This window comes from Kitasatospora sp. NPDC029312, from assembly GCF_055569215.1.
Window position 1 is genome coordinate 20,548 of the sequence record NZ_JBVHXY010000041.1, and the last position, 54,438, is coordinate 74,985.

At 73.3% G+C, this 54,438-nt stretch carries 46 protein-coding genes and 1 pseudogene; 27 read left to right on the plus strand and 20 right to left on the minus strand.

Annotated features, from left to right (window positions below; genetic code table 11):
• Window positions 1–128: 128 nt before the first annotated feature.
• On the minus strand, window positions 129–2,282 hold the full coding sequence (locus ACZ4WV_RS27725; RefSeq protein WP_465751315.1) for an MMPL family transporter: 2,154 nt from the start codon (window positions 2,280–2,282) through the stop codon (window positions 129–131).
• Between the two features lie 334 nt (window positions 2,283–2,616).
• Between ACZ4WV_RS27725 and ACZ4WV_RS27730 the strand changes: the two genes are divergently transcribed.
• The 3 genes from ACZ4WV_RS27730 to ACZ4WV_RS27740 all read left to right on the plus strand — a co-directional run bounded on the left by ACZ4WV_RS27730 (window position 2,617) and on the right by ACZ4WV_RS27740 (window position 6,624).
• Window positions 2,617–4,158, plus strand: coding sequence for an acyl-CoA carboxylase subunit beta (locus ACZ4WV_RS27730; RefSeq protein ID WP_465751397.1), 1,542 nt, complete (start codon window positions 2,617–2,619; stop codon window positions 4,156–4,158).
• Window positions 4,155–4,379 (plus strand): acyl-CoA carboxylase epsilon subunit, encoded by a 225-nt coding sequence (locus ACZ4WV_RS27735; protein WP_465751317.1) that lies wholly within the window; start codon window positions 4,155–4,157, stop codon window positions 4,377–4,379. The genes ACZ4WV_RS27730 and ACZ4WV_RS27735 overlap by 4 nt, the downstream gene beginning before the upstream one ends.
• 295 nt (window positions 4,380–4,674) lie before the next feature.
• Window positions 4,675–6,624, plus strand: a complete 1,950-nt coding sequence (locus tag ACZ4WV_RS27740; RefSeq protein ID WP_465751319.1) for an AfsR/SARP family transcriptional regulator — start codon at window positions 4,675–4,677, stop codon at window positions 6,622–6,624.
• A 50-nt stretch (window positions 6,625–6,674) separates the two neighbouring features.
• Here the strand turns inward: ACZ4WV_RS27740 and ACZ4WV_RS27745 are convergent, their stop codons facing one another.
• The 4 genes from ACZ4WV_RS27745 to ACZ4WV_RS27760 form a co-directional block, all read right to left on the minus strand.
• Window positions 6,675–6,824: a hypothetical protein gene (locus ACZ4WV_RS27745; protein WP_465751321.1), complete on the minus strand. Its 150-nt coding sequence runs from the start codon at window positions 6,822–6,824 to the stop codon at window positions 6,675–6,677.
• 318 nt (window positions 6,825–7,142) lie between these two features.
• Window positions 7,143–7,547: a nuclear transport factor 2 family protein gene (locus ACZ4WV_RS27750; RefSeq protein WP_465751323.1), complete on the minus strand. Its 405-nt coding sequence runs from the start codon at window positions 7,545–7,547 to the stop codon at window positions 7,143–7,145.
• A 10-nt stretch (window positions 7,548–7,557) separates the two neighbouring features.
• Window positions 7,558–8,511, minus strand: coding sequence for an NAD-dependent epimerase/dehydratase family protein (locus ACZ4WV_RS27755; protein ID WP_465751325.1), 954 nt, complete (start codon window positions 8,509–8,511; stop codon window positions 7,558–7,560).
• Window positions 8,508–11,318: an AMP-binding protein gene (locus ACZ4WV_RS27760; protein ID WP_465751327.1), complete on the minus strand. Its 2,811-nt coding sequence runs from the start codon at window positions 11,316–11,318 to the stop codon at window positions 8,508–8,510. The genes ACZ4WV_RS27755 and ACZ4WV_RS27760 overlap by 4 nt, the downstream gene beginning before the upstream one ends.
• Before the next feature lie 571 nt (window positions 11,319–11,889).
• Between ACZ4WV_RS27760 and ACZ4WV_RS27765 the strand changes: the two genes are divergently transcribed.
• The gene (locus ACZ4WV_RS27765; protein ID WP_465751329.1) at window positions 11,890–12,636 is read left to right on the plus strand and encodes a helix-turn-helix transcriptional regulator; all 747 of its coding nucleotides are present in this window, start codon (window positions 11,890–11,892) and stop codon (window positions 12,634–12,636) included.
• A gap of 78 nt (window positions 12,637–12,714) precedes the next feature.
• The gene (locus tag ACZ4WV_RS27770) at window positions 12,715–13,479 is read left to right on the plus strand and encodes a TrmB family transcriptional regulator sugar-binding domain-containing protein (RefSeq protein WP_465751331.1); all 765 of its coding nucleotides are present in this window, start codon (window positions 12,715–12,717) and stop codon (window positions 13,477–13,479) included.
• A gap of 29 nt (window positions 13,480–13,508) precedes the next feature.
• Here ACZ4WV_RS27770 and ACZ4WV_RS27775 read toward each other — a convergent pair whose 3' ends face one another.
• Window positions 13,509–13,751 carry a DUF6269 family protein gene (locus ACZ4WV_RS27775; protein ID WP_465751333.1) on the minus strand — a complete coding sequence of 81 codons (243 nt, stop codon included), beginning with the start codon at window positions 13,749–13,751 and terminating at the stop codon, window positions 13,509–13,511.
• 242 nt (window positions 13,752–13,993) lie between these two features.
• Here ACZ4WV_RS27775 and ACZ4WV_RS27780 point away from each other — a divergent pair, with 242 nt between their 5' ends.
• From ACZ4WV_RS27780 to ACZ4WV_RS27810, 7 genes and pseudogenes are all read left to right on the plus strand, one after another.
• Window positions 13,994–14,620, plus strand: coding sequence for a hypothetical protein (locus tag ACZ4WV_RS27780; protein ID WP_465751335.1), 627 nt, complete (start codon window positions 13,994–13,996; stop codon window positions 14,618–14,620).
• Between the two features lie 197 nt (window positions 14,621–14,817).
• Entirely contained in the window at window positions 14,818–15,135 is a 318-nt protein-coding gene (locus ACZ4WV_RS27785; RefSeq protein ID WP_465751337.1) for a hypothetical protein, read from the plus strand.
• Between the two features lie 2 nt (window positions 15,136–15,137).
• Window positions 15,138–16,715 (plus strand): hypothetical protein, encoded by a 1,578-nt coding sequence (locus tag ACZ4WV_RS27790; protein WP_465751339.1) that lies wholly within the window; start codon window positions 15,138–15,140, stop codon window positions 16,713–16,715.
• Between the two features lie 31 nt (window positions 16,716–16,746).
• A complete protein-coding gene (locus ACZ4WV_RS27795; RefSeq protein WP_465751341.1) occupies window positions 16,747–17,118 on the plus strand; it encodes a hypothetical protein in 372 nt (123 codons plus the stop codon).
• A complete protein-coding gene (locus ACZ4WV_RS27800; RefSeq protein ID WP_465751343.1) occupies window positions 17,115–17,582 on the plus strand; it encodes a protease inhibitor I42 family protein in 468 nt (155 codons plus the stop codon). Before ACZ4WV_RS27795 ends, ACZ4WV_RS27800 begins: the two co-directional genes overlap by 4 nt.
• A gap of 66 nt (window positions 17,583–17,648) precedes the next feature.
• Window positions 17,649–17,795: pseudogene (locus tag ACZ4WV_RS27805) on the plus strand (DNA-binding response regulator); the annotation flags it as partial.
• A 114-nt stretch (window positions 17,796–17,909) separates the two neighbouring features.
• On the plus strand, window positions 17,910–19,211 hold the full coding sequence (locus tag ACZ4WV_RS27810) for a DUF3533 domain-containing protein (RefSeq protein ID WP_465751345.1): 1,302 nt from the start codon (window positions 17,910–17,912) through the stop codon (window positions 19,209–19,211).
• Here ACZ4WV_RS27810 and fdhD read toward each other — a convergent pair.
• Both fdhD and ACZ4WV_RS27820 read right to left on the minus strand, forming a co-directional pair.
• Window positions 19,208–20,113, minus strand: a complete 906-nt coding sequence (gene fdhD / locus ACZ4WV_RS27815; protein ID WP_465751347.1) for a formate dehydrogenase accessory sulfurtransferase FdhD — start codon at window positions 20,111–20,113, stop codon at window positions 19,208–19,210. The two genes, ACZ4WV_RS27810 and fdhD, sit on opposite strands and share 4 nt — an antisense overlap.
• 135 nt (window positions 20,114–20,248) lie before the next feature.
• On the minus strand, window positions 20,249–20,716 hold the full coding sequence (locus ACZ4WV_RS27820) for a GreA/GreB family elongation factor (protein ID WP_465751349.1): 468 nt from the start codon (window positions 20,714–20,716) through the stop codon (window positions 20,249–20,251).
• 297 nt (window positions 20,717–21,013) lie between these two features.
• On the opposite strand from ACZ4WV_RS27820, the gene ACZ4WV_RS27825 reads away from it, so the two are divergent.
• Together ACZ4WV_RS27825 and ACZ4WV_RS27830 are read left to right on the plus strand one after the other, a co-directional pair.
• A complete protein-coding gene (locus ACZ4WV_RS27825) occupies window positions 21,014–22,456 on the plus strand; it encodes a glyceraldehyde-3-phosphate dehydrogenase (protein ID WP_465751351.1) in 1,443 nt (480 codons plus the stop codon).
• A gap of 145 nt (window positions 22,457–22,601) precedes the next feature.
• Window positions 22,602–23,108, plus strand: a complete 507-nt coding sequence (locus ACZ4WV_RS27830; RefSeq protein WP_465751353.1) for a hypothetical protein — start codon at window positions 22,602–22,604, stop codon at window positions 23,106–23,108.
• Here the strand turns inward: ACZ4WV_RS27830 and ACZ4WV_RS27835 are convergent.
• The 3 genes from ACZ4WV_RS27835 to ACZ4WV_RS27845 all read right to left on the minus strand — a co-directional run bounded on the left by ACZ4WV_RS27835 (window position 23,091) and on the right by ACZ4WV_RS27845 (window position 24,683).
• Entirely contained in the window at window positions 23,091–23,237 is a 147-nt protein-coding gene (locus ACZ4WV_RS27835; RefSeq protein ID WP_465751355.1) for an alpha/beta fold hydrolase, read from the minus strand. The two genes, ACZ4WV_RS27830 and ACZ4WV_RS27835, sit on opposite strands and share 18 nt — an antisense overlap.
• The gene (locus tag ACZ4WV_RS27840) at window positions 23,234–24,031 is read right to left on the minus strand and encodes an alpha/beta fold hydrolase (protein ID WP_465751357.1); all 798 of its coding nucleotides are present in this window, start codon (window positions 24,029–24,031) and stop codon (window positions 23,234–23,236) included. Before ACZ4WV_RS27840 ends, ACZ4WV_RS27835 begins: the two co-directional genes overlap by 4 nt.
• A gap of 88 nt (window positions 24,032–24,119) precedes the next feature.
• Complete coding sequence (locus ACZ4WV_RS27845; protein ID WP_465751359.1) at window positions 24,120–24,683, minus strand: RNA polymerase sigma factor; 564 nt, start codon at window positions 24,681–24,683, stop codon at window positions 24,120–24,122.
• A gap of 859 nt (window positions 24,684–25,542) precedes the next feature.
• Here ACZ4WV_RS27845 and ACZ4WV_RS27850 point away from each other — a divergent pair.
• Window positions 25,543–26,091, plus strand: coding sequence for a hypothetical protein (locus ACZ4WV_RS27850; RefSeq protein ID WP_465751361.1), 549 nt, complete (start codon window positions 25,543–25,545; stop codon window positions 26,089–26,091).
• 13 nt (window positions 26,092–26,104) lie between these two features.
• On the opposite strand, the gene ACZ4WV_RS27855 is transcribed toward ACZ4WV_RS27850, so the two are convergent.
• The 3 genes from ACZ4WV_RS27855 to ACZ4WV_RS27865 all read right to left on the minus strand — a co-directional run bounded on the left by ACZ4WV_RS27855 (window position 26,105) and on the right by ACZ4WV_RS27865 (window position 29,111).
• Window positions 26,105–26,413: a hypothetical protein gene (locus ACZ4WV_RS27855; protein ID WP_465751363.1), complete on the minus strand. Its 309-nt coding sequence runs from the start codon at window positions 26,411–26,413 to the stop codon at window positions 26,105–26,107.
• A 161-nt stretch (window positions 26,414–26,574) separates the two neighbouring features.
• Window positions 26,575–27,879, minus strand: a complete 1,305-nt coding sequence (locus tag ACZ4WV_RS27860) for a chitinase (RefSeq protein WP_465751365.1) — start codon at window positions 27,877–27,879, stop codon at window positions 26,575–26,577.
• Between the two features lie 335 nt (window positions 27,880–28,214).
• A complete protein-coding gene (locus ACZ4WV_RS27865) occupies window positions 28,215–29,111 on the minus strand; it encodes a LysR family transcriptional regulator (protein WP_465751367.1) in 897 nt (298 codons plus the stop codon).
• Between the two features lie 174 nt (window positions 29,112–29,285).
• Between ACZ4WV_RS27865 and ACZ4WV_RS27870 the strand changes: the two genes are divergently transcribed.
• From ACZ4WV_RS27870 to ACZ4WV_RS27880, 3 genes are all read left to right on the plus strand, one after another.
• Entirely contained in the window at window positions 29,286–30,206 is a 921-nt protein-coding gene (locus ACZ4WV_RS27870; protein WP_465751369.1) for a DMT family transporter, read from the plus strand.
• 172 nt (window positions 30,207–30,378) lie between these two features.
• On the plus strand, window positions 30,379–31,320 hold the full coding sequence (locus ACZ4WV_RS27875; RefSeq protein ID WP_465751371.1) for a GNAT family N-acetyltransferase: 942 nt from the start codon (window positions 30,379–30,381) through the stop codon (window positions 31,318–31,320).
• Window positions 31,313–32,101: an aminotransferase class IV gene (locus ACZ4WV_RS27880; RefSeq protein ID WP_465751373.1), complete on the plus strand. Its 789-nt coding sequence runs from the start codon at window positions 31,313–31,315 to the stop codon at window positions 32,099–32,101. Before ACZ4WV_RS27875 ends, ACZ4WV_RS27880 begins: the two co-directional genes overlap by 8 nt.
• Window positions 32,102–32,446: 345 nt before the next feature.
• Here the strand turns inward: ACZ4WV_RS27880 and ACZ4WV_RS27885 are convergent, their stop codons facing one another.
• Both ACZ4WV_RS27885 and ACZ4WV_RS27890 read right to left on the minus strand, forming a co-directional pair.
• The gene (locus ACZ4WV_RS27885) at window positions 32,447–33,355 is read right to left on the minus strand and encodes a diacylglycerol kinase (RefSeq protein ID WP_465751375.1); all 909 of its coding nucleotides are present in this window, start codon (window positions 33,353–33,355) and stop codon (window positions 32,447–32,449) included.
• Window positions 33,352–34,974 carry an FAD-binding oxidoreductase gene (locus ACZ4WV_RS27890; protein ID WP_465751377.1) on the minus strand — a complete coding sequence of 541 codons (1,623 nt, stop codon included), beginning with the start codon at window positions 34,972–34,974 and terminating at the stop codon, window positions 33,352–33,354. The genes ACZ4WV_RS27885 and ACZ4WV_RS27890 overlap by 4 nt, the downstream gene beginning before the upstream one ends.
• Window positions 34,975–34,994: 20 nt before the next feature.
• On the opposite strand from ACZ4WV_RS27890, the gene ACZ4WV_RS27895 reads away from it, so the two are divergent.
• The gene (locus tag ACZ4WV_RS27895) at window positions 34,995–35,594 is read left to right on the plus strand and encodes a TetR/AcrR family transcriptional regulator (RefSeq protein WP_465751379.1); all 600 of its coding nucleotides are present in this window, start codon (window positions 34,995–34,997) and stop codon (window positions 35,592–35,594) included.
• Window positions 35,591–37,252 (plus strand): glycerol-3-phosphate dehydrogenase/oxidase, encoded by a 1,662-nt coding sequence (locus ACZ4WV_RS27900; RefSeq protein WP_465751381.1) that lies wholly within the window; start codon window positions 35,591–35,593, stop codon window positions 37,250–37,252. Before ACZ4WV_RS27895 ends, ACZ4WV_RS27900 begins: the two co-directional genes overlap by 4 nt.
• Window positions 37,253–37,357: 105 nt before the next feature.
• Here the strand turns inward: ACZ4WV_RS27900 and ACZ4WV_RS27905 are convergent, their stop codons facing one another.
• On the minus strand, window positions 37,358–37,651 hold the full coding sequence (locus ACZ4WV_RS27905; RefSeq protein ID WP_465751383.1) for a hypothetical protein: 294 nt from the start codon (window positions 37,649–37,651) through the stop codon (window positions 37,358–37,360).
• Window positions 37,652–37,940: 289 nt separating this feature from the next.
• Between ACZ4WV_RS27905 and ACZ4WV_RS27910 the strand changes: the two genes are divergently transcribed.
• Window positions 37,941–38,516 carry a TerD family protein gene (locus ACZ4WV_RS27910; protein WP_465751385.1) on the plus strand — a complete coding sequence of 192 codons (576 nt, stop codon included), beginning with the start codon at window positions 37,941–37,943 and terminating at the stop codon, window positions 38,514–38,516.
• Between the two features lie 111 nt (window positions 38,517–38,627).
• On the opposite strand, the gene ACZ4WV_RS27915 is transcribed toward ACZ4WV_RS27910, so the two are convergent.
• Window positions 38,628–39,908: an FAD binding domain-containing protein gene (locus ACZ4WV_RS27915; RefSeq protein ID WP_465751387.1), complete on the minus strand. Its 1,281-nt coding sequence runs from the start codon at window positions 39,906–39,908 to the stop codon at window positions 38,628–38,630.
• 240 nt (window positions 39,909–40,148) lie between these two features.
• On the opposite strand from ACZ4WV_RS27915, the gene ACZ4WV_RS27920 reads away from it, so the two are divergent.
• Both ACZ4WV_RS27920 and ACZ4WV_RS27925 read left to right on the plus strand, forming a co-directional pair.
• Window positions 40,149–42,191 (plus strand): oxidoreductase, encoded by a 2,043-nt coding sequence (locus tag ACZ4WV_RS27920; RefSeq protein WP_465751388.1) that lies wholly within the window; start codon window positions 40,149–40,151, stop codon window positions 42,189–42,191.
• Window positions 42,192–42,416: 225 nt separating this feature from the next.
• Complete coding sequence (locus ACZ4WV_RS27925) at window positions 42,417–43,148, plus strand: hypothetical protein (RefSeq protein WP_465751390.1); 732 nt, start codon at window positions 42,417–42,419, stop codon at window positions 43,146–43,148.
• A 77-nt stretch (window positions 43,149–43,225) separates the two neighbouring features.
• Here ACZ4WV_RS27925 and ACZ4WV_RS27930 read toward each other — a convergent pair whose 3' ends face one another.
• Window positions 43,226–44,440 (minus strand): alpha/beta hydrolase family protein, encoded by a 1,215-nt coding sequence (locus ACZ4WV_RS27930; protein WP_465751391.1) that lies wholly within the window; start codon window positions 44,438–44,440, stop codon window positions 43,226–43,228.
• 132 nt (window positions 44,441–44,572) lie between these two features.
• Here ACZ4WV_RS27930 and ACZ4WV_RS27935 point away from each other — a divergent pair, with 132 nt between their 5' ends.
• The gene (locus ACZ4WV_RS27935) at window positions 44,573–45,040 is read left to right on the plus strand and encodes a P-loop nucleotide/nucleoside kinase family protein (protein ID WP_465751392.1); all 468 of its coding nucleotides are present in this window, start codon (window positions 44,573–44,575) and stop codon (window positions 45,038–45,040) included.
• On the opposite strand, the gene ACZ4WV_RS27940 is transcribed toward ACZ4WV_RS27935, so the two are convergent.
• On the minus strand, window positions 44,965–48,168 hold the full coding sequence (locus tag ACZ4WV_RS27940; RefSeq protein ID WP_465751393.1) for a putative bifunctional diguanylate cyclase/phosphodiesterase: 3,204 nt from the start codon (window positions 48,166–48,168) through the stop codon (window positions 44,965–44,967). The two genes, ACZ4WV_RS27935 and ACZ4WV_RS27940, sit on opposite strands and share 76 nt — an antisense overlap.
• A gap of 322 nt (window positions 48,169–48,490) precedes the next feature.
• Between ACZ4WV_RS27940 and ACZ4WV_RS27945 the strand changes: the two genes are divergently transcribed.
• The 3 genes from ACZ4WV_RS27945 to ACZ4WV_RS27955 all read left to right on the plus strand — a co-directional run bounded on the left by ACZ4WV_RS27945 (window position 48,491) and on the right by ACZ4WV_RS27955 (window position 54,297).
• A complete protein-coding gene (locus ACZ4WV_RS27945; protein WP_465751394.1) occupies window positions 48,491–51,790 on the plus strand; it encodes an amino acid adenylation domain-containing protein in 3,300 nt (1,099 codons plus the stop codon).
• Window positions 51,787–52,551, plus strand: coding sequence for a leucyl/phenylalanyl-tRNA--protein transferase (locus ACZ4WV_RS27950; protein WP_465751395.1), 765 nt, complete (start codon window positions 51,787–51,789; stop codon window positions 52,549–52,551). Before ACZ4WV_RS27945 ends, ACZ4WV_RS27950 begins: the two co-directional genes overlap by 4 nt.
• A gap of 198 nt (window positions 52,552–52,749) precedes the next feature.
• Window positions 52,750–54,297, plus strand: a complete 1,548-nt coding sequence (locus ACZ4WV_RS27955) for a hypothetical protein (RefSeq protein ID WP_465751396.1) — start codon at window positions 52,750–52,752, stop codon at window positions 54,295–54,297.
• Window positions 54,298–54,438: the final 141 nt, after the last annotated feature.

Consider the following 54,438-nt stretch of genomic DNA (forward strand, 5'->3'; position numbering starts at 1 on the left):
TCCTGCCCCCCCCCCCCCCCCCCCCCCCCCCCCCGCCCCCCCCCCCCCCCCCCCCCCCCCCCACCCCCCCCTCCCCCCCTCCCCCCCCCCCCCCCCCCCCCGGCCCCCTTGGCGTTCGCCGACGCAGGTCAGCCGGTGGTGCGGCTGTTGCTGCCCACCAGGAGGGGCTCCTCGCCGGCCGGGGTCGGCGCCTGGTCCTTCAGGCCCGGCCACCAGGCCCGGCGGCCCAGCAGCGTGGTGGTGGCCGGAACGAGGAACAGCGCCATGACGAAGGCGGTCAGCAGGATGCCGAACGCCACCGCGAAGCCCATCTGCTGGAGCATCGAGTTGTCCGCGAGCATCAGGACGCCGAAGGTGCCGGCCAGGATGATCGCCGCGGCACTCATGGTCGGCGCGGACCGGGCCACCGCGTGCTTGATCGCTTCGCGGGGGTTGTTGCCCTCGCGGATCTCCTCGCGCAGCCGGGCGACCATCAGGATGTTGTAGTCGGTGCCGATGGCGACCACGAAGAGGTAGACCAGGATTGGCAGGCTGAACAGGACGCCGTTGGCGCCCTTCACCCCCTGGAACAAGAAGACCGTGGCACCGAGGGTGCCGGCGAAGCCGAGGCCGACCGAGAGCATCAGGAACCAGGGCGCGACCGCGCTGCGCAGCAGCAGCCCGAGGATCAGCATGATGGCGAGCCCGGCCACCGGGAAGACCACCTTGTAGTCGTGGTCGACGGCGGTGCGGATGTCGCCGAGCACGGCGGTGGTTCCGCCGACGAGGGCGCGGCTGCCGCCCGGGGCGGCGGCGTGGGCGCGGTCCCGCAGGTCACCGTCGACCAGGTCGATCGCCTTCTCCTCGGACGGCTTGTACTTGAGCGAGACGCTGTAGCGGGCGACCGTACCGTCGGCCGAGGGCATCGCGGGGGAGACCTGGGCGACGCCGTCGATGCCGGCGAGCTTGTCCCGGTAGGCGGACAACTGGTCGGCCGGCAGCTTGCCCCCGGTGGTGTTCTCCAGGAACACCAGGGTCGGGTCGGCCTGGCCGGCCGAGAAGCCGCTCTGCAGGGTGTCCATCGCCTGCACCGACTCGAGGGTCTTCGGCAGCGAACCGCCGGTGTCGAAGTCGGACTTGAACCCGAGGGCGCCGGCCGCGAGCAACACCAGCACGCCGCCGGAGAGCGCCGCGACCAGGCCCGGACGGCGGGCCGTCAGCCCGCCCACCTTGTGGGCCAGGGCGTTCTTCGGCTCGCGCTTCCAGGCCTTGGACGGCCAGAAGGCGGCCCGGCCGAGCAGCGCGAACACGGCCGGCACCAGCGTGACGCCGGCGACCATGCTGACCGCGACCGCGATGGCGAGCGATGGGCCCATGGCGCGCAGCATGCCCATGGTGGAGAGCGTGAGCGCGAGGAAGGCCACCACCACGGCGCCGGCGGCGGAGGCGATGGTCTCGCCGACGCGGGCGACGGCCTCCGCCATCGCCGGGCGCGGCTCCATCCCGGCCCGCAGGAACTCGCGGTAGCGGAAGAGCAGGAAGAGCAGGTAGTCCGTGCCGACGCCGAACAGCACGACGATCAGCATGGTCGAGACCGAGGAGTCGGCGGTCAGGCCGAAGACGGAGCTGGCGGTGGAGATCAGCCCGGTCGCGGTGAGGTAGACCATCAGGATCACCAGCACCGGCAGCAGCGCGATCAACGGGCTGCGGAAGATGACGCCGAGCAGAATGACGATCAGCAGCAGGGTCGCCATCATGATCATGCCGTCGGTGTTGCTGCCGGAGTCCTTGGAGTCCAGCGCGGTCGCGGCCTGGCCGGTGACGCCGAGCTTGAGGCTGGTGCCGGTCAGGAGGTCCTTGGCGTCGGCCCGCAGCTGCTTGACGTCATTGGTGACGGGATCGTCGTAGACCTCCTTGGTGTCGGCGTAGATGTTCGCCAGGCCGATCTTCCCGTCGGGGGAGACGGCGTCAGGGTCGGTCTTGACCTGCTTGAGGTGCGCGTACTGCTTGGCTTCCAGGCCGGCGGCGATCTTCGCCAGGTCGGCCTTGTCGGCGTCGGTGAGCGCGGAGCCGTCGGTGCGCTGGAAGACGGCGATCGCGGCGGGCTGGTCGGGTCCGGGGAAGGCGCGCTTCTGCACGTCGGCCACCTGCACCGACTCGTAGTGTGAGGGCAGGAACTCGGCCTGGTCGGTGGTCGACTTGAGCTTGGGCGCGAGCGCGGTCAGCGCGACCGCCGCGACCAGCCAGGCTGCGACGACCAGCCATGGCCGGCGGACGACGAACCGCCCGATCCGTGTGAACATGACACTCCTTGAGGTTTGAAGCCCCGACGCCAGGGGTGATGCCGGGCGGGCGATCCGAACCGATGGGTGGTACGCGACCGAAGTTCGCGATCGCGGGGGACGAGGCTGCAGCATGGCACCGTCGCCCGCCCGCACACCCGCGCCGTGGCAGCTTGTGGCCACCGGGCCGGTAGCCCGGCCGCTGTCCGACGTCGCCGGTTCAACTTGCGGACGAGCGGGGGGCGAACCGTGGCCGCCCGGGCCGGGCCCTGCCTACCGTCGACCCACCGTCGAGCGTTCAGAGGGGGGATGACCGGTGCCGGATACCGTGCCCACCGCGTCCACCACGTCCACCATGCGTGACCGGGTCGAGGAGCTCCAGGGCCTGCGGGCCGGCATCCGCTCCGGGGACCAGCGGACCACCGAAGCCCAGCACGGCAAGGGCAAACTGACGGCCCGCGAGCGGATCGACCTGCTCTTCGACCCCGGCACCTTCCAGGAGTTGGAGCCGCTGCGGCGCCACCGTGCCACCGGCTTCGGCCTGGAGGCCAAGAAGCCGCACACCGACGGCGTGATCGTCGGCTGGGGCACCGTGCACGGGCGCACCGTCTTCACCTACGCGCACGACTTCCGGATCTTCGGCGGCGCGCTGGGCGAGGCCCACGCGCAGAAGATCCACAAGATCATGGACATGGCCATCGCGGCCGGTGCCCCGCTGGTGTCGCTGAACGACGGCGCCGGCGCCCGCATCCAGGAGGGCGTCACCGCCCTTGCCGGGTACGGCGGCATCTTCGAGCGCAACACCAGGGCCTCGGGCGTGATCCCGCAGATCTCGGTGATGCTGGGCCCGTGCGCCGGTGGCGCCGCGTACTCGCCGGCGCTGACCGACTTCGTCTTCATGGTCCGCGAGACCTCGCAGATGTTCATCACCGGTCCGGACGTCGTCCAGGCGGTGACCGGCGAGAAGGTGAGCCAGAACGGGCTGGGTGGCGCCGACGTGCACGCCGAGCTGTCCGGGGTGGCGCACTTCGCGTACGACGACGAGCGGACCTGCCTGGAGGAGGTCCGCTACCTGCTCTCGCTGCTGCCGCAGAACAACCGCGAGATGCCGCCGTCCGTCGCCTCCGACGATCCGGTCGAGCGCCGCAACGACAGCCTGCTGGAGCTCGTTCCGGTCGACGGCAACCGCCCGTACGACATGCGCAAGGTGATCGAGGAGCTCGTCGACCACGGCGAGTACCTGGAGGTCCACGAGCGCTGGGCGACCAACGTGCTGTGCGTGCTGGCCAGGATGGGCGGCAGACTCGTCGGGCTGGTGGCCAGCCAGCCGCAGTCGCTGGCCGGGGTGCTGGACATCCACGCGAGCGAGAAGGCCGCGCGCTTCGTCCAACTCTGCGACGCCTTCAACATCCCGCTGGTCACCCTGGTCGACGTGCCGGGCTTCCTGCCCGGCGTCGACCAGGAGCACGGCGGCATCATCCGGCATGGCGCCAAGCTGCTGTACGCGTACTGCAACGCCACCGTTCCCCGGATCTCGCTGATCCTGCGCAAGGCCTACGGCGGCGCCTACATCGTCATGGACTCCCGCTCCATCGGCGCGGACCTGTCCTACGCCTGGCCGACCAACGAGATCGCGGTGATGGGCGCCGAGGGCGCGGCGAACGTGGTCTTCCGCCGGGAGATCGCCGCCGCCGACGACCCGGACGCGATGCGCGTCCAGCTGGTCAAGGAGTACACCGCCGAGCTGATGCACCCGTACTACGCGGCCGAACGCGGCCTGGTGGACGACGTCATCGATCCGGCCGAGACCCGGGCGACGCTCATCGCGGCGCTGGAGATGCTGTCCACCAAACACGCGCTGCTGCCGTCCCGCAAGCACGGGAACCCGCCGCAGTGAGCGGGACCGCCGGGTCCGCGGCGGCCGACCCGCTGCTGCGGGTGGTGCGCGGGCGGCCGACGGACGACGAACTGGCCGCCCTGGCCGCCGTCCTGGCACTGGCGGCCCGGCGTCGCACCGCCGGATCGGAGGGAGCGGCCCGAGTGGCCGGACCGGGGCCGACCGCCGGGGTGGCCCGTTGGGAGCGCGCCGCACCTCGTCCCCTGCCGGGCCGGGTCTGACAGCTTCCTGCCGGACTGCTTGGCTCCACGGCGGTCCGCCTGGTAGCAAGGGCGAAGTGGCAAGATCGAAAAGGCGGGGCGCGGCCGAGGGGAGACGGCCGATGACCCGGGCGGTGCCCGGCTTCTCGGCCCCGACCGACCTCGCCGCGACACGACAGGCGCAGGAACCCGGCACGACGGTACGGCGGAAGTGGGTGGCCCGGCTCGACCGGGGGGTGCGAGGTGAGGAGAGCCCATGAGGGCGGCTCAGGACAGTCGTCCAGTCACAGCGGCGGCCGGACGGAACGAGCGTGTCATGCTGCACCTCAAAGCCTCGGGGGTCATCGGGCAACCGGGCCTCCGGCAGGCCGTGCCCGCCCTGGAATTCCGTCTGCTCGGCCCGGTGGAGGCGGTGGCCGACGGCCGGGAGATCAGGCTGGACGGCGCCAAGCAGCGGTCCGTCCTGGCCGCCCTGCTGCTGTCCGAGGGCCGGTTGCTCCCCGACGAGCGGCTGAGCGCCCTGCTCTGGGGGTGGGACCCCCCGGCCACCTGGACCGCCCAACTGCACACCTACGCCTCACGGTTGCGCGGACGGCTGGGTCCGCAGGTCGAGCTGGTCCGCCGCGCGCCCGGCTACCGGCTCGACATCGGCTCGGCCCGGGTGGACCTGCACGAGTTCCGCCGGGACGCCGACCTCGGCCGCCGCGCCCTGGAGGCCGGCGAACACGGTCGCGCCGCCGAACTGCTCTCCGCCGCGCTGGCGCACTGGCGGGGCACCCCGCTCACCGGGGTCACCGCGCAGCTGGCCGAGAAGGAGCTGCCGGAACTGGAGGAGAGCCGGCTCGCCGCCCTCGAGGACCGCGTCGAGGCCGATCTCGCCCTGGGCGGCCACCGGCCGGCCGTCCCCGAACTGCGCGGACTGGTCGCCGAGCACCCCACCCGGGAGCGCCTGCGCGGGCAGCTGATGGCCGCCCTCTACCGCTGCGACCGGCAGAGCGACGCGCTGGAGGTGTACGAGCAGGGGCGGCGGCTGCTCGCCGAGGAACTGGGCGTCGACCCGGGCCCGACCCTGCGCGAACTGCACTGGCAGGTCCTCTCCGGTACCCTCCCCGGGCCGGCCGCCGCCCAGCCGCCGGTCGTGCTGACCGTGCCCCCGACGCCGGCCCCGGCGCCGGCCCCGGCGCCGGGGGTGAGCGGCGATGATCCGTCGTCCGAGCGCGCCGCCGGCGCGTGGAGCGGACTCGTGCCGGTGCTGCTGCCGCCGGCCGTCGCCGACTTCGTCGGGCGGCAGCACCACCTCGTGGCCCTGCAGGCCGCCCTGGGCGGGGCGTCGCAGGAGCGTCCGGCCTGCCCGGGGGACCCGGCCGGACCGGTCGTGCTGACCGGCGGCGCCGGGTGCGGGAAGTCCGCGCTGGCCGTCCAGGCTGCCCACCTCGCCCGGCCGGCCTTCCCCGACGGCGTCCTCTACACCGACCTGCGCGGCCCCGACGGCCTCCCGCGCGACCTCGCCGAGGTGCTCCGGGCCTTCCTGTGCGCCCTCGGGGCGGACGAACGCCGGCTGCCGGACGGCTCGGACGCGCTGGTCCGGCTCTACCGCAGCCGGCTGGCCGGACGGAAGGTCCTGGTGGTCCTGGACAACGCCGAGGACGAGCGGGCGGTCCGTCCGCTGCTCACCTCCGACGAGTGCGGTCGTACCGTCGTCACCAGCCGCTCGGCGCTCGCCACGCTCGAGGGGGCCCAGCGCTTCTGGGTCGGCCCCCTCGAGTTCCCGGAGGCCTACCAGCTGCTCGCCGCGGCCGGTCGGGAGCGGGTGAGCGCCGATCCGGGGGCGACGGCCCGGATCGTCGAGCTCTGCGACCGGATGCCGCTCGCCCTGCGGATCTGCGCCGGCCGACTGGCCGCCCACCCGCACTGGACGGCGGCCAGACTGGCCGACCGACTCACCCCGGCCGAGCACCGGCTGGACGAGCTGCGCCTCGGCGAACTGGACGTCCGGGCCAGCCTGGCCGCGGATCTGCGGCGAGTGGATCCGGTTGCGCGTACCGCCCTCCGGGCCCTCGCCCGGACCGGGGCCGACAGCGTGACCCGCGGGGACGCCGCCGCGCTGCTCTGCTGCTCGGAGCGCGAGGCGGAGGAGGTGCTGGAACGGTTGACCGAGGCCAGGCTGCTGACGGCCGACCCCGAGCCCGCTGAACTGCGGTACCGCATCGCGCCGTTGGTCCGGCTCGCCGCGGGGGAGCAGCCGGCCGCCGCACTCGTGGCCTGAGTCACCCCGCTGCCCCGGGCGCGGCCGGCCGGACTGCCTGACCGCGACGATCAGCCGCAGCCGCCAGCGTGACCGAAGTCGAGGCTGCGGGCCGGCATCGGCGCTGCCGTCGCCAGCAGGGCGGGGTCGTTGAGAATGAGCTCGATGTCGACGTACTCCGGGCGCGCCTGCTCGGGCGCGGCCGCGTCAGTGGACGTCATTTCCATGGTCGCCTCCGGTCCCATCACGTGGATCTCCTGGTCTTGGTCTGGTGCTCGGGTCTCTGGTCGGGTTCTCGGGTTCGCTGGGTCTCGGGTTCGCTGGGTCTCGGGTTCGCTGGGTCTCGGGTCTCGGGTCTCGGGTCTCGGGAAGAGGATCCGACCGACGGCTATGGCGTCCCTATCAGGCCCCTGCGCCCACGCCGTCGGGTTCCCACAGCCGCCCTATAGAAGTCCTATGGGCAGCCCGGCAGCGTTCCGAACGCCGCGGGAGGCGCCGCCGGTGAAGGCGCCCCCCGCGGCCGGACGGGTCGTCCGGGTTCAGCTGTCGATGAGCCGGGTGAAGACGACGGTGTCGAACACGTCCTCCATCCGGACGGCCAAGCCGTCCCGGAAGGTCCAGGAGTGGATGAACCGCAGGGTCTCGGTGCGGCCGCTCAGCGAGGTGACGGCGCGGACGCCGACCACCACGACGCGGTCACCGGAGTGGAGGAACTCCTGCGGTTCGAGCCGCATGCCGCCCAGCACGGTCGGGACCCTGGCCAGGAAGTCCAGCACGCCCTGGTGGCCGATCTTGGTGCCGCCCAGTCCGTGGTCGGCGAGGCCATCGGGGTGGACCCATTCGATGCCCGGGTCCATGGTCGCCAGCAGCGCGGCCACGTCCCGGTCGTGGAAGGCGCGGTAGGCGGTGTGGACGACGGCGAGGTTGGCGTTCTCTCGGGACATACGGGGCTCCTCAGTGCTGGACGTGCTCGGACCCGGCGTGCGGGGGCCTGAGGTGATCGGGGTGGAGGGCCGCGAGGGTCCCGCGGATGCCCTCGCGCCAGCCCACCTCGCACGGGCCGGTCAGCCGGCGGCGCAGCGTGGGGTCGAACCGGTAGGTCTCCCGGGTGACTTCACTCGGCACCAGCCGGGCGGGCACTCCGGTGAGCTCCTCCAGGTAGCGGACGCAGTCGGTGATCCCGACCGCCTCGTCCCCGCCCCAGTTGACCAGGGTCGCGGGCACCGAGGCGGCCTCCCACAACAGGGGCACCTGCCGGACGATGTCGGTGGTGTGGATGGGCGAGCACCAGTTCTGGCCCTCCAGCGGCACCGGGATGGGCTGGCCGGCGAGCATCCGCTGGAAGTACAGCATCGGGACGCCGCCGTAACCGCCGGGGCCGTAGGCGATGTTGAGCCGGGCGATGGTGGTCGGCAGGCCGAGCACCCGGGCCATGGCGCGGACGGCTCCCTCGGTCGCGATCTTGCCGACCGGGTAGGCCGGCAGCCAGTCGGCGACGCCGTCCACCGGGTCGTCCTCGGTGTAGGCGTGGTCGAGGGTCTGCCGGGCGTACAGCGCGCCGGTCGACACGAACAGGAAGGCCTCGGCGGTGCGGCAGTGCGCCATCAGCCGGCCGGTGGCCGTGGCGTTGACGCCGATCGTCCGGTTGAAGTCACCGTCGTCGCCGCGCCGGACCGCGGAGTGGATGACGTGGGTGAAGTCATCCGGAAGGCCCTTGAACGCCTCCTCGGAGTCGTCCTCCATGTCCCACCGCCAGGTGGTGACACCCTGCGCCCGGAGCTCCTCGGCCACGCCAGGGGTGCCGAAACGGCCGATGCACCACACGTCGTTCCCGGCGGCGAGCGCCTCGGCGACCGGACGTGCGACCTGACCGGTGCCGCCGGTCACCAGGACCTTTCTGCCCCTCACTTGCCCTCTCCCATCGCCCGGTCGAGCTCCTTGCGCAGAATCGCCTGGAACGCCGCCACGTGCTGCGGCCCCATCAGGGTGTAGTGCTCTCCCGGCACCTCCACGTACCGGTTGGCGTCCTCGGTGAAGTCGTCCCACCGGCGCAGCTCGTCTGCCAGCCAGTCCTCCTTCGTGCCCCGCAGCGGGTCGGCGTAGAGGACCGTCATCGAGCGGACCGAGCCGCTCGGCCGGTACGACTGGCCGAGGTCGGTGAGCCGGTCGGCCAGCTCCGCCCAGGCGGAGAACTTTTGCTGGTCCAGGTCGAGTTCGGCGACCCGGGCGGGCGGCGCCACGGCGAGCAGCCGGGCCAGCTGCTCCTCCCGCGGCAGGCCGCGCAGCTGCCCGGGCAGCTCCAGGGACTGCTTCTTGTCGATCAGCGCCATGAAGAAGGCCAGGTTGACGGCCGTCTCGATGAAGTCCAGCTCGTCCATCCGGTACTTGATGTGCGGCGGCAGGTTGAAGCTGCCGACGAAGTCGACCCGCTCACCCTGCTCCTCGAGCACCTTGGCCATCTCGAAGGCCACCGCGGCGCCGAAGGAGTAGCCGGCGAGGGCGTACGGGCCGTGCGGCTGCCGGGCCCGGACGGCGGCCACATAGGTGTCCACCATCTCCTCGAAGGTCCGGAACGGCTTCTCGCCCTCGTTGAACCCCCGGGCCCGCAGCGCGTAGAACGGCCGGTCCCCCACGAAGTACTGGGCCAGGTTGACGAAGACCAGCACCTCGCCGACCCCGGGGTGGACGCAGAACAGCGGCGTCTTGTCACCGCTCACCTGCATCGGCACGACCGGGTCGTACTCCGTCTCACCCAGCCCCCGCAGCTGGGTGAGACGGCTCGCCAACGAGCGGACGGTCGGCGCGGTGAGCACGGTGATGATCGGCAGGTCCGCCAGGCCCAGCCGCTCCGCCACCCTGCCGCGCAGCCGCAGGATGTCCAGGGACGTTCCGCCCAGGTCGAAGAAGCTGGCGGTGGCGCTGATCCGGGCCGGGTCCGTGTCGAACAGCTCGGCGTAGATCTCGGCGAGGACCCGCTCCGTCCCGTCTTCCGGCGCCGTGTAGCCGCCGAGCCGACGGGACGTCAACTCCGCGACCTCGCGCAGCTCCGGCTCGAAGGCGCCGGACTCGAGCCGCTTGCGCATCAGTGCCCGCTGGATCTTGCCGAGGCTGGTCTTCGGGAACGCGTCCTTGGGCAGCGGAAGGATCAGGGCGGGCCGGAAGCCCCAGGTCAGCACGGTGGTGCTGCGGATCGCGGCCAACGCCCGGTAGCGGCCCGCCTCGTCCTCGGCGGGCAGCGGGCAGTGGAAGGCGATCACCAGCTGCTCGGTGTCACCGTCGGCCGCGCGGGTGGGGAACGCGGCGACGTAGGAGGGGCTGACCCCGTCCAACTGCTCGAGCACCGTCTCCAGTTCGTGACTGAAGTAGTTGACGCCGTTGACGATGACGCTGTCCTTGCTGCGCCCGACCAGGGTGAGCCGGCCCTCGTTGATCCGGCCGAGGTCGCCGCTGCGGAACCAGCCGTCGGCGGTGAAGGCTTCCCGGGTCGCCGCCTCGTTGTTGTGGTAACCACGGGTGATCATCGGGCCGTTGAGCTGGAGTTCGCCGACCTCGCCCTCGGGTAGCGCGCGGTCCTCCGCGTCGACGACCCGGATCCGCAGCCCCGCCACCGGGGTGCCCAGGTTCGCGAACTCCCGGCCCTCGTCCACCTGCGGGAAGCCGAGCGAGTAGATGCTGCCGGCGCAGGTCTCGGTCATCCCGAAGGCGGGCCACAGCGCCGCCGGGTCCAGGCCGTACGGGGCGTACCGCTCCAGGAAGGTGCGGCCGGTCGCGCAGACCACCGCCTCACCGCCGCTGACGATGTGCCGCAGCCCGGTCAGGTCGAGCCGCTCGCGGTCGGCCGCCGGTATCCGTTCGGCGGCGGAGTTCAGCAGCCCCAGCAGGAAGTTGGGGGTGAACGTCATGGTCACCCGGTGCTCGGAGACCAGCCGCAGGAACTCCAGCGGCTCCCCGAGCACCACTCCGGCCGAGGCGTGGACCTGGCGGCAGCCGACGGACAGCGGCAGCAGGTGGCACTCCAGCAGCGCGGCGACGTGGTCGAAGGAGACCCAGTTGAGGGAGGTGTCCGTCTCGGTGAGCCGGTGGTAGCCGTTCTTCCCGGCCATGGACGCCAGCAGGTTGGCGTGGCTGAGCTCGACCGCCTTGGAGTTGCCAGTCGATCCGGAGGTGAGGACCAGGAGCGCGACGTCCTCCGGCGCGGCCCGGTGCGGCTCGTCGGCGGGCTCGTCGGGACGCTCGTCGGCGCGCCGGTCGGTGTGCGCGTGCGCACGCTCGTCGGCGGCCCGGCGCAGGGCGTCGGTCGTGACGACCACAAGGCCGTCCACCGACGGCAGTTCCGCCGCCAGCGCCACATCGGTGACCACCAGCGGCTTGTCCAGCAGCGCGTCCACGTGCTCCAGCTGGGCCGCCCAACGGTTCCGGTCACCTCGCTGCGGCGCCATCGGGCAGGGCACGAACCCGCCCAACTGGGCGGCCCAGAAGGCGGTGAGGAACTCCGCCGGGTCCTCCGACAGCAGCACGATCCTGTCCCGCGGCCGCAGCCCGCGGGCCCGCAGCCCGCCCAGCATCCGGCGCGCCCCGGCGAGCAGTTCGACGTGGCTCTGGTCGCGGTGGCCGGCGCCGGACCCGCCGGCGCAGTAGCGAAGACCGTTGGACGGCTGCTGGTCGGCGGCTCTGAGCAGGAGGTCGACGATGGTCATGGGTGTGGGTGTGGACATGGTTTCTCCTAGACGTGGCTCTCTCACGGAGCCGGGGGGTCGAGCAGGGAGAAGGCCCCCGCCCGGACTGGCGGGCGGGGGCGGCGAACCATCGAGTACGGGGAAGCGCGGGGCCTCTGTTGGTCCTGGGGCTCCCGGGTCGAAACCGTAGGCGGTGTCTCGCGTGACGGGACGGGCGCTGGCCTGAAGAGACGCGCGGTGCTACGGCTGGTGACGGGCGGGTAGCCGCGGGTACCCGAAACGGAGGGCGGGTTCACCGGATCGGCCGTTGATCGACAGGTTGTTGTCGCGATGCCCGTTCAGTGGTGCATCACCGTCCCGCTCTGTTATATGCACCCAAAACCGCCCCGAGAAGGTTTCGTTGACGGGCGATGGGCGTCGAACTAGGGTGTGGTTGATCTCTGTCCCGTTCGCACGCCTCCCACCAGAAGGGGGACTTCCGCTCCGAACGGCAGGTGCTCCCAGCTCTGCTGGAGCGTGCGCAACGGATGAGCGCGGGATGGATCAACGGGGGCTAGGAACAGTGGGTGTAAGGACTTTAACGACCGGATCGGGAGCGGAACTCCCGAAGGTGCACGCGGAGCACGTCGAGGAGGTCTTGTTACAGGCCAGGGCGCTGATCGAGTCGACGGTCTCGCTGCACCGTCGGCGCGCCGAGGGGCCGGCGCCGGTGGCGCGCACTGACGCCGAGGCGTTCAGCGACACCATGGAGCAGTTGATCGTCGGCGCCCGCCGCTCGGTGAGCCTGGCGCTCGTGGCGGGCGGCAAGTTCTCCGTCGAAGCCCGTCGGGTACTCGCCAGACCGCCGGAGCGGGAACCCACCCAGGCCGGCCCCGTGGTGCGGGTGCTCTGCGTGGGCGCGGCCACCGAAGGCGCCGTCGACCTGCTCGCGAACCTGAAGGTGCCGCAGGTCGAGGTGCGGGTGTCCGAGACGGACCTGCGCGAGGTGCTGATCGTCGACGGCCGGGGTGCGCTGGTCCGCTCCGGAGCGGGCCGTGGCGGCCGGGACGCCGTCAGCGTCAACGATCCCGCCGTGGTGCGTGCCCTCGACCTGCTCTTCGCGGGAGCCTGGTCACGCGCCAGGCCGCTGGTCCACCACGTGACCCTCAGCCCCCGCCTCGACACCGGTCAGACGCGGCGTGTCCTGGAGATGCTCCGGGAGGGCCACACCGACGAGGTCGCCGCGCAGGAGCTCAACGTCTCACTGCGCACCTACCGCCGCCACGTGGCGGAGATCATGCGAGAGCTCGGCGCCAACTCCCGTTTCCAGGCGGGGTTCCGGGCGGTCGAGCTGGGGCTGCTGGCCAGCCACGGGTGATCGGCGCCGGTCCCCGCCCGTCCACACCGGGCGGGGACCGCGCGGACTGTCAGCAAGGTGACGGAGGGGGCTGGGGCAGTGTCGGATCGAGCCGTGGACGAGCTGGAGGAGGCGCTGCTCGGGGTGAGCGCGCTGATCGAGTCGACGGTTGCGATGAACCGCGACCGGTACTCCACCGATCGGCTGATCACCGCGATCACCGGAACCTACGGGGACGTCCTCACGACGGCCGAGGCGATGATCACCGGGGCGCGGTCGAGCATCGACATCGTGCACGCCCGGCGGATCCAGGAGGAGGAACGCTCGGAACGGTCCGAACGAGGGCTCCTCTACAAGGCGGACCAGTCCGTCACCGTCCAGCTGCTCAGCTCGCCCGAGTTGCTCGACGAGACCTTCGTCCGGGAACAGATCGACCTGCCGCACCCGGTGGCCATCCGGGTGGCCCGGGTCCCCCCGCTCCAGGCGGTCATGGTCGACCGGGAGGCGGCCCTGGTGGTCACCGGCACCGGAGTCAACCGGCGGGCTGCGGTGATCCGGGTGCCGGAGGTGATCCACACCCTGCACATCCTCTTCGACAACGTCTGGCGGGGCTCCGTGCCGGCCAACGAGCGCATCGTCTTCGGCGACCGCGCCCGGGCGGCCTTCGCGCGCCAGATCCTGGGCGCACTGCGCGCCGGAGTCACCGACGAGGTCGCCGCCCGCGAGCTGGCCATCTCGGTGCGGACCTACCGCCGGTACGTCGCCGAGATCATGACGCTGCTGGGCGCCAACTCCCGCTTCCAGGCCGGAGTACGCGCGGCCGAACTCGGCCTGCTGCCCCCGAGCCGCTCCGGCTCCGAGTGACCGGACCACCACGGGCGGCGGACCGGACGTCACCGGCCGCCGTCACGCCCGTCGGCCTGCTCGTCCAACTCGTCGCCGTCGCCCTGCGCGTCCTCACCCTGCGAGGCGATCAGCTCGGTCAGAACGTCGATGTACGCGGCGAGGACCTCCCCCCACGGTGTGCCACAGGCCTGGAGGTGGGCGGCCTCCTCGGCCTCGTGATCCTGCTCGATCTGGTCCAGCACGGACAGCGGGTGCGGTATCCGAACGGGGTCGAGCCGGTCGTTGTCCATAGCTCCTCCTGAATGCGGCGCTTGTCCCTGGTGACGACCCCCGTCCGGATCATTATCGGCGGCCGGCCTATGCGACGCCTTGAGTCGACCTGTACTGAGACACCGAAACACCACACATCGTTCCTCCCACCGTCGCATTCGGCCGACCCCGAGGCCGGAAGGGCCCGTTGTGCTTCCCGCCACGGCTCAGAGGATCCTCAAACCGCTCGACCACTGGATTCCCCGGCCCCTACTCTCCAGACATGAGCCACGTGACGGGACGTTCGGCGAGGCTGCTTGCGGTTGTCGTGGGTCTGGCGTGCGGAGTCACCGCTTGCACCGCAGTGCCCGGTGACACCTCGGCGGTGACGCCCCGGCCGACGTTTGCGGACGGCGTCGCGCAGTCGATCTTGCAGACGGCCAAGGAAAACGGGGTGGCGCCTGCCGACGGCACGTTCACATCGCTCCAGTTCGACAAAGGCTACGGGCCGGAGCTGATCTGGCAGTCGGAGAAGACCGGTGACATCTGCACCGCGTCGGAGCGGGTGCTGTCCCGTGGCTGTGTTCCGCTCACGGACATCGCCGAGCGGCCGAATCCCGGAGCGGGTACGTTCCTCGGGGCCAGTCTGTTCGACCGCGACTGGGCGGTCATGCTGATGGCCAACGGCGAGACGGTCGACCACCTCTCCTGTCAGGACCGGGACTTCCCCGGCCGAGCGGGGTTCTCGATCCTCGTGGACGGCGTGCTCCACACCGTGTACACCGTCGCCATCCCGAGGAGCCTCCGGGGTGAGTACCGGGTGGCCGTCCGGCGGGACGGTCAGTCGGCCGAGGAGCGTCTCGACTTCGGCTTCGAGAAGAGTTTCGGGAACGCCCCCGTGCAGTGCTGAGCGGCCGACCGTGACCGGCGGTGTGCGCTCCCGTTTCGCCAAGACTTCCCCGCGATCCTGTGTCCGTTCCGTACAGATCCGGCGGGTTGTGCGCACACCCGTCCGGCCTGCCGTCGCTTCCGGGAGGGGGCGGCGGAACTGCCGCTATGCTGTCCGGCGATCTTCGGACGGTATGACGGGGAACCGGGGGAGCGGGTATGGGTAGCGACGGTGCCGGGACGGGGTTCAGTGCGCATCCGGACAAACTCGGGGACGCGGGGGACCGGTTGATCGCGGCGGGGCAGGACGTGCGCTCGGTCAAGGAGGCGCTCGGGAAGTTGAACGTGTCGGATCCGGCGGTGTTCGGCGACTACGCGGGTGACGCGGTCAAGACCTTCTGGTCGGCCTGGCAGGACGAGCTCGGGGTGAACCTCGATGCGCTGACCGACCTCGGGGGCAAGGTGCACACCAGTGCGACCAACTACGCCACGACGGATCACGGTGTCGAGAAGCAGTACCGGAAGCCGGGGGCCTGACCATGCCCGACCACGAGATGAACCCGCTCGGCGTCGACCCGGGCACCCCGCTGCAGCAGGTCGAGTCGCTGAAGAAGACCATCGACGAGTCGCACGGCATGTGGGGCGCCGGTGACCTGAAGTACGCCGTGCACGACGCCCTTCAGCTGCCCGCGCCCAAGGGTGACTCCGCCAAGGTCGCCGCCGTCGCCGCCGCCTACAACACGGCGGTCAGCCAACTGGACCAGATCCAGATGAAGGTGGCGCAGGTCAGCACCCAGCACCTGCCGGACGCCTGGACCGGGCAGGTCGGTGAGAAGGCCGCCGAGGTGGTCAAGGCCTCCGCCGACGACCTGACGCGCTGCGGTGACGCGATGGAGAAGGGCCGGCAGCAGCTCAGCGCGCTGGCGACCGCGCTGAGCGAGGCGCAGACCCTGCACGGGCAGGGCGCCGCTCCGCTGAGCGAGGCGCTGAAGCTGCTGCACGACATCACCATCAGTGGCGCGCCCGACCCGGTCAACTGGGACGACGACAAGATGCACACCGCCCACGCCAAGGCGAAGGAGGGCATCAAGTCGATCTACGACGCCGCGGTGAAGGCCGAGACCGCGGGCCGGACGGCCGCCCGCGAGCTGAACGCGCTCGCGGACAAGGCGCTGGCCGGCAAGTTCAAGAACAAGGGCCTGGGCGCGGAGGACAAGCTGGTCCTGGTCGACGCCTCGATCGCCGGCAACGAGAGCGACGGCACCATCCTGACCGAGGCCAACGCCGTGCGGGCCTCCCAGCTGATGGACCAGATGAGCGACGCGGACCGGGCCCGGTTCGACCAGCTGCTGGCCGGCAGCAAGTCCCCCGAAGAACGCGCCTACCTGATGAAGGCGCTGGCCGCCGGGCACAGCTACGACGAGATCAAGACCTTCGACGACCAGATCCACGACCACGCGGACGATCCCGGTTGGCTGGCGACGCGGATCTCCCCGGTCCAGCTGGACTCGTCCACGCCCGGCCAGAGCGCGACCGGCTACGGAGGCGTGGCCTGGGACCAGGGCCAGCACAGCACCTGCGTGGCCGCTTCCACGGTTACCGCCCGGGCGATGGTCGACCCGCTGTTCGCCTTCCAGCTCACCACCGGGGGGCACCCCGGCGATCCGGCGTACGACAACGGGCAGGCCGCGAAGGACCGTTGGGACAAGGAGACGAACCGCGTCTACGACTCCCGGTCCTGGATGCACCTGGGAGGGGACGGGATGTGGGACTGGGAGTCCAAGGACATCGCCAACTCCGAGATCGGTGACCACACCGGGGCGGGCTACAAGAACGTGGACCTGGAGGGGCCGGACCAGCGCAAGGACGTGCTGGCGCAGGTCGAGTCGTCGGTGGACCAGGGCAAGCCGGTGCCGATCTCGGTCCAGAACGACAAGTTCTTCCCGGACGGCCACCAGATGATGATCATCGCGCACCGCGGGGACCAGCTGGAGATCTACAATCCCTGGGGCTACACCGTCTGGGTCAGCGAGGACGACTTCGTCCACAACCACCTGGGGGGCGCCACCCAGGGCGACGAGCTCCCCATCGCCAACAGCGTCCGGATGCCCAAGTGAGGCTTGAGAGTTGAGCGCCAACCAGCAACCCATGAGCGACGACCGGCTGGCCGAGCTGGACGTCGGGGTCCTGCTGCGCTTCGGCCTGCCGGCCCCCGGGGTGGTCCGTTCCACGCTGTTCGGCGACGGGGCGGTGGCCGCGGCGATCGTCGCCGACCGGCTCGGCGTGCTGCCGCGCGCCGTGGTCTTCCTCGGTGAGGTGGTCCGCGCCGGCGGCACGGCGTTCGCGGCGGAGCTGCCCGAACCGCTGCCCGGTCGGGCCGCCGCGGTGGCCCGGGACTGGCTGGCGGCGGCCGCCGCAGTCGTGCAGGACCCCGCGGGGGACCAGCTGGTCGCCCGCTGGCTCGACGCGGTCGCCGCCGTACTGGCACTGCGCGTCACCGACCGGGAGGCGGACTCGTGAGGAAGAAGTGGCAGCGGATCGTCCTCGTCGTGGTCGTCCTGCTGGCCCTCGCCGGGACGGCGGGCGCGGTGGCGATCCACCGGATGACCACCGGCAAGCTCGACCACGGCACCGTGTTCACCGCGGCCTCGGGTGAACTCTCGGTCAAGCCGGGCGAGTTGTTCTCGGTCGAGGTGAGCGCTCACCGCGGCCAGGGCGACGTCTGGACGCTGGCCGACCCGGCCCCCGACGCCGCGGTGGCGCAGAGCGTCGGCGACGAGTACGTCCGGAGCTTCGACTGGGCGAACCTGGGCGGCGCGGTCGGCTCGGACTCCGGCGGCCACTACTACTTCGTCTTCCGGGCCGCCCAGCAGCCCGGCCGGACCACCGTCACCCTGCACGTCGCCTACCGCGACCGTGGCGGCATGACGTTCTCGGGAGGACCGGAGCAGACCAAGCGCCAGTTCACCGTCAAGGTCGGCTGAGCCCGGCACCCTTCGGGGTGGGCCCAGGCCCACCCCGACCGGGGGTTCAGGCGTATTCCGCCGCCCCTCGCCCGGCGGCTCCACTCCAACGAGGGCGCGGTCAGCAAGCACACCTCCAACATGTTCGCGAAGCTGGGATTCGGCGCCTCGGACGACGACAACCGGCGGGTGCTCGCGGTGTCGGCGTACCTCAACGGGACGCGTTCGGCCTGACGGGCCGGTACTCGGCCGTGCGGGTGACGCGGGTTTGGCGGCCCGGCCGCCACGGAACGACTTCCGGCCGTACCGGCGGCGGCACCAGGACAGTGCCCGGAACCGAGGGATGGCATGGCGACCGCAGGCTCCCAGGAGGCTCCCCGCCAGGCGAGGGCGCTGGCGCTCGCCCGGCACCCGAAGATCTGGCTCTTCCCGGGCGTGCTGTGCGCTGTGGTGGCCGTGGTGCTCTCGCTCCTCTACATGGGCGGCATCATCAACCCGACCGGAAACCTGCACCGGCTGCCGATCGCCCTGGTGAACGCGGACCAGGGGCCGCCGCCCCCCGGCCGACCGGTGAACCTCGGCACCGAGCTGACCCGGGCGGTGGTCGCCGGCACCCCCGACGACACCGTCAACTGGCGGCAGACGGACACCGGCGGGGTCAGTGACCTGCTCGCCTCCGGCAAGGTCTACGCCGCCCTGCTGGTACCGAAGGACTTCACCGTCACCGTCACCAAGCTGGCCACCGGCGGGGCCACCGAACGCCCCACCCTGACCATCCTCACCAACCCGGGCCTCGGCAGCCTCGGCGCCTCGATGGCCACCCAGACCGCCCAGACCGCCGCCCACCAGGCCTCGGCGGCGGTCGGCCGGCAACTGCTCGCCGCCGTCCCGGCCGCCAAGGCCCCGGGCCCGGACACCGGCGCCACCGCCCGGCTGCTGCTCGCCGACCCGATCACCGTCACCACCCAGGTCGGCCACCCGATCGGCAGCCACAGCGGCCTCGGCCTCAGCGCCTTCTACTACGCCCTCCTGGCCGTGCTGACCGGCTTCATCGGCGGCAACATCATCCACAACGGCGTCGACGGCGCGCTCGGCTACAGCGACAGCGAGATCGGCCCCTGGCACACCCGCCGCCCCACCGTCCCGATCAGCCGCACCCAGACCCTGCTGCTCAAGATGGTCATGACGGCCGGGATCATGCTGCTCACCACCTCCCTGGTGCTGCTCTGCACGGTCGTCATCCTCGGCATGGACGCCCCGCACCAGGCGATGCTGTGGCTGTTCGCCTACTGCGCGAGCGTGGCCGTGGGCCTCGGGGTGCAGGCGATCAACGCCGCCTTCGGCGGGATCGGGCAGCTGGTCTCCATGTTCGTCTTCATCGCCCTGGCCCTGCCCTCCTCCGGGGCCACCGTCCCGCTCCAGGCCGTGCCCGACTTCTACCGCTTCCTCGGCATCTTCGAGCCGATGCGCCAGCTCAGCGACGGCATCCGGGCGATCCTCTTCTTCGACGCCCGGGGCGACGCCGGGCTGGCCCGGGGCTGGACCATGATCGCCATCGGCGTGGCGCTCGCCCTCGCCTTCGGCTTCGCGATGACCCGCTACTACGACCGCAAGGGCCTGCACCGCTGGACGCCCCAGCCGTCGGACTAGCCGGGCGGCCGGCCGTCCCCGGACCCAGACCCGGCCACGGACCCGGACCCGGACCCGGACCCGGACCCGGACCCGGCCTGGAGGCTGATCCGGTCCGTGCGGGTGTAGACGTTCATCGAGTCGCCGCGCAGGAAGCCGACCAGGGTCAGCCCGGTCTCCTCCGCGAGGTCCACCGCCAGCGAGGACGGCGCGGAGACCGCGGCGAGCACCGGCACGCCCGCCATCACGGCCTTCTGCACCAGCTCGAAGGAGGCCCGGCCGCTGACCATCAGCACCGTGCCGCGCGCCGGGAGCAGGCCCTCGCGCAGCGCGTGACCGACCACCTTGTCCACCGCGTTGTGCCGGCCCACGTCCTCGCGCAGGCACAGCAGCCGCCCCTCGGCGTCGAACAGACCGGCCGCATGCAGACCGCCGGTGCTGTCGAAGACCTTCTGGGCGGCCCGCAGCCGGTCGGGCAGCGCCGACAGCAGCTCCGGGGTGACGCGCAGCGCGTCCTCGGCGACGCTCCACGGCGCGGTGGTGCGCACCGCGTCCAGGCTGGCCTTCCCGCACAGGCCGCAGGAGGAGGTGGTGTAGAAGTTGCGCTCCAGCGAGGCGTCCGGGGCGGGCACCCCGGGGGCGAGCACGACGTCCACCACGTTGTAGGTGTTGCCGCCGTCGGCGGTGGCTCCGGCGCAGTAGCGGATCCCGGCCAGCTGGTCGGCCGCGTGCAGCACGCCCTCGCTCACCAGGAAGCCGGCCGCCAGGTCGAAGTCGCTGCCGGGGGTGCGCATGGTCACCGTCAGCGGGCGCCCGCCGACCCGGATCTCCATCGGCTCCTCGGCCGCCAGGGTGTCCGGGCGGTGCGAGGCCACGCCCTTGCGCAGCCGCAGCACCCTGCGCGGTACGGTCACTCGGCCCATCGTCGTCGGCTCCTCGGTGGTGTCGGTCCGCGCTGGTCGGCTCGCGTTGGTCGGCTTGCGCTGGTCGGCTCGCGCCGTCCGGTCCGCGCTGTTCTCGTGACCGACTCTACGGAGGCCGACCGTACCCGGGGCGGGCTATCCCGCGCCGCCCACCGACAGCACCACCGCGCTGGCCGCGCCGCCCGGCGTCTCGTAGCGCACGGTGTCCCCGGCGCGGCGGCCCAGCAGCGCCTTCCCGAGCGGACTGTCCGCCGTCACGAGGGTCAGCTCCCGCTCCTCCGCCAGCTCCGAGATCTCGACCGTCTCCTCGGCGCCGTCCCCGAACCGCAGGGTGACCGCCGAACCCACCCCCACCACCTCCGTCGACGGAGCCCCGGCCGCCCCGGCCTCCCGCAGCCGCGCCTCCAGCTCGGCGATCCGCCGCTCCAGCCGCGTCACCTCCGACGCCCGCTGCAACTCGTCCGCCGCATCCGCCCGGTCTCCCACCGTCTCCCCGCCCCGCAGCGTCGCGGCCACCTCCCCCCGCTCCTCCCGCAGCCGCGCCAGCTCCTCCCGCACGGCACGCAGCCCCTCGGCACTGATCGGTTCCGGCCCACCGCTCATCGCAGGCTCCCGGCTCTCTCGCGGAACGCTCGAACACGGCCGTCTCCCATTACCCCACCCCACCGCACCCCGGGCAAATCCTCCGCAGCAGCAGGCCCGGGACGCGCGGGCCGGTTCGCCAAATCCCCTGCCCCGGGCGGGCGCTGGGGGTGGCGATGATCACCTCGGCCGGCCGGGGCGCGGGGGAAAGCGCAGGTGGGAGGGGCGGGGCAGCGGGGTGGAGGAGGGACCGGCCGCTGGGGCGGGAACGGGCGAAGCTACCATGTGGGCAACACCCTCAGCTCGAAAGATGGACTTGTGACTGTCAACGACGACGTGTTCACGGACTGGAAGAACCGCGAGGAGATCGCGGAGTCGATGATCCCGATCATCGGGCGGCTGCACCGGGAGAAGGACGTCACCGTCCTGCTCCACAGCCGGTCCCTGGTGAACAAGTCGGTGGTCAGCATCCTCAAGACGCACCGCTTCGCCCGGCAGATCGCGGGCGAGGAGCTCTCGGTCACCGAGACCATGCCGTTCCTGCAGGCGCTGACCACCCTGGACCTCGGCCCCTCGCAGATCGACCTCGGGATGCTCGCCTCGACCTACCGGACGGACGACCGCGGTCTGTCGGTGGAGGAGTTCACCGCCCAGGCCGTCGCCGGTGCCACCGGTGAGAACAAGCTGGAGCGCCGGTCCGCACAGGACGTCGTGCTGTACGGGTTCGGTCGCATCGGCCGCCTGGTCGCCCGCCTGCTGATCGAGAAGGCCTCCGGCAACGGCCTGCGCCTGAAGGCCATCGTCGTGCGCAACGGCGGCGGCGACGACCTGGTCAAGCGCGCCTCGCTGCTGCGCCGGGACTCCATCCACGGCCAGTTCCAGGGCACCATCACCGTCGACGAGGCGAACAACAAGATCGTCGTCAACGGCAACGAGATCACGGTGATCTACTCCGACGACCCGAGCAAGGTCGACTACACGGAGTACGGGATCAAGGACGCGATCCTGATCGACAACACCGGCAAGTGGCGCGACCGCGAGGGCCTGTCCAAGCACCTGCGCCCCGGCATCGCCAAGGTCGTGCTGACCGCCCCGGGCAAGGGCGACGTGCCCAACATCGTGCACGGCGTCAACCACGACATGATCAAGCCGGACGAGCAGATCATCTCCTGCGCCTCCTGCACCACCAACGCCATCGTCCCCCCGCTGAAGGCGATGGAGGACGAGTACGGCGTGGTCCGCGGCCACGTGGAGACCGTCCACTCGTTCACCAACGACCAGAACCTGCTGGACAACTACCACAAGGCCGACCGCCGTGGCCGCTCCGCGCCGCTGAACATGGTGATCACCGAGACCGGTGCCGCCTCGGCCGTCGCCAAGGCCCTGCCGGACCTCAAGGCGAAGATCACCGGCAGCTCGATCCGGGTGCCGGTGCCGGACGTGTCCATCGCGATCCTGAACCTCCAGCTGAAGCGCGAGACCAACCGCGAGGAGGTCCTCGACTACCTGCGGGACATCTCGCTCACCTCGCCGCTGAAGCGCCAGATCGACTTCACCGACTCGCCCGACGCCGTCTCCAGCGACTTCATCGGCTCGCGCCACGCCTCGATCGTGGACGCCGGCGCGACCAAGGTCGAGGGCGACAACGCGATCCTCTACCTGTGGTACGACAACGAGTTCGGCTACTCGTGCCAGGTCGTCCGGGTCGTGCAGTACATCTCGGGTGTCGAGTACCCGACCTTCCCGGCGCCGGCGGCCTGACCGGCCGGCAGTACGGTTTCGACGGGGCGGTGACCGGTTGGTCGCCGCCCCGTCGGCGTTGTCGGCGTTCTCCGGGCGGTACGGTCTTCGGTGGGCTCGGCTCGGGTGCCCGGCTCGGGTGCTCAAGGCGGCGGGAGGGGTGGGGATGGCGGACGGGTGGCCGACGGTCGAGTTGGACCCGGTGCGGCGGCTGCGGGTGCTCGCGGCCGCCGGGGCCGGGAGGCCGCTGTTCGCGGAACGGCGCCTCGCGGCCGGCTTCGACGCGGTGTGGGCGGTCGCGAGCGACCTGTCGGGTGAACTGCCGGGACTGGTCCGTGGATTGCGCTCCTTCGGGGTCGGCCCGGCGGCTGGGCTGGGGGACGGCCGAGGAGGGCGGTTGGAGGGGCTGGCCGTGAGCGTGGTCGGTCACCGTGAGCGGTTCGAGATCGTGCTGCGGGACGGCTGGTGCCTGATGCAGAGCCGGGTGCTGCTGGGTGGGATGGCGGCCGTGCCCGACGGCACGGGGACGCGGTTCGCCCTGCTCGCCGGTCTGCGGGTGCCGGGCGCCGGGCCGGTGCAGCACCTCCTCGGCGGACTCACCGAGCGGCGCGGCGAGGTGCTGCTGGACCGGCTGGAGCGCCGGGTGGCCGAGCGGTCAGGAGCGCGACAGTAGACGACGGACGGCTTCGGCCACCGCCTCGGGGTGCTCGTGCGGGAGGAAGTGGCCGCAGCCGGGCAGGACTTCGGCCTTCAGGTCGTCGACGGGGGCGCCGGCCGGGGAGAGTAGCGACGGGCGGATCACCGGGTCCTGCTCTCCGCCGAGCAGCAGGGTGGGGACGGTGAGCCGGCGCCGGCGGAACCTGCCGAGCGCCAGCCGCGGAATGTCCCGCACCACGAACCCCCAGTGCAGGCGCTCGGCCGCGCGGGCCGCTCCGGGGGTGCTTCCGGTGCTGACATACTCGTCCGACTCGGCGGCGGGCCAGGGGTGTTCGGTGGCGGTGGCGCGCCGTAGGAGGTAGCCGAGGAGGTCGGGGCGGTGCCGGACGATCCGGCGGCCGATGCCCGGGTACTCCAGCAGGGCGGTGTACCAGAACCGCCAGGCGGTGCCGAGCAGGGCGCGTTGGCGCGGCCAGGGTGGGTCATGTTCAGCGCCACGAAGCCGGTGAACCGCTCCGGCGCGCTCAGGGCCAGCTCGAAGCCCGTCCAGGCGCCCCAGTCGTGGCCGACCAGGCCCATCCGGTCCAGGCCGAGCCGGTCGAGGGCGGCGAGGACGAGGCGGGCGCGCTCGTCGGTGGTGTAGCCGTGCCGGGGCGCCTCGGACCAGCCGAAGCCGGGCAGGTCGAGGCAGAGCAGCCGGAACTCACCGCCGAGCAGCGGGATCACCTTCCGCCAGGCGTACCAGTGCTGGGGGAAGCCGTGCAGGAGCAGCAGCGGTACGCCGACGTCCCGGCCGGCTTCGGCGAGGTGGAGGCGGACGCCGTCGGCGTCGATCCAGCGGTGACGGACACCGGGCAGGTCGGGCGCGTCGGGCGGGTACGGCGTGCCGGACGCGTCGGGGGCGTAGGGCGGGTAGGGCAGTGGGCGCGGGGTGGTCATCGGGGGTCTCCCTTCTGGAGGTGGTGTCAGAAGAGGAGAGGGCGTGGGCGGGCGTTGCAATCCCAGGGGTCCGGGCATTTCTTCGGGGTCAGGGGCGTTCGGCGCCCCAGGCGGTGCGGAAGCCGTGGCGGGCGCGGAAGAGTCGTGAACGGACCGTTCCGAGCGGGAGGTCGAGGATCTCGGCCACGGAGTTCTCGTCCATACCCTCGACGTGGCGCAGCGTCAGGACGGCGCGGTGGTCGGGCGGCAGGCGTTCCAGGACGTCCCGGATGTCGGTGGCCAACTCGGGGTCGCGTTCGTCCGGTGGGTCGGTCGGGTCGATGGGGCCGACGGGGCCGGTCCGGCCGGTCGGGGCGATCGAAGCGGTCGGTCGCAGGGAACGGCGGGCGGCGAGGCGGACGGCCTCGCGGACAGCGATCGTCCGGGCCCAGCCGAACAGGGCCTCGGGGGTCCTGAGCCCGCGCAGACCGCGGACGATCGCGATCATCGCCTCCTGGGCGGCGTCGGGGGCGTCCTGGAGGACGATCGGGGCGCAGACCCGGCCGACGTACGGCATGAGCAGGGTGAGCAGCTCGTCGAGGGCCAGAGCGTCGCCCTGCTGGGCTGCTCGGACGAGTGCGGCGAGGTGGTCCTCGTGGTCGTGTTGCGGCATCCCGCCCCCAGTTGGCGCTGTCGGACCAGGGTGGACGGTACCGGACCGAAGGTGGGGGGTGTGGGGGGCGGGGGGTGGCTCTCGGGAGGGTGGGTGCGGGGGCGGCTCCGGGGGTGGCCGCTCCGGGGGCTGGGTGATTTCAGACTGCCCATTCCGGCGGTGGGGCGTTGAGACCGTTGGCAGTCTGAAAATCACCCGTCATGCCCCTCTCCGGGCCACCCCCTGCGCCGCCCCCTCCCGCAGCGCGTCCCTCTCGCCGGAGCGGGGTGAGGGGTGGGGAGGGGTTGCTGGGGGTGGGTTGGTGCTGGTTGGAGGGGTTGTTTTGTTGCGGGGGCGGGGGGGGTTCCGCCCCCCCCCCCCCGGGGGGGGGGGGGGGGGGGTTGGGGGGGGGGGGGGGGGGGGGGGGGGGGGGGGGGTGGTTGGGGTGGTGGTTGGGTGGGGTGTGTCTGTTGGGGTGTGTGCTTTTTTCCCTCGCCCCCCCCCCCCCCCCCCCCCCCCCCCCCCGCTGGGGTGGGGCGGTTCGTGTGCGGGGAGGGTGGGGTGGGTGGGGTGGTGGGTGGTCGTTATCTTGAGGGGTCACGGACAGGTGTGAGGAGTGGGGATGGGCATGGGGATGGGTGGTCGGCGGGTGGCCGCTGGGGTGGCGGTCGGGGTGCTGGTGGGCGTGCTGGCCGGGTGTTCGTCGGGGGGATCCGAGGGGGCCGGGGGTCGTTCGGGGGTGGCGAGTCCGGCGGTGACGACTGGGGCGGGTGGTCCGGGGGTGGCGTCGGGTTCTGTTGCAGGGGCATCGGCGTCCGGTGCTGCGTCCGGTGCTGTGCCGTCGGGGGCTGGTGCCGCTTCGGCCGGGAGTGGGGCGCCGGTGCCGTCGGCCGCTGCGGGGGCGCCGGGGGCGGACCTGGAGGCGGCGTTGTTGGACGACAAGGTGGTCGGGCAGGTGCTGCCGGATGCCAAGGCGATGGCCGGGTGGGACGAGGAGAAGCGCAAGGTCGACACCGCGGACCATGCCGTCACCTGCACGGCGTCGGCGCCGTGCACGGGCAGGCCGCTCAGCGGGTCGGTCCGGTTCTCCTCGGGTGATCTGGTGGCGCGTTTCCTGGTGGACACCCTGCCCAGCCGGGACGCGGCCAGGAGCCGGCTGAAGGAGGCCTACGCGTCGTACCCGGTCGGGCCGTTCCACCAGGTCGACGCTCCGGCGCTGGGCAGTGAGAGCCAGGCTTTCGTCGGGCCGCTGTCGGCGGGGGACGGCGTGAGCTTCGTGGTCCGGTCGGGCACCGTGGTGGCGAGCGTGACCACCGAGGGCGGGCCGGTCGACGTGGCCGGGACGCGGCGGTTCGCGGCGATGCTGGTGAAGCGGATCGAGCAGGCGCAGTCGGGGAGGACGCCGGACGCCGGGCTCGGGCCGGCCTGACCCGCTCCGGCGCCTACAGTCCGAGTGCCAGGAGGGTGTCCACCGCGCAGTGCGGCACCCGCCAGCCGGGCAGCAGGCCGTCCGGGCCGGTCAGGCCGGCGCAGGCGGTGATGACGGCGGCCTCGGCGGCGAGCAGGTGGTCGGCGAGGACGAAGACCACCCCGTCGACCGTGCCCGGGCCGACGAGGATCCGGGCGTGGTCGATCCGGGCCGGGCTGCCGAGGGCGTGCGCCAGTCCGGCACGAAGGGCCTCCGGGGTGGGCGGGCGCTCGGCCCCCGGGGTGTCGTCCGGGGCGCGGAGGTGGAAACGAATCGCGTGCACGGTAACAAGACTGACGGATCGTCGGCCGTGTCGGGTGGTCCTGGGACTGTCAGGAAACTGTCAGGCAGCAAGTTGTCACCCCCCTGGCGGGGCGGTTCGCCGCCGGACGCGGCAGGGGCGGGCGTCGGGCGCCCGCCCCTGCGTGCGGTCGGGTGTCGCGGTCAGCAGGGTCCGTCGTCGGCCCAGACGCCCCACTGGCCGCTGGCGGTCGGCACCTCGTTCAGCGTCCACCACTTGGCGTGGTAGTTGTGGCCGTTGTACGAGACCTTGTTCCCCGCGGTGTACGTGGTGCTGGCGCTCCAGGCCGGTGCGGTGCAGGTGCCCGGGCCGGGCGGGGGCGTCGTGGGCGGGGTGGTGGGGGGTGTGGTCGGCGGGGTGGTGGGCGGGGTCGCCCCGGCGAACTTCACCGTGTACTTGGTGAAGTCCCAGTCGCTCTGCGCCACGCTGGAGCAGGAGCCGGACAGCCCCGGGTCCACCGGGCCGGGGCACTGGCGGTCCCGGTTCACCGACCAGAAGGTGTACCGGGCCAGGCCGTGCGCGGTGGCGAAGTCCAGCACGGTCTGGAAGTCCGCCTGGCGGAAGTACTCGGCGGCGTCGGTGCGGCCGTTCATCATCGACACGCCCTCGTGGGCGTACGCGGTGGCCTCGTTCCAGCCGAAGGTGGCCTGGAGGATCTGGTTGAACTTGACCAGCGCGTCGGTCTGCGCGGCCGCGCCGTTGAAGCCGCCGTCGAACGGCATGATCGAGTAGTTGTCGGGCGTGAAGCCCTGGGACTTGGCCTCGTTGAGCATCTGGGTGCCGAACCAGCCGGTGCCCGCGTTCGTCCCGGCGGTGGTGATCGAGACGTAGAGCCCGGGGTTGTTCTGCTGGAGGATGCGGGCCGCGCCGATCTCGTTGTGGATCGCGGCGGTGTTCTCGTACTCCGGCTCCTCCAGGTCGAAGTCGATCGCCTTGAGGTTGTACTTGGTGATCACCTTCTGGTACCCGGCGGCGGTCGCCTCGGGCGTGCCGCAGACCTGCCCGAGCTTGGTGCCGCCGTAGCCGCCGACCGACACCGAGACGTCCCCGCCCTTGCCGCGGATCGTCTGGATCACCGCCGGCATGGTGGTGTCGCCGTCGATTGAGGAGGTGCCGCCCCAGGCGGGCGAGCAGCTGTTGCCCTGGGCGAGGATGAAGGCCAGCTGGAAGGCCTTCTGCCCGGTCGCGTCCATCACGGCGGCGGCGTCCGGCGGGCTGTTGTCCTCGGGCATCAGGTACGGCGCCGAGGCGTACCAGTTGCTGCCCAGGCCGGCGGTGGCGACGGTGTCGGCCGAGGCCGCGCCGGAGCCGGCCAGCGCGCCGACACCTCCGGCGACCAGGCCGAGCACCCCGGCCACGGCGAGCGCGGCCCGGGACCGGCGCGAGGTCGGCGCGGAGCGCCGCTGCGGGGGGAGTTGGGGGAGCTGTGGGGGAACAGCGCGTTCCATCGGCAGCCTTTCCAGGAAGCGGCGGTGGGGGAGACGGCCTGCTCACGCCGGGTGTGGGGGTGGCGTGACGGCCGAACGGACCGTCGGCGGCGGGCAGTTGCCGAAGGTCCTCACTGGTATAGACCTGTTAGGGAAGGATGGTCAACCCCTGGAACGGTCAAGCCGCCCGCCTGCGGCCTGAACCCGGCTACCTGTGGCGCGGCGCCGCGGCCGGGAACGGGAACGGGAGGGGGAGGGGGGGCCGGGCCGGCGGCCTTGTGGGTCCGCAGCACGGGGGCGGACTCCAGACCGGTGATCGCCGTGATGTCGCCTAGTACCCGGAGTGGGCCGGGCGGTCAGACCAGGGCCGCCGTGCCTGCGCCCGTGCCCACCGCCACGCCCGCGAGGAGCCCGCTGACCGCCGGGGACCAGGGCCGGCCGGCCGGGCCGGTCAGGGTGAGCGTCCGGTGCACGGCCGGGCGGATCGGCACCAGGACGCAGTCCGGCGGCAGCATGGTCAGCGCCAGCGCCGGCATCACCGAGACCCCGACGCCCGCGTGCACCATGCCGATCAGCGTGTTGAGGTCGCGGATCCGGTGCCGGGGCGTGAAGCGGGTGCCGGCCCGCCGGAAGGCCTCGCGGATGTGGCGTTCGCAGCCGCCCTCGGAGAGCAGGAAGTCGTCGTCCTCCAACTCGCCCACGTGGATGGACTCCTGGCCGGCGAGCGGGTGGTCCCGGCGCAGCAGCGCGTGCATCGAGTCGGCGCCGAGCGCGACCGCACCGGGCGGCAGCGGGCCGGCGTCCACCAGCACGGCGGCGTCCACCGTGCCGGCCTCCAGCCAGGTCGGCAACTCGGCATCCTCGCCCTCGAAGAGCCGTACGGTGACCTGCGGGTGCGCCGCCTTCCAGTCCCGCAGCAGCCCGGGCAGCAGCGCCTGGCAGACGGTGGTCGGCGCGGCCAGCCGGACGGTGCCGGCGAGGCCGCCGGTGTGCCGGGTGGCGATGGTGCGCACGGCGGCGGCGGAGGCGACCGCGGTACGGGCGTGCGGCAGGATCCGCTCGCCGAGCGGGGTGGGCCGGCACGGGGTGCCGCGCCGCAGCACGGGCGAGCCGAGGGAGCGCTCCAAGGCGGCGACGGCGTGGGAGACCGCGGACTGGCTGATGCCCAGTTCGTCGGCAGCCGCGCCGAAGCCGCCGGTGTCGGCGACCGCGACCAGCGCCCTGAGCTGGGCCAGATTGACCTCCGAGGCCATGAGACTTCCTCATCCTTCCCTCAGCGCCACTTGTTGGACTCATGCTCGGCCGCCGGGCCACCCTCTGTCCAGAGCGGTGGCGGCCGCCTCCGAACGCGGCCGCTCAGGAAAGCCGCCGCTCGAGAACGCCGCCGCTCAAGAAGGCGCAGCGGAACGGACGGGGAGGTGGTCGGGGTGCGGCGCTGGTTGCCGGGCTTCGTGGCACTGTCGGCGATCTGGGGCGCGAGCTTCGCCCTGATCAAGGTGGCGGTCGACGCGGGGGTCCCGCCGGTCTGGGTGGCGCTGTGGCGCAGCCTGCTCGGCGCGGTTACCCTGTGGGCGATCCTGCTGCTGCGCGGGGAGCGGGTGCCGCGCGACCGGGCGGTGTGGGGGCACTCGGCGGCGGTCGCGGTGCTGCTCAACACCGTGCCGTTCGCCCTGTTCTCCTTCGGTGAGACCGGGGTGAGTTCGGTGCTGGCCGGAGTGATGAACGCGACCACTCCGCTGTTCACCCTGCTGTTCGCGGTGCTCACCGTGCCCGGGGAGCGCCGCCCGGGCGCGCGTCGGCTCGGCGGCCTCGCGCTGGGCTTCGTCGGGGTGCTGACCGTGCTGGGCGTCTGGCGCGGTCTCGGCTCCGGTGCGACCACCGGCGCCCTCGCCTGCCTGTCCGCCACCTGCTGCTACGGCGCCGGTTTCGCCTACCTGCGCCGCTTCCTGTCCGGCCGCCCGGAGTCCGTGACCGCTCTGTCCGCGCTCCAGATCGGCTGCGCCACTGCCGAGCTGGCCCTGGTCGCCCCGCTCGCCGCGGGCGCCCCGCACTGGCCGGGTGCCTTGGCCGCCGCCGCCCTGCTGGTCCTGGGCGCCCTCGGTACGGGCCTGGCGTACCTGCTCAACCTGGGCCTGGTCCGCGCGGCGGGTACCGCCGTGGCCTCCGCCGTCACCTACGTCACGCCGCTGTGGTCCACGGCGCTGGGGGCGGCCTTCCTGGCCGAGCCGGTCGGCTGGAACGCCCTGGCCGGTGGCGCCCTGGTGATCGCCGCGGTCGCCCTGGCCCGGCCGCGCACGGCGGAGGCCGTCGGTGCCGCGCCCCCGAAGGAGCGTCAGCCGGCGGGTTAGCGCGACCGGCGCGACGCGTCGGGGAGCGCTGCCGCCTGCCCGCGTCGTCCTCGCCGTGCCGGTGGTTCCCGGACGGCGGGCGGCTGCCCGTCGGCCGCGCCGGCGACGACGCCTGACGGTCGGTGTTCGGCGGATTACGGTTCGTGCCCGATGGCCCGCTATCGTGGCGTGGATGAGGTCGTGGGATGCCGCGGTGGAGCGGGCACAGGGGCGGTTGGCCGCGGGTGAGCGGCTGCGGGCGGCGATGGAGGGTGAGGAACGGCGCTTCGCCCTGTGGGACTTGGCGTCCCTGGTGGAGGGCGAGCTGGCCGAGCTGGTCGACCCGGACGGGCTGACGCCGGAGGCCGAGCGCGGCTGGCGGGAGCGGCTGGGGGAGAGCGGGCGGGAGTGGCCCGGTGGCGAGCTGTACCGGCGGCGGTACTGGATCCGGGACGAGCGCGGGGAGGTCGTCGGCACCGTCGCGGTGGACAACTGGACGAAGGGGCCGAGCCAGCTCGCCGTCAGTTCCCTGTACGTCAGGCCCGGAGCGCGCGGGCGCGGGCTGGCGGCCGCCGCGCTGGACGAGGTGTACGCGGCGGCCACCGCCGAGGGATTGCCGGGGTTCCGGCTGGAGGCGCACTGGAGCTGGCAGGCGGCGGTCCGGTACTACCTGCGCCGGAGGCTCTGGGTGGTCGGCTGGAAGCGGTCGCTGTCGCTCGCCCGGATGCCGCAACTGCCGCCGTACCGGGTGCGCGAGGAGGACGGGCGGCTGCTCCTGCTGGTCGCCGACCGGCAGCGCGGCTGGGTGCCGATACTGGCCGCCGGGCGGGAGGGCCGCTGGCTGCGGCTGGACGAGACCGCCGACTACCGGGGCTGCGACGGCTGGGTGCACGAGTACGCGCGGTCGACGCTGGCCCTGCACCTGGCGCTCGCCGGGTGGCCGATGGTGCGCGGGCCGCAGTGGTGGGCGGAGGCGTGGCGCTGGTCGGAGGCGGGGGAGCCGGAAGGGCTGGCGTACAGGATCGAGCAGTTCGAGCAGGAGGCCCGTGGCGCGGGCCGCCGGGTGGTGGGCCCGTACCGCCAGGCGCCGGCGCCGGAGGCTACCGCGCAGCTGGCAGACTCGGGGGATGGCTGAGATCGAGATCGACGGCGCGCCCGCCGACCCGGCGCGGCTGGCCGCCCTGGGGCTGCTCAACTACGGGCACTTCACCACCCTACGGGCGGAGGCGGGCCGGGTCCGCGGTCTGGCGCTGCACCTGGACCGGCTGGTCCGGGACTGCCGGACGCTGTTCGGCACCGGGCTGGACCGGGCAGTGGTCCGGGAGCGAATCCGCGCCGTACTGCCCGCCGACGGCGGGCCGGTGGTCGTCCGGGTCACCTGCTACGACCCGGCGCTCGGCCTGGAACGCCCCGCCGCACCCGCCGCGCCGGCCCTGCTGGTGACCACCCGCCCGGTCGCGACGGCCGAACCCGGGCCGCTGAAGGTGCGGACGGCGGTGTACCGGCGGGAGCTGCCGGAGGTGAAGCACGTCGGCCTGTTCGGCCTGGTCCGCCACCGCCGGCTGGCCCAACTCGACGGCTTCGACGACGTGCTGCTCACCGGCGAGGACGGCCGGGTGATCGAGGGCGCCACCTGGAACGTCGGCTTCCTGGCCGGGGAGCGCCTGGTCTGGCCCGAGGGCCCCAGCCTGCCCGGCGTCACCGAGGCGCTGCTGGCCGGCGCGTACGGCGGCCCGCAGTCCCGCGAGCCCGTCCACGCCGATCGGCTGGACGCCTTCGACGCGGCGTTCGCCGTCAACGCGGGCGTGGGCGTGCGCCCGCTCGCCGCCGTGGACGGCACCGCCTTCGACCCGGCCCACCCCCGGCTCGCCGAACTGCGGGCCGCCTACCGGGGGATCGCCGCCGAGACGGTGTAGGCGCCGTGGGCGGCGCGGCGGTCGCCCGATCGATCGACCGGAGGACGGCGGCCGGCCTCCACCGTCGACGGGCAGCTGCCACGGAGCAACGCCAGGGAACTCTGGCGGGGGCTGCCGCGGGCGGTTCGGAGGCAGGTGATCGCGGCGGCCCGCCGGGGGCGCGCCTGGGAGGACCGGCGGGTGGCGGGGGTGGCCGTGGGCTGGGCCTGGCAGGTGCGGGGAGCGACGACGTCCGGTCGGTGATCCCGGCCGGGCCGGCTCGGGGCGCCTGCGCGGTGAGCCCGGCGCGGGAGCGGTGGCGTCATCCCGGGGCCGTGCCGGGCCGCCGGCTGACGGCTCGCGGCCTCACGCCACGAGCAGCCGCAGGGCCTCCCGTACCACCGTGACCTCGACCGGCAGGGCCGCGATGAACTCCCCGTCGGCGTAGGCCGTGATGCCCGGGGAGTCGATCCGCAGCGAGGCCGTGCGCAGGGTGGTGACCTGCGGGTGGGTGATGTGGGTGCCCTTGAAGAGGGTGGGGAGGAAGCGGGCGATTCGCAGCCGGGGCATGGCGTCGACCAGGGTGACGTCGAGCAGGCCGTCGTCCGGGAGGGCGGCGGGGCACATCAGCATGCCGCCGCCGTAGCTGCGGGTGTTGCCGACGGCGGCCAGGGTGAGGTCGCGTTGGAGGACGGTGCCGTCGGCGAGGGTGATCCGGAACGGCAGCGGGCGCAGGTTCACGAACTCGGCGAGGATGGCGAGGTTGTAGCGCATCCGGCCGCGCGGCCAGCGCAGCCGGTTGGCGCGGTCGCTGACCAGGGAGTCGAAGCCGGTGGCGAGGACGGAGCCGTACCAGCGGACGGCGCCGTCGGGGCCGGTGATCCGGCCGAGGTCGATGCGGCGCGTCCGTCCGGCGGCGATGACGTCGGCGGCGGCCGCGGGGTCGGTGATCGGCAGGCCGTACTCGCGGGCGTGGTCGTTGCCGGTCCCGGCCGGGATCACGCCGAGCGGGACGGGCGTGCCGGCCAGGGCCTGGAGGGCGAGGTTGATCATGCCGTCGCCGCCGACCACGACCACCGCGTCGACGCCGTCCGCCGCGGCCTCGCGGGCCAGCCGGACGGCGTCCTCGGCGGAGCGTCCGGCCTGCGGTTCGACCTCGACCCCGAGGGAGCGCAGGCGGGCGATCGCCCGGCGGGCAGCGGGTTCGGCGTGGCCGACGCCCGCCGCCGGGTTGGTGAGAACGGCGACCCTGCGGACGGTTCTCGGGCCGTTCACGGGATCAGCTTGCCCGGGTTGAGGATGCCCGCCGGGTCGAGTTCGGCCTTGACGGCGCGCAGGATCCGCACGCCCAGCTCGCCGATCTCCTCGGTCATCCAGGGCCGGTGGTCGGCGCCGACCGCGTGGTGGTGGGTGATGGTGCCGCCGGCGCCGAGGATGGCGTCCCCGGCGGCCCGCTTGGCGGCGGCCCAGCGGGTGAGCGGGTCCTCGCCGAGGGCGGCGACGACGGTGAAGTAGAGCGAGGCACCGGTCGGGTAGACGTGCGAGATGTGGCAGAGCACCAGGGCGCCGGGCAGGGCGCCGGTCAGCGCCTCGGTGACGGCGGTGCGCAGCCCCGCGAGGGCGCTCCACTCGGCGGCCGTCTCCAGAGTCTCGCACAGCGCCCCCGCGTTGAGCAGGGAGTCGCGCAGGTAGGGGGCGTTGAACCGGCCGTGCTCCCAGGCGCGGGCGGGCTCCTCGCCGAGCGAGGTGCCGCCGGCGGCGAGCAGCGCCTCGCGGGTGAGCTGCTGCCGGGTGGCGACCTGGGCGGCGCTGCCCTCGAAGACGGTGACGGCCAGGCAGCCGCTGACGGCCGGGGCGCCGCCGATCTGCTCGGTCATGGCGAGGTTGACCATGGTCTCGGCCTCGTCGGACAGCCGGATCACGGTGGGGCCGGTGCCCTGCTGTTCGACGGCGCGCAGCGCGGCCGCGCCGGTGGCGAAGTCGGGGAAGCTCCACGCCTCGTAAGCCTTCGCGGCGGGCAGCGGGTGCACGCGCAGCCGGACGGCGGTGATCACGCCGAGGGTGCCCTCGGAGCCCAGGAAGAGCTGGCGCAGGTCGGGGCCGGCGGCGGAGGCGGGGGCGCGGCCGAGGTCGAGCACTCCGGCGGGGGTGACCACGCGCAGGCCGCGGACCATCTCGTCGAAGCGCCCGTACCCGGCGGAGTCCTGGCCGGAGGAGCGGGTGGCCGCGAAACCGCCGATGGTGGCGAAGCGGAAGCTCTGCGGGTAGTGGCCGAGTTCCCAGCCGCGTTCGGCGAGCAGGGCCTCCGCCGCGGGGCCGGTCAGGCCGGCCTCGAGGACGGCCTCGCCGGAGGTCTCGTCCAGGTCGACCAGCCGGTCGAGGCGGCGCAGGTCGAGCGAGATGACGGCCCGCAGGGCGCCGCGCTCCGGGTCGAGGCCGCCGACGACGCTGGTGCCGCCGCCGAACGGGACGACGGCGATACGCAGTTCGGCGCACCGGGCGAGGACGGCGGCGATCTCCTGCTCGCTGCCGGGCACGACCACGGCGTCGGGCGCGTCCTGCGGCTCGCGGCTGCGGCGGCGCAGCAGGTCGGGCGTGGACTTGCCGCCGGCACGCGGCAGGCGGTCGGCGTCGGCGGCGCTGACGTGCGCCTCGCCGACGGCGGCGGCCAGGGCTGCGAGGTCCTCGGCCGTGATCCGGGAGGGGCGCAGCACGACCTCGTCGGCCCCCGGGCCGGGAGCGGCGTCGCCGGTGACCCCGAGGGCGGCGGCGAGCAGTCCCTTGATGTCCGCGGACAGCTCCTTGGCGAGGGTCGGGTCGCCCCAGGCGTCCCACTTCATCGGGGGGAGCGGCAGCGCGGCGTTCGCCGGTCCCGCTTGCGTCTCAGGTGCCATGCGTTACAGTTTCACACATCATGTCAAGTAGTAACGTCGAACCCGCCGAGGCCCAGCAACCCCGCAGCACCGACGACGCGATCCTGGACGCCGCCGCCGACCTGATCGTCCACCTCGGTGTCCGCCGCACCCAGTTGGCGGAGATCGCGCGCCGCGCCGGGGTCAGCCGACCGACCGTCTACCGGCGCTGGCCGGACGTCCGGGCGGTGATCGGGGCGCTGCTCACCCGCGAGATCCTGGCCAGCCTGGAGGGCGCCGCGCTGGACGTCCACCACCGGGAGACCCTCGTGGAGCGGGTGGTCGAGGTCTCCGTCCGGCTGCGCGACCACCCGGTGCTCGGCGCCCTGCTCCGCTCCGACGACTCCGACCTGCTGCTCCAGTACGTGGTCGAGCGGCTCGGCACCAGCCAGCGCGGCCTGTTGGAGGCGCTGCGCACCGGCATCGAGCAGGGGCAGGCCGGCGGCTCGATCCGGGCCGGCGAACCGACCGAACTGGCGGCGATGGTCCTGCTGATCGCCCAGTCCACCGTCCAGTCGCACCGCATGGTCGCCTCCCTGCTCCCCGAGGCGGCCTGGCGGCGCGAACTGGCCAGAGCGCTGAACGGATACCTCGCGCCATGACCCCCTCCGCCGGTTCGTCCGGCCACCGCCCGGCAGGCCCGTCCGCGGGTGCCGCCGCAGCGTCCTCCACGGGGCCCTCCGGGGGCCCCTCCGCGGCCCTCTCCGTCGGCCCGTTCGCCGGGACGAGCCGGCTGAACGCCGCCCGCCGGACGTTCGAACTCCAAGCGCTCGGCGACGACCCGCGCATCGACCTGCTGGTGATCGGCGGCGGCGTCACCGGCGCCGGAGTGGCCCTGGACGCCGCCTCGCGCGGCCTGCGCACCGTCCTGGTCGAGGCCCGGGACCTCGCCTTCGGCACGAGCCGCTGGAGCTCCAAACTGGTGCACGGCGGCCTGCGCTACCTGGCCTCCGGCCGGATCAAGGTGGCTCGGGAGAGCGCGGTCGAGCGCGGCGTGCTGATGACCCGCACCGCCCCGCACCTGGTCCACCCGCTGCCCCAACTCGTACCGCTGATCCCGGACTTGCTGCGCCCCGGCCAGGCCTCGCTGATCCGCGCGGGCTTCCACGCCGGTGACGCGCTGCGCCTCAGCGCCGGAACGCCGGGCGCCCTGCTGCCCCGGGTGCGCCGGGTCGACGCGGCCCGCGCCAGGCAGCTGGTTCCGGGCGTACGGACGGCCGGGCTGCGCGGGGCACTGGTCGCGCACGACGGCCAACTCGTGGACGACGCAAGGCTGGTGGTGGCCCTGGCGCGCACCGCCGGGCAGTACGGCGCGAGCGTGCTGACCAGGGTGCGGGCGGAGGCCGTCACCGGCACGTCGGCCCGACTGGTGGACACGCTCACCGGCCGGCAGCTGGACGTCACGGCGGGCGCGGTCGTCAACGCCACCGGCGTGTGGGCGGGCGAGGTGGACACCTCGATCACGCTGCGGCCCAGCCGCGGCACCCACCTGCTGGTGGACGCCGCCGCCCTGGGCCACCCGGTCGCCGCGCTCACGGTGCCCGTGCCCGGCTCCGTCAGCCGCTTCGTCTTCGCTCTGCCGCAACAGCTCGGCCGGGTCGCGATCGGCCTGACCGACGAGGACGCCCCGGGCCCGATCCCGGACGAGCCGCAGCCCTCCGAGGCCGAGCTGACCTTCCTCCTCGACACCGTCAACGCCGCCCTCGCCACCGCGCTGACCAGGGAGGACGTGCGCGGCGCCTACGCCGGACTGCGCCCGCTGATCGACACCGGGGGCGGCAGCACCGCGGACATCTCCCGGGAGCACGCGGTGCTGGAGTCCCCGTCCGGGGTGATCACCGTGGTCGGCGGCAAGCTCACCACCTACCGGCGGATGGCCGAGGACGCGGTGGACGCCGCCGTGCGCCTTCGCGGGCTCCCTGCCCGTACCTGCTGGACGGCCCGCCTGCCGCTGGTCGGCGCCCCCGGCCACCGCGACAGCCGCCCGGCCCCGGCCGGGCAGGTGCCCGCCCCGGTGCCCGCCTCGCTGCTCGCCCGGTACGGCGGTGCGGCCCACGAGGTGCTGGCGGCGGGGGAGTTGACGCCGGTGGTCGACGAACTCGACGTCACCCGGGCCGAGATCGCCTACGCCGTCACCCACGAGGGCGCCCTCGACGCGGCCGACGTGCTGGACCGCCGGACCCGGATCGGCCTGGTGAAGGAGGACGCCGAGCGGGCCCGGAAGGCGGTCGAGGAACTCGTCGCGGAGAACGCCCGGTAGCCCGGTGGGCCGGCGGGAGGGAGGGCGACGGCCGGGGACGGGCCGTTACGAGCGGCCCTCGGCCGGCGCCCGCAAGCTCCGGGGGTGCGGCCCGACCGGCCGGCCTCAGCGGGCCGTGCGCTCCGGCATCGGCTGTTCCGTCCCCGCGACCGCTAGCACGCAGCTCAGCGGATGCTCCGCCCGGCCGGTGCGGTCCAGGGTGACGGCGAGCGGCTGCGGGGGCTCCTCGGGCAGCTGGCCGGAGAGCGTCAGCGGGTAACTGCCGTGCCCGTGGACGCGGTGGAAGGCGCACTCCTTGCCGTCCACCAGCAGCTCGGTCTCGGTGATCAGGCCGGAGCGGACGTTGACGGTGACCGAGTGCCCGGCCCGGTCGACGTGGAAGCTGTACCGCTGGCGCATCGGAACCTCCCGCCAGAGCCTCACATCAGGGCGAATCCGCCGAAGCGGCGAGAACGGCCGGAAGTGACCGGAGTGGTCAGAGCGACCAGGGCCAGTCTAGGGCGGCCGTACGGACTCGGCGCCCCGGCCGTACCGTCCGGTACCGTCCCGCGTGAGCGGGGCGGGAACGGGTGGCGGTTCCGGTGTTTGCCCCTGAGAAATCCCGGGGCCCGGGCCCGCCTGCAGACGGATTCTCGTGATCTCTACAGTGCTGTAGATTCGTCCACAGGGAGAGATCGAGGAGGGCATTGTGGGAGTTTCGCTGGCCAAGGGCGGCAACGTCTCGCTGAGCAAGGAGGCGCCGGGCCTGAGCGCCGTGATCGTGGGCCTCGGCTGGGACGTGCGCACCACCACCGGGGCCGACTACGACCTGGACGCCAGCGCGCTGCTGTGCAACGCGCTCGGGAAGGTGGTCTCCGACCAGCACTTCGTCTTCTTCAACAACCTGCGCAGCCCCGACGGTTCCGTCGAGCACAGCGGCGACAACCTGACCGGCGGCGGGGACGGGGACGACGAGCAGATCAAGGTCGACCTGGCCCGGGTGCCGGCGGACGTCGTCAAGGTCGTGTTCCCGGTGTCGATCTACGACGCCGACGCCCGGCTCCAGAACTTCGGGCAGGTCCGCAACGCCTTCATCCGGATCGTCAACCAGGCCAACGGCCAGGAGATCGCCCGCTACGACCTGAGCGAGGACGCCTCGACCGAGACCGCGATGGTCTTCGGCGAGCTGTACCGCAACGGCGCCGAGTGGAAGTTCCGTGCCATCGGCCAGGGGTACGCCTCCGGCCTGCGCGGCATCGCCACCGACTACGGCGTCAACGTCTGACGGTGGCAAGGGTGGTGACGGGGGATCGGCGGCCGAGGCGCTGCCGGGCTGCCGGCTGACGGGACGGGCTGACGTGCTGCCGGGCCGACCGGGCCGCCGGAGTGGCCCCGCTCAGCCGGCCCGCCCGAGCGCGTGGCCGCCGAACCCCCCGCCGCCGGTGAGCTGGTCCCGCCACCAGGCGGCCATCGCCGGCTCGTCCATCCCCGACCAGTCCGGCGCCTCGGTGACCTGGGCCCGGCCGAGCGTGCGGCCCAGGTCCACCAGAGCCCGCCCGGCCGCGCTCGTCTCCCGGTCGTACTCGGCGAGCACGGACGACCAGGAACCGTCGCCCAGCCGTCGCCCCGCCAGCTCGAAGGCGTGGGCGTCCTGGAGGGCCTTCACCGCGCCGCTGGTGTTGTGCGGGCGGACGATCGTCGCCGCGTCCCCGCCGATGAGCAGCCGGCCGGCCGTGCGGCGCGGGACCGCCAGGTCGTAGACCGGCTGGAGCAGGGTCCGTTCGCGCGGGGTCAGCGCGACCACGCCGGCCCAGTACGGCGGCAGGTGCCGCTCCGCGAACTGCCGGAGCCCGTCCAGCTGTCCGGCGCCGAGGGCGCCCGCGGCGACGGCGGTCGGGCCGTCCAGGCGCAGCCAGGCCGGGGTGGGGGTGTAGAAGACCCAGTTCACCTGGGTGCTCCCGGGGGCCAGCCCGGGGATGCGGTAGGCCACGAGCTGGCCGCCGCGGTAGCAGACGGTGACGCACTCGTCCTCCGGCCAGACCCCGGCCCCGCCGGGCAGTTCCGCCAGCAGGGCGGAGTCGAAGCTGCCGCGCCAGCACACGTACCCGGCGTACTCGGGCGCGGCCTGCGGGCAGACGGCCGCGCGGACCACCGACCGGTAGCCGTCCGCGCCGATCACCAGGTCGTACGGGGTGCGGGTGCCGTCGGCCGATTCGACCCACCCACCGTCGTCGCCACCGCCACCGCCACCGCCACCGCCGCGGCCGTCGCCGCCGCCGACCGCCGTGACCGTCGTGCCCAGCCGGTACTCCACAGTGTCGGGCGCCCGCTCCCGCAGGGCCTGCCAGAGCACGGCCCAGTGGTGGGAGTGGAACGGGAACGGTTGGGCCCACAGCAGCCGCCCGCGCCCGTCCGGGCCCTCGCCTCCGCCGATCCCTCCGTCGTCCGGCCCCCGGGTGAGCCAGCTTCGCACGGTGAGGCGGTGGCGGCGGGTGTCCGGGGCGAGGTGTCCGGCGTCGACCAGCTCCGCGAAACGGTCGTTGTGGGTGCAGATCCCCAGGCCGCGGTCCTCCAGCCGGCCGGGGCTGCGCTCCAGCACCACGACCCGTTCCGCCCCCAGCCGGGCGGCGGCCCCGGCGAACGCGCTTCCGGCGATGCTGCCCCCGACCACGGCCACCGAGCCACCCCGCACGGCCGCCCCCTCCCATGAGTCCCCGATGTCCGGAGGCGTCCCGACATCCGGTCGTCCGGCTGTCCGGCTCTCCGGATTCCGAGACAGGACGATACGCCGTCCGGCAGCGGCGCGGAGGCCCATCGGAGCCCGCTATGCAACTAGTTGCATAGCGCTCCGGCCGTCGCCTACCCTGCGGTAACAAACGTCGTGACACACCCACCGCCGCCCCTTCAGGAGACGTCGATGAGCTCCACGCCCGGCAACAGCAGCTACCCCCACCTGCTCAGCCCGCTCGACCTCGGCTTCACCACCCTGCCCAACCGCGTGATCATGGGCTCGATGCACGTCGGCCTGGAGGAAGCCCCCGACGGCTACCAGCGGATGGCCGCCTTCTACGCCGAGCGCGCCCGGGGCGGCGTCGGCCTCATCGTCACCGGCGGCATCGCCCCCAACGAGGCCGGCCGGCCCTGGGAGGGCGGCGCGATGCTGACCACCGAGGAGGAGGCCGACGAGCACCGGGTCGTCACCGACGCCGTCCACGCCGCCGGCGGCCGGATCGCCCTGCAGATCCTGCACTTCGGCCGCTACGCCTACCACCGTGACCTGGTCGCCCCCAGCGCCCTCCAGGCCCCGATCAGCCCCTTCGTCCCCAACGAACTCACCGCCGAGCAGGTCGAGCAGACCATCGAGGACTTCGCCCGCTGCGCCGAACTCGCCCGTCGGGCCGGCTACGACGGCGTCGAGATCATGGGCTCCGAGGGCTACCTCATCAACGAGTTCATCGTCGCCGCCACCAACCGCCGCGAGGACGAGTGGGGCGGCCCGTACGACCGCCGGATGCGCTTCCCGGTGGAGATCGTCCGCCGGGTCCGCGAACGGGTCGGCGAGGACTTCATCATCGTCTACCGGCTCTCCATGCTCGACCTGGTGCCCGGCGGCTCCACTCTGGACGAGGTGGTCCAGCTCGCCCAGGCCGTCGAGGCGGCCGGCGCGACCATCATCAACACCGGCATCGGCTGGCACGAGGCACGCATCCCCACCATCGCGACCTCCGTCCCGCGCGGCGCCTTCGCCTGGGTCACCAAGCGGGTGATGGGCAAGGTCGGCATCCCGCTGGTCACCACCAACCGGATCAACACCCCCGAGGTCGCCGAGCAGTTGCTCGCCGACGGCTGCGCCGACCTGGTCTCGATGGCCCGCCCGCTGCTCGCCGACGCCGAGTTCGTCACCAAGGCGCGGGACGGCCGGGCCGACGCCATCAACACCTGCATCGGCTGCAACCAGGCCTGCCTGGACCACACCTTCAACCTGCAGATCACCTCCTGCCTGGTGAACCCGCGCGCCTGCCACGAGACCGAACTCGTGCTCTCACCCACCAAGCGGCGCAAGCGCATCGGCGTCGTCGGCGCCGGACCGGCCGGGCTCGCGTTCACCGTCTCCGCCGCCGAACGCGGCCACGACGTCACCCTGTTCGACGCCGCCGACGAGATCGGCGGACAGCTGAACATCGCCCGCCGGATCCCGGGCAAGGAGGAGTTCGACGAGACGCTGCGCTACTTCCGCACCCGGCTGGCCGAGTTGGACGTCACCCAGCGCCTCGGCGCCCTCGTGACCGCCGAGCAGCTCACCGCCGAGGGCTTCGACGAGATCGTCCTCGCAACCGGCGTCACCCCCCGAACTCCCGCGGACATCCCCGGAATCGACCACCCCAGCGTGCTCGGCTACCTGGACGTGCTGCGCGACGGCGCGGCCGTCGGCGAACGGGTCGCCATCCTCGGCGCCGGCGGAATCGGCTTCGACGTGGCCGAGTTCCTCACCGACCAGGGCGACCAGGCCAGCCTCAACCCGCCCGTGTTCCAGGCCAAGTGGGGCATCGACCCGGAGTACCGCGAGCGCGGCGGGCTGCGCGCCCCCGAGCGGCCGAAGCCCCCGCGTACCCTCCACCTGCTGCAGCGCAGGACGAGCAAGGTCGGGGCCGGCCTCGGCAAGACCACCGGCTGGATCCACCGCACCGAGCTCAAGCACCGGGGCGTCACCATGGTCGCCGGCGCCGGCTACGACCTGATCGACGACGCCGGACTGCACTTCACCGTCGACGGCGAGCGCCAACTCCTGCCGGTGGACACCGTGGTGCTCTGCACCGGCCAGGAGCCGCGCCGCGACCTGTACGAGGCGCTGCGCGAGCGCGGCGTCGCCGCCCACCTGATCGGCGGCGCGGACGTGGCGGCGGAGCTGGACGCCAAGCGGGCCATCAAGCAGGGCACCGAGCTGGCCGCGACCATCTGACCGCGGGTGGCCGCCGGCACACGGTCCGTAGGAGGCCTTGGAACGTCGGGCGCCTATGGGGCCCGCGGCGCGTGCTGCCGCGGGCCCGGCCGTACCCCCGCCGCACCCCTCCCCTCCCGCCTCAGCGCGTCTGAGCTGGGCGGATCCCCGCCCGCGCGCCCCGCCCGGCCCCCGGTGGGACACTGGTGCCCTATCCCTGTTCTCACACCCGACCGGGGGCCAGCCATGTCCATCCCGAGGCCTCTCCACGTCCTCACCGCCGCGATCCTCGTCGCGACGGCCACCCTGGGGCCGGCCCAGCTGGCGTCGGCGGCACCCGCCCAGGACCTGCCCTCCGCCGACCAACTGAAGTCGGCGCTGCTCACTGCGGACGACGTCGGCCCGGGCTACACCGAGGTGCCCGCCACCGAGAGCCCCGGCCCGAGCGACAACCCCACCCCGGTCACGGGCTGCGATGCGCTCAGCGCCCTGGTCACCATGCACACCGGCCAGTCCAGCCCCTCGACCCCGCACGCCGAGACCGAACTGGACGGTCCGGACGACGGCAACCCCATGGTGACCGAGGCCCTCACCGCCGAGGACCCCGGCAAGCTCACCACCGACTTCAACACCGTCGCCGACGCCTTCAAGACCTGCCACACCATCACCTTCAACGCGGGCGACACGGACACGGTGACCTTCACCGTCACCCCCCTCACCCTCGGCGACCGCCAGGACGCCCCCGCCGTCCGCCTCGACGGCACCCTCGACGGCGTCCAACTCGACGCCTACATCGGCATCGAACGCTTCGGCACCGTCGGCATGGCCTTCGGCTTCTTCCAACGCCAGGGCACCGACTCCCAGACCGCCTCGATGCAGTACCGCACCGCCGTCACCAAGATCGAACACACCCTCGGCACCACAGCCGGCAGCACCACCCCACCCACCGCCCCCGCGCCCCAGGGCCTGACGGTCTGAACGGTGCCGACGCACAGCCCCCGGTACCCGGCCGGCGCCGAAGTGCCAGGGGCCTCCCGCCGAGCCCGACGACAGCCCTACGGGATGAACTCGACCTCCGGGAACTGCGGAGAGGGCCCGTCCAGCAGGTGGCCGCGGCGGTGGCGGAGGTGGAGGTCGAAGAAGGCGAGCGGGTAGGCCTGCTGGACGGCGATTCCGCGCTCGGGGGCGAGGGTGCCGACCTGCTGCTGGATCTGCTGCTCGCTCATGCCGAGCAACGTCCCCGCCTGGGGGATCAGTGTCATGTTGTCGCCGTAGGAGTTGTGGACGGCGCCGTCGGCCTGGAGGTTGAGCCGCCAGCCGCGCAGGTGGGTCCAGAAGGTCTCGGCGGCGGAGTCCGGTGTGCGGGGCCAGACGGCGGTCATCATGAGGAACGGCCGGTCGAGGTCGGTGGTGATGGTCGGAATCATCGGGCCGTCCAGGCTGAGTCCGGCCCGGACGCGGGGGTCGACCACCATGGTCTGCGCGGTGACGCTGCCGCCCTTGGACCACCCGAACATGCCGATGTGCTGCGGGTCGAGGGCGCCGAGCAGGCCCTCGGGCAGCTCGCGCTGGTCGGCGTCCGGGTTGCGGCCGGCGGCGAGCGCCTCGACGCAGTCGAGGACGAAGCGGAAGTCCGGCGTGTACGCGCGCACGCCCGTGTCGACGTTCGGATCCCGGGACGGGGTGAGGGCGGGGCCGCCCGGAAACTGGGTGAAGGCGTCGTGGGGGAGGTCGACGGTGATGACGACGTAACCGTGGCTGGCGAGCTCCTGGACGATGACCGTGTGGTCGCCCCGGTGGCTGTGCGCGCCGTGCGCGTAGAGGACGACGGGCAGCCGGTGGCCCGTGCGGTGCACGGGTGCGCCCACGCGCCCGGCGGTGAGCGGGGCGGCGGACAGCGGCAGCGGAAAGCCGACGTCGTCCAGGAAGAGCCGCAGCGGGGCCTCGGCGAGCCAGGGGGCGAGCGGAAAAGCCTCCGCCTGCCGGGCCGGGTACCAGACGCTCGCCATCAGCTCGCGGTACTGCCCCGGCCCGGCGGCGGGGTCCGGTCGGGAGGCGTCGCGCAGATGGAGGGCGACCGTGCCGACGGCGTGCGGGCCGGTGGGCGCGGGCAGCGTGAGCCGCTGCGGCCCGCTGGCGGGGGCGGCGGAGGACACGGCCCAGGAGGCGGAGGCCAGGCCGAGCGGGGCGGCGGCGCCCAACGCCAGGGCCGAGCCGAGCATGCGGCGGCGCGTCAGTCCGTTTGAGCCGGTGAACGGCGTGATGTCCATGCGGGGAACGGTGTCACGCGGCCCGAACGGCGGTCATCCGTCCACCGATTGATCTCCCGGCCGTGCACATTGACCCACGGGCTTACATCCCCGGGCTGATGCGGGACCGGGCTCCGCGGCTAACATCCGGGCGTGAGGGAGCGATCGAGCACCGTGGTGCTGATGTGCGGCCTCCCGGGCGCGGGCAAGACCACCTATGCGAGGGAACTGGTCCGGCGCGGCTACGTCCGGCTCTCCATCGACGAGGCGGTGTGGCGGCGCCTCGGGCAGCGCGACGCCGGCCCGGAGTTGGAGCCGGACGCGTTCGAGCGGTTGAAGGACGAGGTCAGGGCGGAACGGCGCCTGCAGCTCGTGGAGTTGCTGCGGCTCGGGCGGGAGATCAATCGGTGGACGGATGACCGCCGGTCGGGCCCATTGCTCGGAATGGCTTGTGTGAAGCCGAATCCCGATCTCTCGTTCCCGGCGAGCCCCGATGACCAGCAGCGGCGAAGATTCCGTACCGGAACACCTTCCCAAAGCGCCGGTCAGGCCGCCTCGAAGGTCGTGCTGCGGACGAGGGCCCGGGCGTGGGTTCCGTCCATCGGGTGGGCGAAGAGGTAGCCCTGGCCGAGGGGGCAGCCCATGGCGGCGAGGAGGTCGCGTTGGTCGGGGTGTTCGATGCCTTCGGCGATGACCTGGACGTCGAGGGTGTCGGCGATCCGGGTGATGCCCTCGACGAGGGCGTACTGCTGGGCGGAGTGGCCGAGGCCGTCGATGAAGGACTTGTCGATCTTGAGGATGGAGATCGGGAACTCGCGCAGGTACGAGAGTGACGAGTAGCCGGTGCCGAAGTCGTCGATGGCGAGGCCGACGCCGAGGTCGCTGAGGGCGGCCATGTCGGCGCGCAGGCGGTCGTCGTGGCGCATCAGGACGGACTCGGTGAGTTCCAGGACCAGCGTGCGGGGGTCGATGCCCGAGGTGTCCAGGGCGTGGCGGACGACCTCCATGAAGCCGGCGTCGCGGAACTGGCGGGCGGAGACGTTGACGTTGACGCGCAGCGGCGGCCGTCCGGCGGCGGCGCGGGCCGCGGAGCTGGCGGCGTGCCAGACGGCGGCCTCCTGGGCGGCGCGTTCGAGGACCCAGGCGCCGAGCGGGACGATCTGGCCGCTCTCCTCGGCGAGGGCGATGAACTCGTCGGGCAGCACCATGCCGCGCCGGTCACGCGGCCAGCGCACCAGGGCCTCGAAGCCGACCAGGTCGCCCGTGCGCAGGTCGACGATCGGCTGGTAGTACAGCTGGAAGGCCGATTCGGCGATCGCCAGGTCGAGGTTCTCGTTGAGCTCGTGCCGCTCCACCAGCCCGGTCTGCAGGGCGGGCTGGTAGTGGCACCACTGGCGGCGCCCGGCCGCCTTCGCCGAGTAGAGCGCGAGGTCGGCGTGGGTGAGCAGTTCGGCGGCGTCGACGCTGTCCTCGGTGGTCGCCACGCCGATGCTGGCGCTGACCCGGACGGCGCCCGCGCTCAGCTTGAACGGTTCGGCGAACACGGCCAGCACGTTGCCGGCGATGGTGTCCACGTCGCCGGGGCGGAGCGCGTCCTCGACCAGCACCGCGAACTCGTCACCGCCGAGCCGGGCGGCCGTGTCGGAGCTGCGCAGCGCGGTGGAGATCCGCAGGGAGACGGCGACGAGCAGTTCGTCGCCGACCGCGTGGCCCTGGGTGTCGTTGACCACCTTGAAGTCGTCCAGGTCGATGAAGAGCACCCCGGTGACGGCCCCGCTGCGTTCGCCCCGGGAGAGCGCGTGGCCGACGCGGTCCTGGAACAGCACCCGGTTGGCGAGGCCGGTCAGCGAGTCGTGGAACGCCCGGTGGGTCAGCTCGCGCTCCATCTGGCGCTGCTCGGTCACGTCGCGCAGGGTGAGCACGAGGCCGCCGACCGTGGGGTCGTCGCGCAGGTCGGTGTAGCGGACCTCGGCCTCGATCGGGGTGCGGTCCTGGCGCAGCAGCCGCCAGTGCTCGCGCGGCTGGTCGCTCCGCGGCGGGTCGGCCGGGCCGCGCATCCGGGCCAGTGCCCTGCCGACCTCCCGGCTGTCCTCGGGCGGGACGAGGTCGGTGAGCAGCGTGCCGTGCAGGTTCGGGTAGCCGAGCACCCGCTCGGCGGAGGAGGAGGCGTAGCGCACGCCGTCGTCCGCGTCGATGATCAGGATGACGTCGCTGGCGTTCTGCACCAGGGTGCGGAAGTACAGCTCGCTGTTGCGCCGGGCGACCTCCTGGCTCAGCACGACGCGTTCCACGGCCAGCGCCGCCTGGGCGGCCAGGATCTCCAGTGAGCCCCAGAGGCTGGTCAGCTCCTGCTCGGTGCCGGTGACCACCAGGGCGCCGATCGCCGGGTCGCCGGAGGGCCGTTCGGACAGGCTGAGCGGGCAGACCAGGGCGCAGGGCATCCCGCCCAGGTGGTCGGGCAGGTTGACGGACCCGACGGGCAGTAGCCTGGTCTCCCGGTCGGCGGCGAGGGCGAGCACCTCGTCGTCGGCCTCCGAGGGCGGGGGGTGGGGGTGGGACGATCCCTGGCCGGCGCGTCGGACGTGCAGCACGCCCGACCCGCCCGCCGCTGCACCTCGCGCCGCCCCACTGCTCGCCGAGGCCCCGCCCGGCTCGCCGCCAGCCCCGCCCGCCTCGCCGCCGGACTCGGCGACCGCCAGCAGGGCCACGTGCCCCGGCTCGGCGGGCATCAGCGTGGAGGCGGCGGACTGGACGGCGTCCGCGACCTCCGAGACGGTGACCGCCGCCGTCAGCCGGGCGCCCGCCTCGCGCAGCGCGCGTTCCCGGGCCACCGCCTGGCGCCGGGCGACCACGACGACGGCCAGCCGGGCCAGCACCAGCAGGTAGAGCAGACCGGAGAAGGCGCCGATCACGCCCGCGTTGTCGGTGTTCCCGGCCAGCGACTCGATGATCAGGATGGCGGGGGCGATCAGCGAGGCGAGGGTGAGCAGGGCGAGCCGGGCGGCGGAGAGATCCGGCTGCTGGGTGGGGACGGGCCTGGTCAGCTCGACCATCGAGGGGTGCAGCGCGGCCGCGCCCCAGGCGGCGTAGAAGGCGGCCCAGCCGAGTTCCACGCCGGTGCCGATCTGCCAGGTGCCGTGCAGCTGGATCAGCCCGTAGAGGATGTCCGAGGTGAGCAGGCCCAGTGCGCCGACGGTGAGCAGTTGCAGCGAGCGGGACTTGCCGCCGCGCGGGGTCAACAGGCGCAGCAGCAGGGCGAGCACGACCACGTCGCCGAGCGGGTAGGCGATCGAGACGGCCTTCTGGAGCCAGGTGAGGTCCGGGTTCCGGGCGTACGGGAGGATCAGGTAGATCCAGGCGAGCAGCGCCAGGCCCAGGGTGATGATCAGCGCGTCCAGCAGTCCGGCGCGGTCCTGACGGGCCGTGCGCCAGCGGATGAAGCCGAGCAGGCCGAGCGCGTACAGCACGAACTCGGTGAGGTAGAAGCCGTCGCCGACCGAGGGGAACGGGTTGTTGAGGTGAAGGATGTCCAGTTGGAGGGCCTGCACCGCCTCGCCGGTGGTGAAGCTCAGGTTGGCGAGCGCCAGCAGGTACCAGAACAGCGGGTGCCGGGGGCGGTTGAGCCGGACGCCGGCCACGATGGCGGCGACGCCGCCGAGGCCCATGCCCGTCCACCAGATGATCCGCAGCCCGGGGTCGGTGAAGTAGATGCCGGTGAACAGCACCATCCAGATCAGATAACAGACCATCAGGCGTTGGCGCCGGTGAGTCAACGAGGCTACCTCCTCCACGACATCACCCCGCCGGTCGGGCGGGGGAGTGCGGGCGAGGGCGGACGGTGCGGGGCGGATCGGTCATGGCGGCTCGGGGATCGGACGGGGCGAATCGGAGTTGACGGGGGCTGATCCGCCCACGGGTCACCGGCGTCCGGCGATGTTCGCGACGGACGTTCCCGGTGTGCCCTGAGTGCGTATAGTCGGAATTGTCGCACCTCCCAGCATTCTGCCGCTTCAGCACGAGGTCAAGCCGGTGGATGACGCACCCGACAGCGCACAGGGCGTACGAACGGATGTGAGCTCCGGACATCACGCCGTGGTGCGCAACGATGACGGTCAGTACGCGATCTGGCCAGGGGGATTGACCGTGCCGGGCGGCTGGCGCCCGGTGTACGGGCCGGCGGGACGGGCCGAATGCCGGGCCTGGGTGGACCGCAACTGGTCCGGGCCGGGGTCTCCGGTGGCCCGCGCGGGATTCGCGCAGACGGCGCACGGGCTGTTCCGGGCGCGGGCGGCGCACGACCCGGACGCGATCGCCGTGGTCGGCGGGGGAGACACGCTGACCTACCGCGAGTTGGACGAGCGCAGCGACCGCCTGGCGGCCGTGCTGCGGGCGCGGGGCGTGGGGCCGGAGCAGGTGGTGCCGGTGTGCCTGGGGCGCGGCGTCCAGCTGGTGGTGGCCTGGCTGGGGGTGCTCAAGGCGGGCGGGGCGTTCCTGCCGCTGGACCCGGCTCACCCGGAACGGCGGCTCGCCGGGCTGGTGGCGGACTGCGGGGCGCGGGTGGCGGTCACGGACAGCTGCGCCCTCGACGGCGTCGAGTCACTGCGACCGGACGCCGGCGAACCCGCCGGGCACCCGGGGAAGGACGCCGCCGATGCGGGCGCCGATGCGGGCGCCGACGCCGCGCCGGACGACCTCGCCTACCTGATCTACACCTCCGGCACCACCGGCCGCCCCAAGGGCGTCCCGGTCACCCACCGTTCGCTGGTGTTCACCCTCGACCGTGTCGTCCACGCCTACGGGCTGGCACCGGGCGAACGGGTCCTGCAACTGGCCGCGCTCGGCTCGGACACCGCGCTGGAGCAGGTGTTCTCCGCGCTGCTCGCCGGGGCCACGGTCGTCCTCGGCGGCGATGGCGGCACCTGGGCGCCCACCGAGCTCGTGCAGCGGCTGCCGGAGCTCGGTCTGGCCGTCGCCGACTTCACGCCCGCGTACTGGCACCACCTGCTCGACCTGCTGCCGCCCGGCGGCCCCGGCCCGGTGGGCCTGCGGCTGGTGGTGGTAGGCGGGGACGTGGTGCACGCCGACGACTGCCGCAGCTGCCTGCAACGGCTGCCCGGCGTCCGACTGCTCAACGCGTACGGCGTCACCGAGGCCGCCGTGACCTCCCTGCTCTGCGAGGTCAGCCCGGACCTGCTGGACGCGCCCACCGCGCCCGTGCCGATCGGACGGCCGCTCCCCGGCGTCCGGGTGCACGTGCTGGACGAGCGGCTGCGACCGGTCCGCCCCGGCGAGCGGGGCGAGATCCACCTCGGCGGGCCCGGCCTCGCCCGCGGCTACTGGCGCAGCCCCGGGCTCACCGCCGAGTCCTTCCTCCCCGACCCGTACGCCCCGATGTCCGGTGAGCGGATGTACCGCACCGGCGACGCGGGGCGCTGGCGGGCGGACGGGCAACTGGAGATCCTCGGCCGCTTCGACGACCAGGTGAAGGTACGCGGGCACCGGGTCGACCCGGCCGAGATCGAAGCCGTCCTCGCCGCCCACCCGGCCGTGCGGCAGGCCAGGGTCGCGGCCGACGGCACCACGTCGGACGGCGGCCGGGCGCTCACCGCCTACTACACGCCCGGCGCCCCGGCGGTGCGGCCGGCGGCGCTCCGGGCGTTCCTCGCCGAGCGGCTGCCGGAGTATCTGGTGCCGGCCGCGTTCGTGCCCCTGGAGGCCATGCCGCTCACGGCGGCCGGGAAGGTCGACCGGCGCCGGCTGCCGCACGCCCCGGTGCGGACGGGCCCCGCCGGGCCGCCTGACGCGCGGTTGCCCGACACCCGGCCGTCGGACACCCCGCAGCCGAGCGCGGTCGCCGCCACCGCGCCGCCGGGCACCGCGCCGCCCGCCACCGGGGACGCCGCCACCGGGCAGCCGAACCCCGTGGAAGCCGCCGTCGGGCAGCTGTGGGCGGAGCTGCTCGGCGCCCAACTCATCGTCCCCGAGGACGACTTCTTCGCCCTCGGCGGCACGTCGCTGCTCGTCATGGAGCTGCTCGCCCGGGCCCGGCTGATGTTCGGTCTGGACGTCACCCACGTCCGCACCCTCACCCGGGCACTGCTGCGCTCGCCCGTGCTGCGCGACTTCGCGGCCGCCCTGCAGTCCGCCCGCACCGGTGGGGCCGCCCAGGGCGAGGCCGCCGTCGACTGGTACGCCGAGGCCCGACTCGCCCACCCGGTGGGGCAGTCGTGGAGCCCGGCACCCAGCCGGGCGGAGCCCGCCGAGATCCTGCTCACCGGTGCCACCGGCTTCTGCGGCACCCATCTGCTGCACGCCCTGCTCGCCACCACCGGGGCGCGCATCCACTGCCTGGTCCGCGCCCCCGACGCCGAACACGCGATGGAACGGCTGCGCGCCGCCCAGCAGCGCTTCCTGCGGCACGACCTCGCGGACGACCGGGTGGTACCGCTGGTCGGCGACCTCGCCGAGCCCAATCTCGGGTTGACGGACGACCGGTTCAACTGGCTGGCCGGGCACCTGGACGCCGTCCACCACCTCGGCGGACTGGTCAACTTCCTCTACCCGTACCACCAGTTGCGTGCGCCCAACGTCGGCGGGACCCGGGAGGTCGTCCGGCTCGCCGGACACAGCCGGGGCGTACCCGTGCACTACCTCTCCACCCTCGCGGTGCTCGCGGGGTTCGGCTCCGCCGGTGTCCGGGAGGTCACCGAACGCACGCCGCTCGCCCACCCCGAGCGGCTCGGCGTCGGCTACGTCGAGAGCAAGTGGGTCGCCGAACAGCTGCTGCACAACGCGGCGGCGGGCGGGCTGCCGGTCACCGTGCTGCGCACCAACGACGTCACGGGTGACCTCGCGGCCGGGGTGATGAACACCGGCACCGAACTCTGCGCCCTGATCAAGTACTTCGCCGACAGCGGGACTTACCCGGACGCGCGGCTCCCGCTGGACTTCGTCCCCGCCGACCGCTTCAGCCGCGCGATCGCCCACATCGCCGCCCACGCACCCGCCGACGGCGAGGTCTACCACCTCACCTCGCCCCGCCCGGCCGGGCTCGCCGACCTCGCCGACCGGCTCCGGGCGCGCGGCCACCGGATCACCCGCGTCCCGTACCCGGAATGGGTGCGGCGCCTGGTCCGGTTCGCCGCCGCGCACCCGACCCACCCGATCACGCCGTTCGTGCCGCTGTTCGTCGACCGCGCGCCGGGCACGGAACTGTCCATCAGCGAGCTGTACTTCCAGCCGGTGTTCCCGCGCTTCGACCGGGCGAACACGGAGGACGCCCTGGAGGGCAGCGGGATCGAACTCCCGGACGTGGACGCCGGGCTGCTGGACCACTACCTGGACCGGCTGGAGGCGGAGGGGTTCCTGTGACCACGGCGACACCCTTCGACCGACTGGGCGCCCAACTCGGCCCCGGCGAACGCCCGGTGGCCCTCGGCGGCGCACTCGGACCGGACGAACTGCTGGAGGCCTACCGGCGCGGCCTGTTCCCGATGCCGGCGGCGGACGTGTACGCCAGCGCCTACAACGAGGCGCTGTACGGGGAGGCGGTCGAGTCCGGTGAACTGCCGGTGCTGCCGGGCGGCGAGGACCCGTACGCGCTCGCGTGGTGGTCGCCGGACCCCCGGCCGGTGCTGCGCCCCGACGCCGTACGGCTGCCCCGCCGGCTCGCCCGGCGGCTGCGGGGTGCGGAGCGCTGGTCGACCACCGTCGACCAGGCCTTCGACGAGGTGCTCGCCGGCTGCGCCGATGGACGTCAACCCACCTGGCTTACCAGCGAGTTGGCGGAAGCCCTGGGGGAGCTGCACGCCCGCGGCGCGGCGCACAGCGGGGAGGTCTGGGAGGGGGAGGAACTGGTCGGCGGGGTGTTCGGGGTCGCCGTCGGGCCGGTGCTGAGCCTGGACTCGATGTTCCACCGCCGCCCGGACGCGGCCCGGGTCGCGGTCGCCGACCTCGGCGCCCGGTTCGGCGCGGCGGGCGGCCGGCTGCTGGACGCGCAGTGGGACGGTCCGTACGTCCGCAGCCTCGGGGCGGTGCCGATGGAGCGCTCCCGGTACCTCGCGGAACTGGGCGGTGCCGCCCCGACGGGCATCCTGCCGGGCGAGCGGCTGCCCGTCGCGCGGCTGGTCTGAGCCGACCTGAGCCGACCTGAGCCGACCTGAGCCGACCTGAGCCGACCTGAGCTGACCTGAGCTGACCTGAGCTGACCTGACCGGGCCTCACCTGAGCGGGCCTGAACCTCAACCGGCCTGGGCCGGCCTGAGCTGCGGTTTCGCCAGTCCTTGGCCTGTCTTCGACAAAGTTATTCCCCGTCAGTAACATTGCGCCGCGTGTTCAAACCCTCGATAGGCAGGGCCGCACCCGTCGCCCTGCTCACCCTCATCCTCGCCGGAACGGCTGCCTGCGGTCCCGCCGGCAACAGCAGCGCCCCACAGGCCGCCGTCGAACCGGTCGCCGCCACCGGAACCGCCGCCGACACCGGCGCGTCCGCCGCCGGGGGCAGCCCGGCGGCAGCCGCCGCGGCCGGCGGCGCAGCGCGCGCCCGAGCCGGAGCCGCGACCCCGAGCCACCCCGCCACCGGCGGCACCGCCCAGGTCACCACCGCGCCGGCCGGCGACAAGCTGGCCGCCATCGGCAGCCCGGCCAAGGACGGCCGCGCGGTCACGGCCGCCACCAAGGCCCTCCAACTCACCGTGTACGACCCGGCGAAGGGCACGGCCGTGCTCGCGGCGCCGAGCCCCGGCGCGTCCTCGAGCGCCTCGCCGAGCGCCACCCCCGGCGCGACTCCGCCCTCCACCCCCGGCGCGAGCGCCGGCGCGGCGGCCGCCGTTCAGCCGGGCCAGCTGATCGCCAGCCCGCCCACCGCCGCCGCGCCGCAGGGCGCGCTGGTCGCCGTCACCGGCGTCAACCCGGGCGCGGGCAACACCCTCAACCTGACCACCCGCCCGGCCACCCTCTCCGAACTCCTCGGCGGCACCGAGGCGGACGGTCAGGTACCGGTCGACGCACACGGCATCACCGTGACTCCGCTGGTCAAGGACCTCAAGGCGACCGTCGGCGCCGACCTCAACGGCGTGCGGGCCGACGCCTCCGGCACCCTGGAGGTCAACGTCAAGGCCCCCGTGCCGCTGCCCGAGGGCGCGAGCCTGGACGCCTCCGGCTCCCTCCAACTGCACCCCGCCGTCCACTTCGCCTACCACGGCGCCCAGGCCACCGGCCCGCGCACCGCCTCCATCGGCTTCGACCTGGGCGCCCACGCGCATTGGAAGGTCACTGGGGACGTCACCCGCAACACCGGCGCCGCGCCGATCCGGGTGCCCTTCGCCAAACTGCAGGCCAACCCGGTGCTGACCGTCGCGGGCCTGCCCGTGGTGGTCAACCTCGGCCTCACCTGCTACCTGGAGGTCAGCGCCGACGGCCAGGTCCACCTGGAGACCGAGCAGGACGCCACCGGCACCTGGGCCGTCCGCGCCGACTACACCGGCGGCAAGGGCTGGACCTCGGCCACCGACGCCGACACCAAGGTCTCCCCGGTGCACGTCCGCCTCAACGGCAAGGCCGGCGTGCGCGCCGCCCTCGGCGCCGAGGTCAGCCTCGGCCTGTACGACACCGTCGGCGTCGAGACGACGGTCGCCCCCTATCTGAGCGCCAAGGTGGAGGGCTCCCTCGCCGTCGACCTACCCGGCAAGGGGCCGCAGGCACAGGGCAGTTGGGCGCTGGTCGGCGGCATCGACCTGAACGGAGCGCTGACGGCGCACCTCAAGATCTTCGGCACCCCGATCGTCGAGGGCAAGCTGCCGCTGCCGCCCTTCCACCGTGAATGGCCGCTGCTGAGCGGCTCGGCGTCGCTGCCGTCCCCGCGCCCGAGCAGCAGCTGATCGACGACGGACGAGAGAGGAGTGGGGGGGGGGGGGGGGGGGAGGGGGGGGCGCTGTTCCTTTTTTTTTTTTTTTTTTTTTTCTTGTTTGGTGTTTGTCCCCCTCCCTCCCCCTTGCCAGGGGTGCGAAGATATCGGGATA

Coding starts and splice junctions, on each gene's coding strand:
- ACZ4WV_RS27725 (WP_465751315.1), bottom strand. CDS start 2,282: ATGTTCACACGGATCGGGCGGTTCGTCGTCCGCCGGCCATGGCTGGTC.
- ACZ4WV_RS27730 (WP_465751397.1), top strand. CDS start 2,617: ATGCGTGACCGGGTCGAGGAGCTCCAGGGCCTGCGGGCCGGCATCCGC.
- ACZ4WV_RS27740 (WP_465751319.1), top strand. CDS start 4,675: ATGCTGCACCTCAAAGCCTCGGGGGTCATCGGGCAACCGGGCCTCCGG.
- ACZ4WV_RS27745 (WP_465751321.1), bottom strand. CDS start 6,824: ATGACGTCCACTGACGCGGCCGCGCCCGAGCAGGCGCGCCCGGAGTAC.
- ACZ4WV_RS27750 (WP_465751323.1), bottom strand. CDS start 7,547: ATGTCCCGAGAGAACGCCAACCTCGCCGTCGTCCACACCGCCTACCGC.
- ACZ4WV_RS27760 (WP_465751327.1), bottom strand. CDS start 11,318: ATGTCCACACCCACACCCATGACCATCGTCGACCTCCTGCTCAGAGCC.
- ACZ4WV_RS27775 (WP_465751333.1), bottom strand. CDS start 13,751: ATGGACAACGACCGGCTCGACCCCGTTCGGATACCGCACCCGCTGTCC.
- ACZ4WV_RS27780 (WP_465751335.1), top strand. CDS start 13,994: ATGAGCCACGTGACGGGACGTTCGGCGAGGCTGCTTGCGGTTGTCGTG.
- ACZ4WV_RS27785 (WP_465751337.1), top strand. CDS start 14,818: ATGGGTAGCGACGGTGCCGGGACGGGGTTCAGTGCGCATCCGGACAAA.
- ACZ4WV_RS27790 (WP_465751339.1), top strand. CDS start 15,138: ATGCCCGACCACGAGATGAACCCGCTCGGCGTCGACCCGGGCACCCCG.
- ACZ4WV_RS27795 (WP_465751341.1), top strand. CDS start 16,747: ATGAGCGACGACCGGCTGGCCGAGCTGGACGTCGGGGTCCTGCTGCGC.
- ACZ4WV_RS27810 (WP_465751345.1), top strand. CDS start 17,910: ATGGCGACCGCAGGCTCCCAGGAGGCTCCCCGCCAGGCGAGGGCGCTG.
- fdhD (WP_465751347.1), bottom strand. CDS start 20,113: ATGGGCCGAGTGACCGTACCGCGCAGGGTGCTGCGGCTGCGCAAGGGC.
- ACZ4WV_RS27820 (WP_465751349.1), bottom strand. CDS start 20,716: ATGAGCGGTGGGCCGGAACCGATCAGTGCCGAGGGGCTGCGTGCCGTG.
- ACZ4WV_RS27830 (WP_465751353.1), top strand. CDS start 22,602: ATGGCGGACGGGTGGCCGACGGTCGAGTTGGACCCGGTGCGGCGGCTG.
- ACZ4WV_RS27840 (WP_465751357.1), bottom strand. CDS start 24,031: ATGACCACCCCGCGCCCACTGCCCTACCCGCCCTACGCCCCCGACGCG.
- ACZ4WV_RS27845 (WP_465751359.1), bottom strand. CDS start 24,683: ATGCCGCAACACGACCACGAGGACCACCTCGCCGCACTCGTCCGAGCA.
- ACZ4WV_RS27860 (WP_465751365.1), bottom strand. CDS start 27,879: ATGGAACGCGCTGTTCCCCCACAGCTCCCCCAACTCCCCCCGCAGCGG.
- ACZ4WV_RS27865 (WP_465751367.1), bottom strand. CDS start 29,111: ATGGCCTCGGAGGTCAATCTGGCCCAGCTCAGGGCGCTGGTCGCGGTC.
- ACZ4WV_RS27875 (WP_465751371.1), top strand. CDS start 30,379: ATGAGGTCGTGGGATGCCGCGGTGGAGCGGGCACAGGGGCGGTTGGCC.
- ACZ4WV_RS27880 (WP_465751373.1), top strand. CDS start 31,313: ATGGCTGAGATCGAGATCGACGGCGCGCCCGCCGACCCGGCGCGGCTG.
- ACZ4WV_RS27890 (WP_465751377.1), bottom strand. CDS start 34,974: ATGGCACCTGAGACGCAAGCGGGACCGGCGAACGCCGCGCTGCCGCTC.
- ACZ4WV_RS27895 (WP_465751379.1), top strand. CDS start 34,995: ATGTCAAGTAGTAACGTCGAACCCGCCGAGGCCCAGCAACCCCGCAGC.
- ACZ4WV_RS27900 (WP_465751381.1), top strand. CDS start 35,591: ATGACCCCCTCCGCCGGTTCGTCCGGCCACCGCCCGGCAGGCCCGTCC.
- ACZ4WV_RS27905 (WP_465751383.1), bottom strand. CDS start 37,651: ATGCGCCAGCGGTACAGCTTCCACGTCGACCGGGCCGGGCACTCGGTC.
- ACZ4WV_RS27920 (WP_465751388.1), top strand. CDS start 40,149: ATGAGCTCCACGCCCGGCAACAGCAGCTACCCCCACCTGCTCAGCCCG.
- ACZ4WV_RS27925 (WP_465751390.1), top strand. CDS start 42,417: ATGTCCATCCCGAGGCCTCTCCACGTCCTCACCGCCGCGATCCTCGTC.
- ACZ4WV_RS27930 (WP_465751391.1), bottom strand. CDS start 44,440: ATGGACATCACGCCGTTCACCGGCTCAAACGGACTGACGCGCCGCCGC.
- ACZ4WV_RS27940 (WP_465751393.1), bottom strand. CDS start 48,168: ATGGTCTGTTATCTGATCTGGATGGTGCTGTTCACCGGCATCTACTTC.